Origin of the sequence: Enterococcus canintestini, assembly GCF_001885735.1 — a bacterium.
GTDB lineage: Bacteria > Bacillota > Bacilli > Lactobacillales > Enterococcaceae > Enterococcus_C > Enterococcus_C canintestini.
Map to the genome: position 1 here is coordinate 230,686 of NZ_JXKG01000002.1, position 57,671 is coordinate 288,356.

At 36.8% G+C, this 57,671-nt stretch carries 55 protein-coding genes and 1 other RNA gene (1 of these 56 running past the window's edge); 49 read left to right on the forward strand and 7 right to left on the reverse strand.

The features are described 5' to 3' along the window. Positions 1-67: 67 nt before the first annotated feature. Together RU96_RS02515 and nth are read left to right on the forward strand one after the other, a co-directional pair. Entirely contained in the window at positions 68-754 is a 687-nt protein-coding gene (locus RU96_RS02515) for a DnaD domain-containing protein (protein WP_071863975.1), read from the forward strand. Positions 755-756: 2 nt separating this feature from the next. Then, on the forward strand, positions 757-1,407 hold the full coding sequence (gene nth / locus RU96_RS02520) for an endonuclease III (RefSeq protein WP_071863976.1): 651 nt from the start codon (positions 757-759) through the stop codon (positions 1,405-1,407). 43 nt (positions 1,408-1,450) lie between these two features. On the opposite strand, the gene RU96_RS02525 is transcribed toward nth, so the two are convergent. Next, complete coding sequence (locus RU96_RS02525; RefSeq protein WP_071863977.1) at positions 1,451-3,754, reverse strand: PBP1A family penicillin-binding protein; 2,304 nt, start codon at positions 3,752-3,754, stop codon at positions 1,451-1,453. Continuing rightward, positions 3,744-4,379, reverse strand: a complete 636-nt coding sequence (recU, locus tag RU96_RS02530; RefSeq protein WP_071863978.1) for a Holliday junction resolvase RecU — start codon at positions 4,377-4,379, stop codon at positions 3,744-3,746. Before recU ends, RU96_RS02525 begins: the two co-directional genes overlap by 11 nt. 62 nt (positions 4,380-4,441) lie before the next feature. On the opposite strand from recU, the gene RU96_RS02535 reads away from it, so the two are divergent. The 8 genes from RU96_RS02535 (at position 4,442) to RU96_RS02570 (ending at position 10,409) form a co-directional block, all read left to right on the forward strand. After that, on the forward strand, positions 4,442-4,984 hold the full coding sequence (locus RU96_RS02535) for an SLOG family protein (protein WP_071863979.1): 543 nt from the start codon (positions 4,442-4,444) through the stop codon (positions 4,982-4,984). 76 nt (positions 4,985-5,060) lie between these two features. Further along, positions 5,061-5,492, forward strand: coding sequence for a cell division regulator GpsB (gpsB, locus tag RU96_RS02540; RefSeq protein ID WP_071863980.1), 432 nt, complete (start codon positions 5,061-5,063; stop codon positions 5,490-5,492). 19 nt (positions 5,493-5,511) lie between these two features. Next, positions 5,512-5,875: RNase P RNA component class B (rnpB, locus tag RU96_RS02545), an RNA gene on the forward strand. A 149-nt stretch (positions 5,876-6,024) separates the two neighbouring features. Further along, complete coding sequence (locus tag RU96_RS02550; protein ID WP_071863981.1) at positions 6,025-7,185, forward strand: THUMP domain-containing class I SAM-dependent RNA methyltransferase; 1,161 nt, start codon at positions 6,025-6,027, stop codon at positions 7,183-7,185. Beyond that, a complete protein-coding gene (locus RU96_RS02555; RefSeq protein ID WP_071863982.1) occupies positions 7,185-8,684 on the forward strand; it encodes a carboxypeptidase M32 in 1,500 nt (499 codons plus the stop codon). Before RU96_RS02550 ends, RU96_RS02555 begins: the two co-directional genes overlap by 1 nt. Before the next feature lie 316 nt (positions 8,685-9,000). Next, complete coding sequence (locus RU96_RS02560; RefSeq protein ID WP_071863983.1) at positions 9,001-9,666, forward strand: HD domain-containing protein; 666 nt, start codon at positions 9,001-9,003, stop codon at positions 9,664-9,666. 152 nt (positions 9,667-9,818) lie between these two features. Beyond that, the gene (locus RU96_RS02565) at positions 9,819-10,172 is read left to right on the forward strand and encodes a hypothetical protein (RefSeq protein WP_071863984.1); all 354 of its coding nucleotides are present in this window, start codon (positions 9,819-9,821) and stop codon (positions 10,170-10,172) included. A gap of 12 nt (positions 10,173-10,184) precedes the next feature. Then, the gene (locus RU96_RS02570) at positions 10,185-10,409 is read left to right on the forward strand and encodes a hypothetical protein (protein ID WP_071863985.1); all 225 of its coding nucleotides are present in this window, start codon (positions 10,185-10,187) and stop codon (positions 10,407-10,409) included. A gap of 104 nt (positions 10,410-10,513) precedes the next feature. On the opposite strand, the gene RU96_RS02575 is transcribed toward RU96_RS02570, so the two are convergent. Continuing rightward, positions 10,514-10,834 carry a hypothetical protein gene (locus RU96_RS02575; protein WP_071863986.1) on the reverse strand — a complete coding sequence of 107 codons (321 nt, stop codon included), beginning with the start codon at positions 10,832-10,834 and terminating at the stop codon, positions 10,514-10,516. A 94-nt stretch (positions 10,835-10,928) separates the two neighbouring features. Here RU96_RS02575 and RU96_RS02580 point away from each other — a divergent pair, with 94 nt between their 5' ends. Together RU96_RS02580 and RU96_RS02585 are read left to right on the forward strand one after the other, a co-directional pair. Further along, the gene (locus tag RU96_RS02580) at positions 10,929-12,080 is read left to right on the forward strand and encodes a VanZ family protein (RefSeq protein ID WP_071863987.1); all 1,152 of its coding nucleotides are present in this window, start codon (positions 10,929-10,931) and stop codon (positions 12,078-12,080) included. A gap of 57 nt (positions 12,081-12,137) precedes the next feature. Next, positions 12,138-13,487 carry a DEAD/DEAH box helicase gene (locus RU96_RS02585; protein WP_071863988.1) on the forward strand — a complete coding sequence of 450 codons (1,350 nt, stop codon included), beginning with the start codon at positions 12,138-12,140 and terminating at the stop codon, positions 13,485-13,487. A 238-nt stretch (positions 13,488-13,725) separates the two neighbouring features. On the opposite strand, the gene RU96_RS02590 is transcribed toward RU96_RS02585, so the two are convergent. After that, positions 13,726-14,178 (reverse strand): GNAT family N-acetyltransferase, encoded by a 453-nt coding sequence (locus RU96_RS02590; protein ID WP_071863989.1) that lies wholly within the window; start codon positions 14,176-14,178, stop codon positions 13,726-13,728. Between the two features lie 83 nt (positions 14,179-14,261). On the opposite strand from RU96_RS02590, the gene RU96_RS02595 reads away from it, so the two are divergent. The 4 genes from RU96_RS02595 (at position 14,262) to cls (ending at position 21,123) form a co-directional block, all read left to right on the forward strand. After that, positions 14,262-15,317, forward strand: a complete 1,056-nt coding sequence (locus tag RU96_RS02595; protein WP_071863990.1) for a DUF7278 family profilin-like fold-containing protein — start codon at positions 14,262-14,264, stop codon at positions 15,315-15,317. Positions 15,318-15,590: 273 nt separating this feature from the next. Then, positions 15,591-18,233, forward strand: coding sequence for an alanine--tRNA ligase (gene alaS / locus RU96_RS02600; protein WP_071864042.1), 2,643 nt, complete (start codon positions 15,591-15,593; stop codon positions 18,231-18,233). Positions 18,234-18,478: 245 nt separating this feature from the next. Next, entirely contained in the window at positions 18,479-19,624 is a 1,146-nt protein-coding gene (locus tag RU96_RS02605) for a cation diffusion facilitator family transporter (protein WP_071863991.1), read from the forward strand. Positions 19,625-19,656: 32 nt separating this feature from the next. Continuing rightward, on the forward strand, positions 19,657-21,123 hold the full coding sequence (cls, locus tag RU96_RS02610) for a cardiolipin synthase (RefSeq protein WP_071863992.1): 1,467 nt from the start codon (positions 19,657-19,659) through the stop codon (positions 21,121-21,123). 14 nt (positions 21,124-21,137) lie between these two features. On the opposite strand, the gene RU96_RS02615 is transcribed toward cls, so the two are convergent. After that, a complete protein-coding gene (locus RU96_RS02615; protein WP_071863993.1) occupies positions 21,138-21,554 on the reverse strand; it encodes a ribonuclease HI family protein in 417 nt (138 codons plus the stop codon). Between the two features lie 66 nt (positions 21,555-21,620). Between RU96_RS02615 and RU96_RS02620 the strand changes: the two genes are divergently transcribed. The 16 genes from RU96_RS02620 (at position 21,621) to RU96_RS02695 (ending at position 36,849) form a co-directional block, all read left to right on the forward strand. Then, on the forward strand, positions 21,621-22,043 hold the full coding sequence (locus RU96_RS02620) for an EbsA family protein (protein WP_071863994.1): 423 nt from the start codon (positions 21,621-21,623) through the stop codon (positions 22,041-22,043). Positions 22,044-22,055: 12 nt separating this feature from the next. After that, entirely contained in the window at positions 22,056-22,745 is a 690-nt protein-coding gene (locus RU96_RS02625; RefSeq protein WP_071863995.1) for a CBS domain-containing protein, read from the forward strand. Positions 22,746-22,761: 16 nt separating this feature from the next. Continuing rightward, positions 22,762-23,223 carry a signal peptidase II gene (lspA, locus tag RU96_RS02630; RefSeq protein ID WP_071863996.1) on the forward strand — a complete coding sequence of 154 codons (462 nt, stop codon included), beginning with the start codon at positions 22,762-22,764 and terminating at the stop codon, positions 23,221-23,223. Next, positions 23,220-24,125 (forward strand): RluA family pseudouridine synthase, encoded by a 906-nt coding sequence (locus RU96_RS02635; RefSeq protein ID WP_071863997.1) that lies wholly within the window; start codon positions 23,220-23,222, stop codon positions 24,123-24,125. Before lspA ends, RU96_RS02635 begins: the two co-directional genes overlap by 4 nt. Positions 24,126-24,364: 239 nt before the next feature. Beyond that, positions 24,365-24,901: a bifunctional pyr operon transcriptional regulator/uracil phosphoribosyltransferase PyrR gene (pyrR, locus tag RU96_RS02640; RefSeq protein WP_071863998.1), complete on the forward strand. Its 537-nt coding sequence runs from the start codon at positions 24,365-24,367 to the stop codon at positions 24,899-24,901. A 34-nt stretch (positions 24,902-24,935) separates the two neighbouring features. Then, a complete protein-coding gene (locus RU96_RS02645; protein WP_071863999.1) occupies positions 24,936-25,862 on the forward strand; it encodes an aspartate carbamoyltransferase catalytic subunit in 927 nt (308 codons plus the stop codon). A gap of 84 nt (positions 25,863-25,946) precedes the next feature. Further along, positions 25,947-27,227 carry a dihydroorotase gene (locus tag RU96_RS02650; RefSeq protein WP_071864000.1) on the forward strand — a complete coding sequence of 427 codons (1,281 nt, stop codon included), beginning with the start codon at positions 25,947-25,949 and terminating at the stop codon, positions 27,225-27,227. 2 nt (positions 27,228-27,229) lie between these two features. After that, positions 27,230-28,327 (forward strand): carbamoyl phosphate synthase small subunit, encoded by a 1,098-nt coding sequence (locus RU96_RS02655; RefSeq protein ID WP_071864001.1) that lies wholly within the window; start codon positions 27,230-27,232, stop codon positions 28,325-28,327. Next, a complete protein-coding gene (gene carB, locus RU96_RS02660; RefSeq protein WP_071864002.1) occupies positions 28,305-31,487 on the forward strand; it encodes a carbamoyl-phosphate synthase large subunit in 3,183 nt (1,060 codons plus the stop codon). Before RU96_RS02655 ends, carB begins: the two co-directional genes overlap by 23 nt. Before the next feature lie 71 nt (positions 31,488-31,558). Then, positions 31,559-32,329, forward strand: coding sequence for a dihydroorotate dehydrogenase electron transfer subunit (locus RU96_RS02665; RefSeq protein ID WP_071864003.1), 771 nt, complete (start codon positions 31,559-31,561; stop codon positions 32,327-32,329). Beyond that, positions 32,323-33,252, forward strand: coding sequence for a dihydroorotate dehydrogenase (locus tag RU96_RS02670; RefSeq protein ID WP_282956592.1), 930 nt, complete (start codon positions 32,323-32,325; stop codon positions 33,250-33,252). Before RU96_RS02665 ends, RU96_RS02670 begins: the two co-directional genes overlap by 7 nt. A gap of 2 nt (positions 33,253-33,254) precedes the next feature. Next, the gene (gene pyrF / locus RU96_RS02675) at positions 33,255-33,977 is read left to right on the forward strand and encodes an orotidine-5'-phosphate decarboxylase (RefSeq protein WP_071864005.1); all 723 of its coding nucleotides are present in this window, start codon (positions 33,255-33,257) and stop codon (positions 33,975-33,977) included. Further along, entirely contained in the window at positions 33,970-34,605 is a 636-nt protein-coding gene (gene pyrE, locus RU96_RS02680; RefSeq protein WP_071864043.1) for an orotate phosphoribosyltransferase, read from the forward strand. The genes pyrF and pyrE overlap by 8 nt, the downstream gene beginning before the upstream one ends. Positions 34,606-34,769: 164 nt before the next feature. Beyond that, positions 34,770-35,312: a sigma-70 family RNA polymerase sigma factor gene (locus tag RU96_RS02685; RefSeq protein WP_071864006.1), complete on the forward strand. Its 543-nt coding sequence runs from the start codon at positions 34,770-34,772 to the stop codon at positions 35,310-35,312. Continuing rightward, on the forward strand, positions 35,309-36,124 hold the full coding sequence (locus RU96_RS02690) for a PH domain-containing protein (RefSeq protein ID WP_071864007.1): 816 nt from the start codon (positions 35,309-35,311) through the stop codon (positions 36,122-36,124). The genes RU96_RS02685 and RU96_RS02690 overlap by 4 nt, the downstream gene beginning before the upstream one ends. A gap of 29 nt (positions 36,125-36,153) precedes the next feature. Next, positions 36,154-36,849: a carbonic anhydrase family protein gene (locus RU96_RS02695; RefSeq protein ID WP_071864008.1), complete on the forward strand. Its 696-nt coding sequence runs from the start codon at positions 36,154-36,156 to the stop codon at positions 36,847-36,849. A 113-nt stretch (positions 36,850-36,962) separates the two neighbouring features. Here the strand turns inward: RU96_RS02695 and efbA are convergent, their stop codons facing one another. Both efbA and RU96_RS02705 read right to left on the reverse strand, forming a co-directional pair. Beyond that, the gene (efbA, locus tag RU96_RS02700) at positions 36,963-38,663 is read right to left on the reverse strand and encodes a fibronectin-binding protein EfbA (RefSeq protein ID WP_071864009.1); all 1,701 of its coding nucleotides are present in this window, start codon (positions 38,661-38,663) and stop codon (positions 36,963-36,965) included. 102 nt (positions 38,664-38,765) lie between these two features. Further along, positions 38,766-39,167, reverse strand: coding sequence for a DUF1622 domain-containing protein (locus tag RU96_RS02705; protein ID WP_071864010.1), 402 nt, complete (start codon positions 39,165-39,167; stop codon positions 38,766-38,768). A 183-nt stretch (positions 39,168-39,350) separates the two neighbouring features. Here RU96_RS02705 and RU96_RS02710 point away from each other — a divergent pair, with 183 nt between their 5' ends. From RU96_RS02710 to RU96_RS02790, 17 genes are all read left to right on the forward strand, one after another. Beyond that, positions 39,351-39,926 (forward strand): hypothetical protein, encoded by a 576-nt coding sequence (locus tag RU96_RS02710; RefSeq protein ID WP_071864011.1) that lies wholly within the window; start codon positions 39,351-39,353, stop codon positions 39,924-39,926. Between the two features lie 352 nt (positions 39,927-40,278). Then, positions 40,279-41,319 carry a tryptophan ABC transporter substrate-binding protein gene (gene trpX / locus RU96_RS02715; protein WP_071864012.1) on the forward strand — a complete coding sequence of 347 codons (1,041 nt, stop codon included), beginning with the start codon at positions 40,279-40,281 and terminating at the stop codon, positions 41,317-41,319. Position 41,320: 1 nt separating this feature from the next. Continuing rightward, entirely contained in the window at positions 41,321-42,202 is an 882-nt protein-coding gene (locus RU96_RS02720) for an ABC transporter permease (RefSeq protein WP_071864013.1), read from the forward strand. Between the two features lie 3 nt (positions 42,203-42,205). Beyond that, on the forward strand, positions 42,206-42,970 hold the full coding sequence (locus tag RU96_RS02725) for an ABC transporter ATP-binding protein (RefSeq protein WP_071864014.1): 765 nt from the start codon (positions 42,206-42,208) through the stop codon (positions 42,968-42,970). Between the two features lie 383 nt (positions 42,971-43,353). Next, complete coding sequence (locus RU96_RS02730; protein WP_071864015.1) at positions 43,354-44,220, forward strand: shikimate dehydrogenase; 867 nt, start codon at positions 43,354-43,356, stop codon at positions 44,218-44,220. 16 nt (positions 44,221-44,236) lie between these two features. Beyond that, on the forward strand, positions 44,237-45,262 hold the full coding sequence (gene aroF, locus RU96_RS02735; RefSeq protein WP_071864016.1) for a 3-deoxy-7-phosphoheptulonate synthase: 1,026 nt from the start codon (positions 44,237-44,239) through the stop codon (positions 45,260-45,262). 3 nt (positions 45,263-45,265) lie between these two features. After that, the gene (aroB, locus tag RU96_RS02740) at positions 45,266-46,330 is read left to right on the forward strand and encodes a 3-dehydroquinate synthase (RefSeq protein WP_071864017.1); all 1,065 of its coding nucleotides are present in this window, start codon (positions 45,266-45,268) and stop codon (positions 46,328-46,330) included. After that, entirely contained in the window at positions 46,330-47,496 is a 1,167-nt protein-coding gene (aroC, locus tag RU96_RS02745) for a chorismate synthase (RefSeq protein ID WP_071864018.1), read from the forward strand. Before aroB ends, aroC begins: the two co-directional genes overlap by 1 nt. 10 nt (positions 47,497-47,506) lie before the next feature. Continuing rightward, on the forward strand, positions 47,507-48,598 hold the full coding sequence (locus tag RU96_RS02750; RefSeq protein ID WP_071864019.1) for a prephenate dehydrogenase: 1,092 nt from the start codon (positions 47,507-47,509) through the stop codon (positions 48,596-48,598). Positions 48,599-48,610: 12 nt separating this feature from the next. After that, positions 48,611-49,903 (forward strand): 3-phosphoshikimate 1-carboxyvinyltransferase, encoded by a 1,293-nt coding sequence (aroA, locus tag RU96_RS02755; protein WP_071864020.1) that lies wholly within the window; start codon positions 48,611-48,613, stop codon positions 49,901-49,903. Continuing rightward, positions 49,896-50,405: a shikimate kinase gene (locus RU96_RS02760; RefSeq protein WP_071864021.1), complete on the forward strand. Its 510-nt coding sequence runs from the start codon at positions 49,896-49,898 to the stop codon at positions 50,403-50,405. The genes aroA and RU96_RS02760 overlap by 8 nt, the downstream gene beginning before the upstream one ends. After that, on the forward strand, positions 50,402-51,223 hold the full coding sequence (pheA, locus tag RU96_RS02765; protein WP_071864022.1) for a prephenate dehydratase: 822 nt from the start codon (positions 50,402-50,404) through the stop codon (positions 51,221-51,223). Before RU96_RS02760 ends, pheA begins: the two co-directional genes overlap by 4 nt. A 110-nt stretch (positions 51,224-51,333) precedes the next feature. Next, positions 51,334-52,554: an LCP family protein gene (locus RU96_RS02770; RefSeq protein ID WP_071864023.1), complete on the forward strand. Its 1,221-nt coding sequence runs from the start codon at positions 51,334-51,336 to the stop codon at positions 52,552-52,554. A gap of 161 nt (positions 52,555-52,715) precedes the next feature. Beyond that, on the forward strand, positions 52,716-53,564 hold the full coding sequence (locus RU96_RS02775) for a DegV family protein (protein WP_071864024.1): 849 nt from the start codon (positions 52,716-52,718) through the stop codon (positions 53,562-53,564). Between the two features lie 327 nt (positions 53,565-53,891). Then, a complete protein-coding gene (locus RU96_RS02780; RefSeq protein ID WP_071864025.1) occupies positions 53,892-54,371 on the forward strand; it encodes a DUF6530 family protein in 480 nt (159 codons plus the stop codon). An 18-nt stretch (positions 54,372-54,389) separates the two neighbouring features. Further along, a complete protein-coding gene (locus RU96_RS02785; protein ID WP_071864026.1) occupies positions 54,390-56,648 on the forward strand; it encodes an AAA family ATPase in 2,259 nt (752 codons plus the stop codon). 175 nt (positions 56,649-56,823) lie between these two features. Further along, on the forward strand, positions 56,824-57,671 hold the 5' end (the start) of the coding sequence (locus RU96_RS02790) for an ABC transporter ATP-binding protein (protein ID WP_071864027.1). Its footprint extends 895 nt past the window's final position; only the first 848 of its 1,743 coding nucleotides appear in the window; its start codon is at positions 56,824-56,826; the stop codon falls past the right edge of the window.

Consider the following 57,671-nt stretch of genomic DNA (forward strand, 5'->3'; position numbering starts at 1 on the left):
TGGATTGGCTTTTTTACGTGTTTCGTTTAAAAATACGTTATACTAGTTAATAGAAATGAGGGATAACATGTTAGCGTTAGAAGATTATTTGGCAGCTGGTCAGACGGTTGTTTCCAATCTTATTTTAGATCATTATCATGAATTGGGACTAAATAGTGATGAGCTAGTATTTTGGCTGCAATTGTATCGCCATCATGAACAAGGTGACTATTTTCCTGACTTGAATCAAATTGCAAAGGAAATGGGTTTAAGACAGCAAAAAGTATTTGAGCTTTTAAATCAGTTAGTTTTAAAGCAAGTGATAAAAATTGAAACTGTAACAGTAGATAACAAACAACAAGATCACTATCTTTTTACTCCTATATTTGAAAAAATTGCACAACTCATTGAACAGTCAAAAAATAAAGATTTTGAAAACAGCCATCAAGAAGCTGTGGCACAATTATTTCAGCATTTTCAACAAGAATTTGGTCGCCCGTTATCATCTTTTGAGTATGAGCGGATCGCCCAGTGGCTAGAAGAAGATAAATATACGCCGGAACTGATTACATTAGCTTTAAAAGAAGCTGTTTTGAATAATGCACGCAGCCTGCAATATATTGAAAGTATCTTATCTAGCTGGCACAATAAAAATATTCGTTCACCACAAGATGTTGAAAATGAGAAAAATCGTTATCAAAAAAACAAACAGAAACCAGCTGAGGCAAAAGAAATACCATCAATTTCTTTGCATAATTGGCTAGAGGGAGATTGAATATGTTAAATGCTGAAAAAACACAGTATGCATTAAAAGTGATGGGGGAGATGTTCCCCAAAGCTCACGGTGAGTTAATTTATCATTCTCCTTTTCAATTACTAATTGCTGTTATCTTAAGCGCACAAGCTACTGATGTTTCGGTCAATAAGGCAACACCCGCACTTTTTGCAGCTTTCCCAACAGCAGAAAAACTAGCAGCTGCACCACTTGATGAAATAATGACAAAAATAAAGACAATTGGTTTATATCGGACAAAATCTAAAAATATTAAAGCTTGTGCCACAATTATTGCAACAGAATATGACGGAATGGTTCCAAATGACCGTAAAATTTTAGAATCTCTACCAGGTGTAGGAAGAAAAACGGCGAACGTGGTTTTAGCAGAAGCTTATGGTGTTCCGGCAATAGCTGTGGATACACACGTTGAGCGGGTATCCAAACGTTTACGTATCTGTAAGTTAGACGCAACGGTTAGTGAAGTCGAAAAAACTCTAATGCGTAAATTACCAAAAGAAGAGTGGATTAAAGATCATCACCGAATGATTTTCTTTGGGCGTTATCATTGTTTGGCCCGTAATCCTAAATGTGATATTTGTCCTTTATTAGACATTTGCCAAGATGGAAAATTGAGAATGAAAAAAAGAACATAAAATAATCCACCCGTTAAAAGACGGGTGGATTATTTTATTAAATTTAATTATTAGTACCATTATTGCCACCGCCAGCAGAACCGCTAGTAGCCGGTGGAGTAGCTGTAGACGCCGTGGTGGAATTTTCGGTTGGTGTTGAAGGCTCTGGTGTTGGTGTTGGTGTTGGCGCTATACTACTACTTTCTTGGGTAGCAGAAGAGGCATTTGATTCTTCAACACTACTAGAGCTACTTGTTTCAGGTTGTTTTTCTGAGCTGGTACTTGGAACAGTTGGTGCTTGATAAGAAGAGCTTGGTGTTGTTAAAGATTGCTCATATTTATCGCGCCAATACAATTCATTCCCCACACGAATCAAATCATCTGGAATTTCCCAATCATTATTATCACCGTTTTGTGCGACGTATTGCATCAATTCGCGGTAGACGTCAGAAGCAATCATGTTTGATTCTGAGGTGATTGGCGTTAAATGTTTTTCATAACCTGTCCAAACAGAAATGGCATACTGGCGATTATAGCCAACAAAAGTGACATCAGGGGAGATTCCATCTGAAATGCCGATTTTTTCTAGATCTTCATCTGAGTAATTAGAAGTTCCCGTTTTACCGGCTTGAATCAAGCCATCAATCATCGCGTTAGTACCAGTACCTTGTGTGATTACATCTTTTAAAATATCAGTAATCATATAAGCAGTTCCTTTAGACATTGCTTTTTTGCCTTCTGGTTTAAATTCGTCAGAAGAGCCATCTTGATAGACGATTTTGTTGACATATTGGGGCTTATAGTACGTTCCGCCATTGGCAAAAGCGGCATAGGCAGCAGCCATTTTCAAGGAAGAGACCCCGTATTTATCGCCATCTTGAGTAGTGTTACTAGAAATTGCGTTTGATTGAACCAAGTCTTTATACTGAATGCCAAGACCGTTTAAGAATTTTGAGACATCTTCTTTGCCAACATCATTAAATAATTTTACGGCTGGAACATTCCGCGATTCATAAAGAGCTGTTCGCAGTGAGATGTTTCCCATATATTGTTTATCCCAGTTATTGACGCTAATATCTGTTCCATCATATTTATAAGGGGCATCATCAATTCGTTTTGCTGTCGAGTAGTTTAAATCTTCAAAAGCAGGCCCGTAATCGGTAATCGGCTTAACGGTGGAACCGAAATCTCGGGCAGTGCTAACAGCTTGATTGTTCCCAAAGACTACATTATCTGGAACATTACGCGCACCAATTTGAGCCAGAACTTTACCGGTATTAACATCTACCATAGTTGAGGCAACTTGTAGCTTTTCATCAGGATAGTTGACATATTTATCGGTATTAACGATTTCATACAAACGTTTTTGAGCGTTTAAATCAAGATTAGTATGAATCTCAAGTCCGTCAGTATAGACATCTTTACCGGTTGTATTTTTTACTTCAGCAATCACTTCTTTGACATAGTTATCAACTAATTGCAGATTTTCACTGGATTTTTCTAAATCTTTCAAGCCATCTTTAATTGGCTTTTTGATCGCTGTTTGATATTCGTTTTCGGTAATTTTATTATTCTCTTTCATTGTGTAAAGAACCGTATCCCGGCGTTCTTTTGCTGCTTCAGGATGTTGGTATGGATCATAAGCATTCGGCGCTTGTGGCATCCCGGCAATCAGTGCCGTTTGGGCTAAATCTAAATCTTTTAAATTTTTGCCATAATAAGTCTCCGCTGCAGTTTCCATGCCGTAAAGACCATTTGCCATATAAACTTTATTGATGTAATAAGTCAAAATTTCTTGCTTGGATTTTTCTTGTTCTAATTGTAATGCTAACCAAGCTTCTTGGGCTTTACGTTTTAAAGTTTGATCAGATTTTTTTGTCGAAAAATACGACAACTTGATTAACTGTTGTGTCAATGTACTTCCGCCTTGCAAGCCACCTTTTGTAACGTTCGATAAAGCAGAACCGATAATTCGAATCGGATCAACACCGATATGTTTATAAAAGCGACGATCTTCTACTGAAACAACGGCATCTTCTAGTAACTGCGGTACATCTTGAGCAGAAATCTTTTTCCTGTTTTCAGAGCCCAAGTCTGCAACGATATCATTATTACTTGCGTATATTACTGAAGAGACAGATGCATCTAATTTACTATCTTCAATTTTTGGTGCATCTTTAGCATAAAACCAAAAAAGTCCCATCCCAGAAAGTAGAGCGATACAACCGAGGATAAAAAAACCAATCAAACCTTTTAAAACGATTGATCCAACAGAATTTTTGGTTTTCTTTTTTAACTTTTTAGGCTTCTTATTTGGCGCATTATTCCCATTGTGACGGGATGCTCTTGAAGAGGTATCATTTCCCATTTTTAGTTGACTCCTTTAAAACGTATTTTTTAACTGCTTCCAGATAAGGAATGCGGGGGGCAATCTTTGGTATAATCTCAATTCCAACTTCTTCAATTAAGGATAGAGGAATCGATTTTTTTCCATCTTTTTGTTGTTTCCATAACGAAACTAAGATTTTGCTATCTAAAAAAAAGCAACGATGTAAGCTAGAAAACCATAATAAAACAAAACAAATCCCTCCTTGGGTTAAGCAGGCTTCCATATGCCGAATTTGATGGTCATGGAAGTTTTTAAAAGGAAAGGATGTCTTATTTTTAGTTTCTTTGGCCTCAAAGTCAAGGTAAAGGCCCTGATAGACGCCATTATAATCTGTCGTAGAAGCTTCTTTAAAATAGGCTTCTTTGATAACAGCTGCGCTGCGTTTAGGATAATCTACGTTGACGATTTGAATGGGAGTTGGCTTTTTATGAACAACTGCCTGATTGTGGGTTAAATAATAAAGGTTGCTTTCATTAATGGCTTCTTCAAACCGCATACCACGGTTACTGAAGCTTACACTCCCTTGAGTTTTCGTCTTTGTTTGTTTATGCTTAGCAGGTAGCGCAGCTTGATAAATTTGACCGTTGGGATATTTTAAAACCATATGTGTCACACTCCTACCGGTGTATTATACCAAAAAGCTAAAAAGAAAGAAAATGTATCGTTATGGAATCTATAAAAACATTATTATTAACTGGTTATCGCAGTTACGAACTTGGCATATTTCAGGAAAAAGACGCAAAAATTGCAATTATTAAGAAAGCGATAAAAAATAATTTAATCCAATATGTTGACTCAGGGTTGGAGTGGGTTTTAATTGGTGGCAATCTCGGAGTTGAAATGTGGGGAGCAGAAGTTATTAGTGAGTTGAAAATAGACTATCCTCAGTTGCACCTAGGCGTTATCTTTCCATTTGCTGAATTTGGCGAACAGTGGAATGAAGCTAACCAGGAAAAATTAGTTCATCTAAAACAAGAAGCAGATTATGTTGAAGCGGTTAGTCATAAACCTTATCAAAATCCACAACAGCTACAAAATCATACGAATTTTTTATTGCAACATTCAGATGGAATTTTAGCAGTATTCGATCCGGAATTTCCGGGAAAACCGAAATATTTACTGGATGCAGCGGAGAAAATGACAGAAAATAACGAATATCTTATTCATCTCATTACAATGGATGATTTACAAAATACCTTCTACGAATGATTTTTGTTGCTTTCTAGCTTATTTTTGATAGAATGTTTTAAGAGAGTTTCTAAAAATAAATGAGGTGTATGAATTAATGGCGAATTTAAATTATAGTCCTAAAGACATTTTGCAACAAGAATTCAAAACAAAAATGCGTGGTTATGATCCAGTTGAAGTAGATGAGTTTTTAGATAATGTAATTAAAGACTATGAAGCTTATAACAAAGAAATTTTAGCATTACAAGAAGAGAATGATCGCTTACAGGCAAAATTAAGCCAACAAGCTGCAAATCCAACTCCAGCTACAAGTCGTGTACAAACAGAAGCACCAAAAAGTCAAACAGTGACAAATTTTGATATTTTAAAACGTCTTTCCAACTTAGAAAAAGAAGTATTTGGTAAAAAATTAGATCAAGATACTGTTACAGACCATAGTGAAGTAACTACACGTGTTTCTCAGGCGTTAAATGGGAATTACACAAATGACGAAAATAGTGATGATAATGAACGGACACGTCGTTTCTAATTTTTAATGAAGCTCTGTGATTTTCGGGTAATCGCGGTCTAGTAATAGGCTGAGGAAAGTCCATGCTCGCACAAGCTGCGATGCTTGTAGTGTTCGTGCCTGGCGAAACCATAAGCCAGGGTACTATTTAGTAACGGCAGGAAAATTTCCTAAGGCGTAAGCTATGGATTAGTATCCTTGAAAGTGCCACAGTGACGAAGCGCCCATGGAAACATTGGCGGTGGAACGCGGTAAACCCCTCGAGCGAGCAACCCAAACAATGGTAGGGGCACTTCTTTGACGGAATCAAACGAATACAAGAAGGTATCTTTATGATGCAGATAGATGATTACCCCGTAATTTTTGACCCTGAAAAAATTACGGACAGAACATGGCTTATAGAAAATCACAGGATTCAGGGCTTATTTTAGAAGTAAACTAAAAGCTGAACAAGTGGGTTCAGCTTTTTTTCTTTGCAATCATTTGCATTCAAGTGGTTGTCGTGTTTCAATACATTTAAGAACATTTTAAACCTGCGGGTAAAGGAGCATATATGAAAGAACAAACATTTAATTTAGTGGCCACATGCGCCAGTGGACTAGAAGCTTTAGTTGGAAAAGAATTACGCGATTTAGGAATTGAATGCCAAGTAGAAAATGGTCGGGCTCGTTTTAAAGGTGATTTGCAGACAATTGCTACTGCCAATTTATGGCTTAGAACAGCGGATAGAATTAAAATTGTCGTCGGCGAATTTGATGCTTATACTTTTGATGAATTATTTGAAAAAGTAAAAGCACTGCCATGGGAAGATTTATTGCCTCTTGATGCAGAATTTCCGGTTAGCGGTAAATCTATCAAGTCAAAACTTTACAGTGTACCAGACTGTCAAGCCATTACTAAAAAGGCGATTGTCGACCGTTTGCGTTCTTATTATCACCGGCCTAGTCATGTACCTTTAGCAGAAACAGGGGCACTTTTCCCAGTGGAAGTAGCGTTGTTAAAAGATCATGTCATGCTTACACTTGATACAACAGGGCCAAGCCTATTCAAACGTGGGTATCGCTTGGAAAAAGGGGGCGCACCTTTAAAAGAAAATTTAGCAGCGGCTTTAGTGTTGTTGACCAATTGGCGTAAGGATCGTCCTTTTGTTGATCCAGTCTGTGGTTCAGGAACAATTTGTATTGAAGCAGCTTTAATTGGCCATAATATTGCCCCGGGATTTAATCGTGAATTTTTGTGCGAAGCATGGGATTGGGCAGATGAAGAAATATTTGAAAAGGTAAGAGCAGAGGCAGATCTTGCAGCAGACTATGATATTGAGCTAGATATTAGTGGCTATGATATTAATGGTAAAATGATTGAAATTGCAAAAGCAAACGCAGCAGAAATCGGCTTAGGTGACTCCATTACTTTTAAACAACAGGCTGTCAAAGATTTTACTACGACAAAAGATTACGGTGTGATTGTAGCTAACCCTCCTTATGGTGAGCGTTTAGGGGAAACAGAAACAGTGCAGAAACTGTATCAAGAAATGGGCGCTGTATTACGTCCTTTAAAAACTTGGAGTAAATATATTTTAACTAGTGATTTACAATTTGAATCATTCTACGGTGCAAAAGCTACTAAAAAACGCAAATTATATAACGGTGCATTACGGACGGATTTATTCCAATATTGGGGAATGCGACCACCCCGTCAAAAGGAGGAAGCTTAATGAAAGAAAAAGAATTTTTAGCTGAATTAGAAGAATTAGCCTTATTAAATCAAACACTAGCCTTACTAGATTGGGATAGTCAAACGGGGATGCCAGAAACTGCGGCTACAGAAAGGGGTGCTGCTAGTGGCTACTTGAGTGGTTTGGCTTTTGAAAAACAAACGGGACCAAAAATTAAAGCCGCCTTGGATTACTTTAGTGCGCATAATGATGAGCTTTCTGAAATTGGTAAGACAGTGTACCAAGTGACAAAAAAAGATTACGAAGAATTACATGCGATTCCTAAAGAATTGATGGTTGAGCGGAGTCGGTTATATAGTCAAGCCCATACTGCTTGGTTAAAAGCTAGACAAACGCAGAGTTTTTCAGATTTTCAAGCAGCTTTAGCAGAAAATATTCGCATTACAAAAGAGCTAATTCCTTATTATAAAAAGGACGAAGCTACAGATTACGATGTCTTATTAAATATGTTTGAACCCGGCATGACAACAGAAGTCTTAGACCAGGTTTTCGGCGAGCTTAAAGCAGGACTAGTAAAAATTCGACAAACTATTAATGAAAAAGGGCAAAAACCAGATACTAGTTTTAAAAATCGGACGATGACAAAAGAGCAACAGCAGTTTTTTGTCAAAAATTTAGTCGCTAAACTGGGATTTGATTTTAAGCGGGGGCGTTTAGACGATACTGTTCATCCTTTTGCCACGAGGATTACGCGGGATGATGTTCGGATTACAACGCGTTGGAATGAAGAAGATTTTACTATGGGGATTTTTGGTGTAATTCATGAAGCAGGTCATGGTATCTATGAGCAAAGTATTGACGCAAAATATAATATGACCCCCGTTTATGATGCACCTTCAATGGGAATTCATGAATCGCAATCTTTATTTTATGAAATTATTTTAGGAAGTAAACGCAGTTTTTGGGAAAAACAATATCCGCATTTTCAAAAGGCTGCTGCTGGTACTTTTGATGATATTGACTTTGAACGATTTTATCGTTCTTTAAAGGCAACTGCTGCCAGTTTAATTCGGATTGAAGCGGATAGTTTGACGTATCCATTACACATTATTATTCGCTATGAATTGGAAAAAGCGCTCTTTAATGAAGATTTAGCCGTAGAAGACCTGCCGCAAGCGTGGAATGATAAATATGAAGAGTACCTAGGAATTCGTCCTGAAAATGATTTAGTCGGTGTTTTACAAGATGTGCATTGGTCTGGGGGTATGTTTGGTTATTTCCCATCTTACGCATTAGGCTATATGTATGCTGCTCAATTATTAGCTGCCATGGAAAGAAAATTAGATGTGGATAATTTATTAGCAACAGAAGATTATGCTCCAATAAAAGCGTGGTTGACTGAACACATTCATAAATTTGGCAGAAGTAAAACGCCAAGTGAATTAATTACAGCAGCAACCGGCGAAGCTTTAAATCCGCAATACTTACTTCAGTATTTAACTGATCTTTATTATGATGTTTATCAAATTGATAAATAGAAGAGAAGTTAATTTTGTTTTTATTCTGGAGGTTAGCTAGTTATCTATTCAAATGAGTAAAGCTAAATAGTTAGTTGCCTGCAATTTTTAGGACTGAATTAAAGTAGAAGGAAACGAAATTTATTATCTACAAAAATTAGTGCCAGGCGATTTCGCCTGGCACCTTTTGGGGAAGTGGCTAGAATTTGTCTTTAGTATTTACTAGTCAGACCAGCGGAAGTGTCCAACTATCAAGCAACAAGAAACCACTCTGTTAATAGTGTAACCGCTTTTTAAAAATTGCGGAAATTCGAATTTGCATAATAAAGGGGATAAAATGGAAAAGTTAGCCAAAATAATCGCATATACTAAACAACAATTACAAACTGATCTGACGGGGCATGGTTTTGACCACGCACAACGAGTAGCGACTTTGTCCCATAAAATTGCCAAAGCAGAAAAAGCGCCAGTCGATGAAATCGTACTGCTCGCTTCAGCTTATTTACATGATACGATTGATGACAAAGTAGTAGCAGATGTAGACACCGCTTGTCGTGAGCTACAGCAGTTTTTGCTAGAAATCGGCTTAAGTGCGCAACAGCAAGAAGAAATTCTTTTTATTATTAACAATATGTCATTTTCTAAAGAATTAACAGGAAAGGTTTCTTTACCTCTAGCGGGAAAAATTGTTCAAGATGCCGATCGCCTAGAAGCACTAGGAGCTATGGGGATACTGCGGACTGCTTATTTTGGTGGCGGTCACCAACATCCACTTCATGATCCTGCGATAAAACCAATTACTTTTACTGACAAAACACAATATCGCAAAGGGAGTACAGTGATTAATCATTTTTATGAAAAATTATTTTTGTTACCAGAAAAAATGAACACACAAACGGCTTACCGAGAAGCTTTACGGCGCCAGAAATTTATGGAGTCTTTTTTGGCTGAATTTTATCAAGAATGGCAGCCTGAAAACATTGATTTGACAGAACTGGAATAATTTATAAATTTTCTTTGGTAACGTAGATCAAAGCAAAGCATAAAAAGTCTAAGATTTTTATGCAATGTGTTAATTTTAGGTATATTCATACAACACTTATTATTTTATTTTACTATCAATATCTCCTATAATTAACTTAAGGGGGGATAGAGATGTTTTATCAACAAGCTATGGAGCCAATTGAGCTTTTAGATACCTTAGCTTTAAGTAGTGAGTGCTTTTTTGTCATTACAGCGCAATTACCTAAAAGACAATATCGCGTAGCAATTTATAAATACGATAAAGAGTATTTCCTACTTTTAGACCCTCGCTTATTTCAACAAATTACTAAGACAAAAACGGAGTCTCACGGGGATGAAGACGAGGTTTTGCCGTATATTGAAGAAGCATTAGAAAAAAATCTTTATGAATTAGTAGCAGAAGATTATGTAAAACTAGATCTTTTGACATTGTCTCATTTAGCTACAAATAGCACTGTCAGTATTCGTTTTTATGAATTTTATTAGGAGAGGTTAAAAATGAAAAAAACAGAGTATTTAACTTTTAAAGATGAAAACTTTATCAAGTTACTCCAAGATTTAGGTGATGATTATTCTGCTGTTGAATTAATTGATGAACAAAATGACGTTGATGCTATCGTTTTATCACAAGCTGATTTTAATTATTTAGTCAGTCAGCTGGATGAAGAAGAACGAGGGCAATATCTGGAGGATAACGACGAATCGGAGTTTTTAGAAGACTAAGCGTCTAAATGGATTAAAAAGTAAAAACCCCAAGCTATCTCAGCTTTTGAAAGCACAGTAGAAGATAGTTTGGGCATTTTTATTTCAACTTAAGAAAAATTCAATTATGATTTACTTTGAGGCTTAATTCGTTTATAGGCACGAAAAATATTGATGATAACTAAAACGATACCAATAATTAGCGGTAAATAAAGTAACCAAATTGGATAATTCAACGCCAATATAGCACCTGTTTTATTTAGCTGGCTTTGCTCTTTTAAGGCATATTGTAGCACCTGGTAACTAAATGCAACCATAAAACCTGCGATAATAAATAAGACGAAGCCAAGATAGTGGATTTTGCTTTTTTTACGTAAGAATAAAATTAATGCATATAAAATAATTAGTGCAATAGGAACACCCAATGCAAAATATTCGTTTAACATAATTGCACCTCCTGTAATTATCATACGCCAAACTATTTTTTTTGGGAAATATTTCAAAATTTTATTTTCTCACCATAAAAGAAAGGATTTTTTTATGTCTGCTTATATTGAACCCCTTAAAACTGCTTTACTTATTTTTCCTTTTTTAGCGTTGTTTATCTCATCTTTTTTCTTTATTTATGAATACCGTAAATTCGGGCGCTTTATTATTAGTCGAGCTATTATTTTGTATTCTTTTGTCTTTTATTTATTGTGTGCGTATTTTTTAGTGATTTTACCGTTACCGCCAATTAGTGAAGTCGCGCATTATGGTGGTCCTCATTATGAATTACATTTAGGCGCGTCGTTACATAACTTTTTAAGCCAAACGGTGTTAAAAATTGACGATCCTAGTACCTATCTACCAGCGATGCGTCAAGGTGTTTTTTTAGAACCGGTCTTTAATGTATTGCTTTTATTGCCATTTGGTGTTTATTTACGCTATTTCTTTGGTTTTTCATTAAAAAAGACTATTTTGGCTAGCTTTTTATTATCATTATTTTTTGAATTAACCCAACTAACTGGCTTGTACTTCATTTATCCACGGAATTATCGTCTAGCAGATGTGAATGATCTTTTTCATAATACGCTCGGGGGAACACTAGGTTATTTAGTGGAACCGTTGTTTGCGCTACTGCTACCAACACGGGAAAAATTGGAAGAAATAGCCTATGAAAAAGGAAAAGATGTAACTTTTTTTCGTCGTTTTGCTGCCTTTTTATTAGATTGGTTCATTATTTATTTCTTTACTTTTGTTTTGACTGTTATTTTACGTCTAGTAACAAATAGTTATTCGGATAAATATTTTGATTCACCACTGTGGTATTTTGTAACCATTCTTATTTATTTTATTTTCTTTAATTATTTGTTAAACGGCCAAACCCTAGGTAAAAAAATTGTGCGGATTCGGGTAGTAGAAAATAATCATCAACATATCACTTTGAAAGCTTTATTTATCCGCTATGGTTTGTTATACCTCATATATGGTGGTATCGGTCAAATTGGTGCACTTTTTGCTCCTTTAATCGGCGATAATAATCACTTCTTAGTGGGGATTGCCTCATTTATTACTATCGGTGCAACCATTATTCAGTTTTTATTTGTGATTAACGTTTTATGGGCAGTTATTCGTAAAAAGAGACAATTATTTTATGAAAAAAGAAGTGGAACTTATGTGATTAGTACGATTTTGAAAAAAGAAATCTGACGGCAGAAACCTTTTGTGCTATAATCCCTAAGAACATTATGAAAAGAAGGTGGAAACATGCAATTTAAGGATTTTCAATTTAAGCCCTTTATATATGAAGCTCTTAAAGAAAAGAATTTTGAACAACCAACTGAAGTTCAGGCGCGGCTTATTCCAGTTATTCAACAAAACAGAAGCGTAGTGGGACAATCTCAAACTGGTACTGGTAAGACCCATACATTTTTACTACCCTTATTGGATAAAGTTGATCCTACTAATGAGAGTGCCCAAGTTGTTATTACTGCACCAAGTCGTGAACTAGCCAATCAAATTTATATTGCAGCAAAACAGATTGCCGCTTTTTCAAACCCTGTGATTCGCGTTAGTAACTTTGTAGGGGGGACAGATAAACAACGACAAATTGATAAATTACAGCACCAACAACCTCATGTCGTAATTGGTACGCCAGGACGTTTATTGGATATGATTAATGAACAAGCTCTGTTTATCCATAAAGCATTTGCTTTTGTAGTTGATGAAGCGGATATGACACTAGACATGGGCTTTTTACAAGAAGTCGATCAAATCGCTAGCCGTTTACCAGAGAAAGTACAAATTTTAGTCTTTTCGGCTACCATCCCAGAAAAGTTACGGCCATTTTTAAAAAAATATTTAGAAAATCCGGTCATTGAAGCCATTCAACCTAAAGCGGTCATCGCCGAATCAATTGACAATTGGTTGATTGCCACAAAAGGCAAAGATAAAAATCGGCTGATTTATCAGTTATTAACTATTGGTCATCCTTATATGGCATTAGTTTTTGCTAACACGAAACAACGGGTGGATGAAATCAGTGACTATTTAAAAGAACAAGGACTAAAAGTTGCGAAGGTGCATGGCGATATTACTCCGCGCGAACGAAAACGGATTATGCGCAGTATTCAAAACATGGATTATCAATATGTTGTTGCCACGGATTTGGCCGCTAGAGGAATTGATATTGAAGGTGTATCTCACGTTATCAATGCCGAAATTCCTAACGATTTGGAATTTTTCATTCATCGTGTTGGTCGGACAGGACGCAGTAATCTTGAAGGAACTGCCATCACATTGTATAGTCCTCAAGATGAAGAAAAAGTCGCTGCTATTGAAAAAATTGGGGTAACTTTCAAACCAAAAGAAATTAAAAATGGCGAAATTGTGGATAGCTATGATCGTAACCGTCGTAAAAAGCGGGAGCAAACTAAAAAAGAGGAACTTGATCCTACGTTAATTGGTTTGGTGAAAAAGAAAAAGAAAAAAATCAAACCAGGCTATAAGAAAAAAATTCAATGGGCTGTAGATAAAGATAAAAAGCAAAAACGCAAAATTGAAAAACGCCAACAGTTACGGACAGCTCGTAAACACAAGAAAAAATCAAGTCAGTAACAGAAATTGATGTAAGAGAAGTAGTCAAATTAAGAAGTACGTAAAAATTGTACGAAAACTACTGCTTAAATTTTTGCGAAATTTCGGGTTGTTATAAGCTGAAGTTATTACTTTAACACCGCTTATTTGTAAAAGATGAGGGATGACATGATTTTGTCATCCCTCGTTTTTGTTGTACAAAAAATTGTCTGAGGCTCACACTAAAGAGCTATCTACTATTTTAGCATTTCTTATCTTCTTAGTATCCGTTTGTAACCTCGGTTAAAATTTTTTCCATTTTTTGGCACCAAATACCGTCTTCTAAATAAGGGGCACTCACGATTTGATAGCCGCTGTTGAGATAAAAGGGGATTGCGGTGAGTTCTGCTGATAGTATCGTCCGCTGGTAGCCATCTTTAATCGCCTGCTTTTCGTAAAATGCAAGTAATTTTTTACCAAAGCCTTTTTTTCGCCACTTTTTTGTGACACAAAAACGATCTGGTTGAATTGTATTTTCATTAAGAGCTTGATAACGAATTGTAGCGATTGCTTCTTTGTTGTGAAAGTAAACAAAATAACGTGCAAGCTCATCGTCGTGTTGATCAAATTCTAATTCTGGTGGAATTTTTTGTTCCAAGACAAAAACGCGGTATCGAATTGAAAAAGCTGCAGCTTGCAAATAACTCGCTGATCCAAAAGAAATTTTATCCATAATGTACTCCAATCATGCTATACTTAATTTTAGCAAGTTTTCTTAAGGGTAACATGAAAAGAAACTGGTGAAGGAGAATTTCGATGAATTTATTTGAAATGCTACATTGGAATAACTGGAAAAATTTAACCGACGAGACAAAAATTCAGGCTTTTCAACAAGTCTTAATGTATTTTGTCAGTCCCTTAAAAGAAATAACGAATCTTGAACTTTTAACTTACCAATTAGACGGCGTAAAATGTCGGACATTTGAGCTGGAAATTGATGGAGAAGCTTTTGTTTTTGTGCCTGGACAAAACGAAGCAATTTTAGGCTGGGATCTAGGTGTACAAGGTTTAGCGAGTAGTGCGTGGGCGACTACTGAAAAGACTGTTTTGACAGAAGACGACAAACGGATTGTCGCTGAATATCAGTTGAAAAATATCGATGACTGGGATTTATTTGTAGATATACATACTTCGCCATTACGAAAGAAAAACATCCCTCCTATGTTGGTTCAAAAACACGCTTTGCCCGCTGGGACGCGGTATTTAGGCATGTTAGATACTATTACAGGTGAATTCACTGGAAACATGGAAAAATTTAGTATGCTTGAAAGAAAAATTAAAGCACAATTTACAGCTCCGAAAACTTTTCAAGAAAGCTTAAATTATTCATTGCCGTATCATATCTTAGTGCCAAATGAATTTTATTTAGAAATTGCCGATGGAACAGATAGCTATTATGTATTTGAACATTTTGATTGTACCCAACAAACTTTAATCAAAACGATTCAAAAAGACGGTTTTGATTTACTGAGTGAAGACCAGTGGGAATTTATGGTAGGTGGGGCTACCCGTAAGTTATTCCGTTGGGGGAATGCAGCTGATGTGGATCAAAGCTATTGGGGCAAACAGGTGAAAATGCTAAAAGAAGGTCCCAATATGTTTGGGGTAGTCATTAACGGTGGGGCAAATCGTTACGAGTTAACGACTGAGCCTATCTTAAAAATGGATCATAACCAAAAAAGTGCCATTGCTTTGTTGACATTACTACCAGAAGCAACGTATTATCGCGCTAATCGTCGCTTAAAAGCCGATGAAAATTTAACACCACAAGATTTTTTATATCGTAAAGCAATTTTAATAGAATTAGATTAAATCGTTGACAAGTATGGGTTTGTCACCTATACTTTGTAGGGAAAAAGGATATGACCAGACAGTTACTTTGTTACAGAAAGCTTTTATTTGCTGAGAAAAAGCACAAATCTGTTTGTAGTTGCTCCCTTTTTTATTTCAGTAGCAATACTGACGCAACTCTGCGTTATGGAGCTTAAGAGGTAATGAATGACATCATTGCAAACAAGGTGGTACCGCGGTTTTCGTCCTTGTCTTGCAGTGGTGTCTTATTTTTTTTGGAAAGTAGGAGAAATGATGAAAGAATTATCTAGCGGCCAAGTCCGCCAAATGTTTTTAGACTTCTTTAAGTCAAAAGGACATAGTGTTGAACCTAGCGCATCTTTAGTTCCAGTTAATGATCCCACTCTTTTGTGGATTAACTCTGGGGTAGCTACGCTAAAAAAATATTTTGATGGATCTGTCGTGCCGGAAAATCCCCGCATCACTAACGCGCAAAAATCGATTCGGACAAATGATATTGAAAACGTTGGGAAAACTGCTCGTCATCATACTATGTTTGAAATGTTAGGTAATTTCTCAATTGGTGATTATTTCAAAAAAGAAGCGATTCATTGGGCTTGGGAATTTTTAACCGATGAAAAGTGGATGGCTTTTGATCCGGAAAAATTATATGTTACTGTTTATCCAAAAGATATAGAAGCAAAACGAATTTGGCATGAAGAAGTTGGTCTTCCTTTAGATCATATTGTTGAAATTGAGGATAATTTCTGGGATATTGGCGCAGGTCCTAGTGGTCCAGACACTGAAATTTTTTATGATCGTGGTGAAGAATTTAACGATTTGGCTGCTGACGATCCAGAAAATTATCCTGGTGGAGAAAACGAACGCTATTTAGAAATTTGGAACTTAGTCTTTTCTGAATTTAATCACAAGCCAGATGATACGTATGAACCACTACCACATAAAAATATTGATACGGGCATGGGGTTAGAACGGATGGTTTCCATCGTTCAAAATGCACCAACAAACTTTGAAACTGATTTATTTATGCCAATAATTAAAGAAGTTGAAACTTTAAGTGGTAAATTCCAATACGGAGACGCACCACAAACAGATATTTCTTTTAAAGTTATCGCCGACCATATTCGTGCATTAGCCTTTGCTATTGGAGATGGTGCACTACCTTCAAATGAAGGACGGGGCTATGTTTTACGTCGTTTGTTACGTCGAGCTGTTATGCATGGTAAAAAATTAGGTATTGATCAAGCTTTCTTGTATAAATTAGTTCCAGTTGTAGGCAAAATCATGGACAGCTATTACCCTGAAATATTGGAACAACAAGAGTTTATTGAAAAAGTAATTCGGACAGAAGAAGAACGTTTCCACGAAACAATCAATGAAGGGTTGGAAATTTTAACGCAAGTCATTGAAAAAGTGAAGGCTGAGAAAAAAGATACATTAAGTGGCGAAGATATTTTCAAATTATATGACACTTATGGTTTCCCAGTAGAATTAACTGAAGAAGTTGCCGAAGATGAAGGCTTAAAAGTAGACCATGCTGGTTTTGAAGCCCAAATGCAAGCACAAAGAGAACGGGCTCGTGCTGCTCGCAGTACGGATGCGTCAATGGGAGTACAATCTGCTTTATTGACCGAAATTAAAGTCGATAGTAAATTTGTGGGTTATGCTAACTATGAAACTGAAAGTGAATTACTGGTTGTCATTCAAGATGAAGCTGTTGTTAGTGAAGTGAAGACTGGCGAGGCCCAATTAATTTTTGCCCAAACACCATTTTATGCTGAAATGGGTGGACAAGTTGCGGATACTGGTATGATTTGTGATTTAGAAGGTAATATTGTGGCAGAAGTGCATGATGTGAAAAAAGCACCAAACGGTCAATTTTTACACACTGTGACAGTCAAAGCACCGGTGACTGAAGGAACGACTTACTTCTTACAAATTAATGTGGGGCGCCGTAATCGAATCATCAAAAACCATACTGCAACCCATTTATTGCACAAAGCATTAAAAGAAGTCTTAGGAAATCACGCTAACCAAGCTGGTTCATTAGTAGCACCAGGTCATTTACGTTTTGATTTTACTCATTTTGGTCAAGTAACTACAGAAGAGTTGCGTCAAATGGAAGCAATTGTTAACCAAAAAATTTGGGAAGCTCTTCCAGTTGTAACGATTGAAACAGACATCGATACTGCAAAAGGAATGGGGGCGATGGCTCTCTTTGGCGAAAAATATGGTCATGACGTGCGGGTAGTAAATATTGCGGATTGGTCTATTGAACTTTGTGGGGGGACTCATGTTGCCAATACAGAAGATATCGGTATTTTTAAAATCGTTGCAGAATCTGGTATCGGAGCAGGTGTACGCCGGATTGAAGCAGTAACAAGTAAAGAAGCTTATGAATTACTTTATAGCGAAGAAACACAACTAAAAGAAATTGCGACAATTGTGAAGTCACCGCAATTAAAAGAAGTCGTTACAAAAACAGAACAATTACAACAACAGTTAAAAGATTTACAAAAAGAAAATGAACAGCTTGCAAGTAAGTTGGCAAATCAACAAGCAGGGGACGTTTTCAAAAATGTTGAAACTGTAAATGGCATCTCATTTATCGCAGCGGAAGTAAAAGTTAAAGATATGAACCAATTACGTCAATTAGCAGACCAATGGAAACAAAAAGCTGCTTCTGATGTTTTAGTATTAGCAAATGCGAGTGATCAAAAAGTTAATTTATTGGCAGCAATGTCGCCAGAGGCTGTAGCCCGTGGCTTAAAAGCAGGGGATTTAATTAAGACGATTGCTCCGCTTGTCGGTGGCGGCGGCGGTGGCCGACCAGATATGGCACAAGCCGGTGGCAAAAAACCAGCAGGAATTAAAGACGCTTTGGCAAAAGTAGCTGAGTTTTTACAACAAGCGTAACAAACTACTAAATTAGAATAATAGCTCGTTTTATAACCCGAAATATGGCTGAATTTACTGTTTTGTCTCTTTGAGGCAAAACAAGAAATTAGCTTATATTCGGGTTATTATTGTGGAGATGACTTAACTTACCACAAGAGCACATGATAATCTAACAATCATTTGTCAAATATTGCCTTTAGTTTGTTTGAAAGTGATAAAAAGGGTAAAATGAAGAGAAGTTTTGGTTAAGGAGTTTTAAAGAAATGCTGAATTATTTTATGAAAAAAATCACAAAAAATAATCCGAATAAAAATCGAACTTCTTTTGGTTTTTTAGCCGGAAGTTTAGGGCTAGTTTCAAATGGTCTTTTATTTATTATGAAATTTTTGATTGGTCTTTTTGCCCAAAGTGTTTCCATTATGGCCGATGCCATTAATAGTTTAAGTGATACGGCGTCTTCTGTTTTAACTTTAGTTGGTTTTCGGATTGCAGCTAAGCCCGCAGATAAAGAACACCCCTATGGGCATGAGCGTTTTGAATATATTAGTGGTTTTATGATCTCAATTATTATTACTTTTGTCGGTTTTCAATTTCTCATTTCTTCGGTTGAAAAAATTCTTGATCCAAGTAAGATCAAACTTTCGCCTTTAGTTTTTATTATTTTAGTGTTGTCAATTGTAATTAAAATTTGGCAAAGTTTAATGTATAAAAAAATAGCGGGTGAAATTAATTCAGAGACCCTTAAAGCCACGGCACAAGATAGTTTAAATGATGTAATTACGACTGCAGCTGTTTTAATTTCAGCCTTTATCGAGTTATTTACCGGACTACATGTCGATGGTTGGATGGGGCTTTTCATTGCATTATATATTTTATACAGTGGCTTAAAAATGGTAAAAGAATTCATCGATGAATTACTAGGAAGTCGCCCCAGTGCAGAAGAAATTTTAGTAATGGAACAACACTTAAATGATGTTCCTGAAATTTTAGGATATCACGATTTATTAGTCCACAGTTATGGACCTAAAAGCCAGTTCGCTACTGTTCATATTGAAGTAGACGATACGTGGAGTCTAAATTATGCTCATGACCTTATTAATAAAATTGAAAAAGACTTTCGCGAAAATTTGAAAGTTGAATTGGTGTGTCACTTAGATCCCGTGGCTGTTAAAAGTCCAGAGTATCAACAAAAATGGGAAATTGTGAAGGCAGCAATCACAGCGCTGAATCTGAACTTACGGGTACATGATTTTCGGATTGAAAAAAATCAACTGTCTTTTGATGTTGTGGTGCCACCTAATTGTCCCCAATCTGACTTAGCAATTCGGCAACAACTAACAGAATATTTGACTGCGCAATTAGGTGAAGTCACACTTGAAATTACTTTTGATCACAATTACTTATTATAAAAGCAAGCTTTTATTTGAAAGGAGCCTACTTTATGACCATTCAACAGGATTTGAGTATCTTACAATCGGTTTTTTTGTTAGTTATTTTTATTAATACTATTGGTGCTTTAATCACGGTGTTTCGAAAACCCCGTTCAATTACTAGTATTTTAGCGTGGTCTTTAACATTAGTTTTTATTCCTGTAATCGGATTTGTTGTCTATTTGTTTTGTGGTCGGGGCATCGATGGCGAGACGGTTTATAAATTCGATGTTGAAACTAACCGCAAAATAAAAGAAATTAATGCCTTAATTCATCAAAATAATAAGCGTTACGATAAAGAAGAAGTTGAAATAGAGCTAAAACTATTAGAGCGCTATTTAAAATCGGTGGATGAATCTCCTTTAACAAGAGGCAATAGTGTGGAGTTATATACAGATGGCAATGAAAAATTTGCAGCATTATTTGCAGATATCAAAGCAGCCAAAGATAATGTTCATGTTGAGTATTACGCTTTTTTCCCTGACAGAATTGGCCATCAATTTCTGCATTTATTAGTTGAAAAAGCCAAAGAAGGTGTAGAAGTTCGTCTTATTTACGATCCATGGGGAGCAAAAGGATCAAATGAGAAGTTTTTCCAACCTCTTGTTGCTGCTGGTGGAAAAGTGGCTGCTTTTATTACTTCCCGTGACTTAATTCGTAAAACGCGCTTAAATTACCATTTACATCGTAAAATAGTGGTGATTGATGGTCAAATTGCTTGGACCGGTGGCTTTAATGTTGGGGATCAATATCTTGGCCGTAGTGAAAAATTTGGTTATTGGCGGGATACGCACGGGCGAATAGTTGGAACTGCAAGTTTTAGTTTGCAAGAGATTTTTATTAGGGATTGGAATGCATCAGTTAGAAAAAAAGAAGATCTACTCGATTATGAAAGTCGCTATTTTGTTATTGGTGAAGATACAAAAGGCGAAGCTGAAATTCAAGTTGTCGCAGATGGTCCTGAAAATCAAATTGATATCTTAAAGAGCGCTTTTGTTAAAATGATTTTATCAGCAAATGAAAAAATTTGGTTACAGACACCGTATTTAATTCCTGATGATGTGATGTTTAATGCACTAGTCACAGCTGCTCGCTCGGGGGTAGACGTGCGCATTATGATACCAAATATGCCTGATCATCCCTTTATCTATCGCGCTACCCAATACTATGCTAATTTACTTCATAAACGTGGTGTCAAGATTTATCAATATCAAGAAGGCTTTTTACATGCTAAGACAATTGTCATGGACGATAATCTTTGCTCTTTTGGTTCTACTAACCAAGATATTCGTAGTTATGAATTAAATTTTGAAGTTACAGCTTTTGTGTATGATGAAGCATTGACTAAACAAATGCAACAAATCTTTTTAGCTGATCAAGAAAAGTGCTACTTATTGACAGATGATATGATTGAACAGCAATCTTATTGGTTACGCTTTAAGCAAAACTTCTCCCGTCTTTTATCGCCAATTTTATAAGGAGCTGTTATTGCTTACTTTGAATTATTTTTTTGACGAAGTGCTTTTTGTAATCCTTGACGTGCTAGCTTATCAGCCCCTTTATTTTTATTTTCGGGAATCCACTGTAAGATAAGTAATGGAAATTTAGGTAGTAAGGTTTGAATTTTTTGGAATATTTCTTGGAAATTTTTGTTATTTGTGTAGTTTTTATCGACAGTTTGGACTAAAATTTTACTATCCGAGTAAACGAATATCGTTTCGTGAAAATAATTATGTTCTAATAAGTAATTCAGCAATTCATAAAAAGCATAAAATTCTGCTTGGTGATTATTTAAGACAGGGAGTGCTTGATGAATTTGTTTATGAAGATTTTGGCCAACTAAAAGTATACCGGCCCCACTCGGACCCGGATCGCCTTTAGTCGCGGCATCGATATAGGCTTTAATCATTCGTATCATCCTTTTATTCATTTTGTTTACGAATTAACTTTAGCAGAAAAGAGGCTCCTTGTAAGCATGAAAAATAGAAAATATCGTTGGCAGCCAGAACTTGCTGTCAGTATCATTTATTGGTCATTAACAATGATTGTTCTCTTTTATAGTTTGACATTGTCTTTAGAAAATACCCGGCCGTACTGGAAAAGCAATTTAGTCATGGTCTTCTTTTTTGTCTGTGTTATAATTGGCTGTCTGCGGCGTTTTGTTTTATTTAAAGATTACCTACTTATTTTTTATGCGCGCTTTTGGAAGAAACAAAAATTATATTATGCTAATATAACCCGTATTGCCATTTTACCAAATGGAATTGAATTTTTGTATTTAGGTGAAGAATATAGCTTTTTAATGCGAAAAAAAACCAAAAAGGCATTTTTAAATGAATTAAAAACGTATCTTCCTGCTGAAAAATTTGTGACAAAAGATACGAATTTATTTGAATAAAGGAGTTAGCAGATGGCTAGTAATGCAGATATATTCTTAGCGAGTTTCAATCGAATTAATAAATGGCTTAAAGAAAAATTGAACCATCCCCAAAATATGGGCTTTAGCGAAATGGTTCGGCGACTAAGTAGGCAACCAGAATTTTTAGCAAATGATTATGTTGATGATTTATTACAAATGGCGCAGTTGCGAAATGCCATTGTTCACGATCAAATTAGTACTGATTTTGTGATTGCTGAGCCAAATGACTGGGTAGTCAAACGAATTACAACGATTGAACAGGCTCTTTTAAAGCCAGAATTGGTCTTGCCACGTTTTGGTAAAAATGTTACTGGTTTTGAAATTACATTACCAATTAAAGAAATACTAAAAACGATTGCTCATAAACGTTATTCTCAGTTTCCGCTTTATGAAAAAGGGGTTTTTAAGGGGTTAATTACGTTACGTGCTTTAGGTTATTGGTTTGCAAAAGAAAGCCTAAAAGGTGAGATTGTTTTAGAAAACCGTCTAGCTGAAGAACTGTTAATCGAAGATGGAAAAGTTACCAATTATCAATTTGTTACAGGAAAAACCACTGTAGCAGAAGTTGAAAATATGTTTCATCAAAATACTTTATTAGAAGCAATTTTAATCACACGAGATGGTGATCCAAATGGCAATTTATTGGGGATTATCCGCCCGCGCGATTTATTTACTGTTTAAGAAATGAGTGGAGTTTATGATAGTTTATTTAGTTATTACTGTTTTATTAATAGTGCTTGATCAATTGGTAAAAGCGTGGATTGTGGCAAATCTTTCTTTAGGCGAGTCATTGCCGCTAATTAAAAACGTTTTTTCTTTGACTTATTATCAAAATACCGGGGCTGCTTGGAGTATGTTAGAAGGGCAAATGGGCTTTTTTACTATTGTCACACTGATTGCAGTAGCCGTATGTAGTTATTTATTATATAAAAATCGCCGGGGCGCTAAAATATATTCTTTTGGTTTAAGTCTTGTACTGGCAGGAGCTTTAGGAAATTTTATCGACCGCTTGCGTCTAGGTTATGTGGTAGATATGTTTCAAACAGATTTTATCTCATTTCCCATTTTTAACGTAGCCGACTCTTGTCTTGTGGTTGGTGTGATTTTGATTTTCATCTATATTTTATTTGAAGATCATTTTAAAGGAGCAAAAGTATGAAAGAACTGCTAATCGTTATCAAAGAAAAAGGCCCACGAATTGACAAAGCCTTAACCCAATATCTACCAGACTATACACGTTCTCAAATTCAGCAATGGTTAAAAGAAGGGGTAGTTTTTTTAAATGGCCAAACTGTAAAAGCAAACTATAAAGTAAAAACAGGAGATGAAATCGTAATTCAAATTCCAGCCCCCGCAACACTCGAGCTTATCCCAGAAGATCTTGATTTAGATATTGTTTATGAAGATGAGGATGTAGCTGTAGTAAATAAACCACAGGGAATGGTTGTTCATCCTTCTGCAGGTCACAGGAAAGGAACACTTGTTAACGGCTTATTATATCAATTAAATAATTTGTCCACGATTAATGATGTTGTTCGCCCAGGGATTGTACATCGGATTGACAAAGACACTTCGGGTTTATTAATGATTGCCAAAAACGATGCTGCCCATGAATCCTTAGCAGCTCAATTGAAAGATAAAACGAGTTTACGGAAATATATTGCTTTAGTTCATGGAAACATCCCCCATGAAAAAGGGACAATTGAAGCGCCCATTGGACGTTCTAAGGTTAACCGTAAAATGCAAGCGATTCGTGAAGATGGTAAGCCGGCAATCACGCATTTTACTGTCCTAGAACGGTTTGGTGATTTTACGTTAGTCGAGTTACAATTAGAAACTGGTCGCACACATCAAATTCGGGTGCATATGCAATACATTGGCTTTCCTTTAGCCGGTGATCCAACTTATGGCCCTAAAAAAACACTAAAGGGAAACGGGCAATTTTTACATGCAAAACTATTGGGCTTTACTCATCCTAGAACACAAGCCAAAATGGTTTTTGAGGCACCACTACCGCCAGTTTTTGAAAAAACATTAACAAACTTACGAAAAAAAGATTGATTTTTGGTTTAAAGAAGTGTAATCTATGTCTAAGAAAAGTAAATAGTAATCCTTTAAGAGTAGTCCCGTGAGGCTAAGAAGGAGTTGAGCAAGAATTTTAGTAAGGTGCGCCTTAGTAAAACTTGCCTTGTGAATTGAAGTAAAAAGGGTAGTTATACCCAAATACTAAATCAATTATCACTCCTGCCTAATTTCGGGCAGGAGTTTTTTTGTCTTTTAAATGGACGAGGAGGAAGAAAATGGCAGTAAAAGAAGTAGTAGATGCAGTAACAATGAAGCGAGCTTTGACTCGGATTACTTATGAAATCATCGAGCGTAACCACGGTATTGAGGATTTGGTTTTAGTCGGTATTAAAACAAGAGGAATTTATATTGCAAAGCGAATTGCAGAACGTTTGCAACAACTTGAAGGCATAGCAGTTCCGGTGGGCGAATTAGATATTACTTTGTACCGAGATGATGCTAAAAAAGAAGACGATCCGACGGTACACGCTTCTGATATTCCAGTCAATTTGGAAGGAAAAGAAGTTATTGTAGTCGACGATGTCTTGTTTACTGGCCGGACTATCCGTGCGGCGTTAGATGCGATCATGGATTTTGGTCGTCCTAGAAAAATTTCATTAGCAGTCCTAGTCGATCGCGGGCATCGGGAACTGCCGATTCGTGCCGATTACGTGGGAAAAAACATTCCTACATCTTTAGCCGAAGAAATTATTGTTGAAATGGAAGAAGTTGACGGTAAAGACCGTATTGTTATTAATAAAGAAGCAGAATAAAAACTTTTAAGCCAAACACGCAGGAGGAAAAAAGATGATCATCCAACAAGAAAGAATTAGTTTAAAACACTTATTAACAGTCGAAGCTTTAACTGACCAAGAAGTGATGGGATTAATCCGCCGAGGACAAGAATTCAAAAACGGGGCAAAATGGACGCCAGAAAAAGAACAATATTTTGCTACAAATTTATTTTTTGAAAACAGCACCCGGACACATAAAAGTTTCGATGTAGCGGAGAAAAAATTAGGTATTGAAGTAATCGAATTTGATGCTTCGACTAGTTCTGTTCAAAAAGGCGAAACATTATACGATACTGTTTTAACCATGTCAGCTTTAGGAGTTGATGTAGCTGTCATTCGCCATGGTGATGAAAATTATTACGATGATTTGATTCAAAGTAAAACAATCCAATGCGGTATTATTAACGGTGGTGATGGTAGTGGCCAACACCCAACGCAATGTTTATTAGACCTTATGACGATTTATGAAGAGTTCGGCCGCTTTGAAGGATTAAAAGTTGCGATTGTCGGTGATATCACTCATTCCCGCGTAGCAAAATCAAACATGCAAATGTTAAAACGTCTAGGTGCAGAAGTCTTCTTCTCTGGTCCTGCTCAGTGGTATGATGAAGAATTTGAAGTATATGGACACTACTTACCATTAGATGAACTTGTTGGTGAAGTAGATGTCATGATGATGTTACGGGTGCAACACGAACGTCATGACGGTAACGAAAGTTTTTCAAAAGAAGAGTATCATCAACAATACGGTTTAACAGTTGGTCGCGCGAAAAAGATGAAAGAAGGTGCAATTATTATGCACCCAGCACCAGTTAATCGCGACGTTGAATTAGCAGATTCATTAGTAGAAGGTTATCAAGCCCGGATTATTCAACAAATGACAAATGGTGTTTTTGTCCGGATGGCAATTTTAGAAGCTGTTTTAGCTGGCAGAGCATAAAGATAAACTAGGAGTGGGCTCAATTTTGGTCTTCTCCTTTATCATAATAAAGTAGTACCCTTAACGAAATTTAGGAGGATGATTATGAAAACACTCATTAAAAACGGTAAAATAAATACTTACGAAAATCACTTAACAGCAGCAGAAATTTGGATTGAAGATGGAATAGTGAAGGCGATTGGAACCGACTTTGATCCCAACCTTTTTGATGAAGTGTTCGATGCCAAGGGGCAATTAATCACTCCCGGTTTAGTAGATGTTCATGTGCATTTAAGAGAACCAGGATTTGAATACAAAGAAACCATTAAAACTGGTAGTCAAGCGGCAGCTAGAGGGGGCTTTACGACTGTCTGTGCGATGCCAAATTTGAATCCTGTTCCCGATACGGTTGAAAAATTTGAAAAAATCCAAGCGCTTATTAAATCTGACGCTGTAGTAAAAGTTTTACAATACGCTCCTATCACAGAAGAATTACGCAGTGATGTTTTAACCGATCAAAAGGCTCTAAAAGCAGCTGGTGCGTTTGCTTTTACAAATGACGGCGTTGGTGTTCAAACAGCGGGCACCATGTATTTGGCAATGAAAGAAGCAGCAGCCAATAATATGGCACTTGTAGCCCACACAGAAGATGAATCCTTACTTTTTGGCGGTGTAATGCACGCTGGGAAAAAAGCAGAAGAACTTGGTTTACCTGGGATCTTAAGTGCAACGGAAAGTTCTCAAATTGCCAGAGATCTAATTTTGGCTGAAGAAACAGGCTGTCATTATCATGTATGTCATGTTTCCACTAAAGAAAGTGTACGGATTATTCGTGAAGCTAAAAAAGCAGGAGTTCATGTCACTGCTGAAGTTTCTCCCCACCACTTAATTTTATCAGAAGAAGAAATTCCCAATGATTTTGGCTACTGGAAAATGAATCCACCATTAAGAGGGACTACAGATCGCGATGCTTTAATTGAGGGCTTATTAGATGGCACAATTGACTGTATTGCGACGGATCATGCTCCCCATGGTTTTGAAGAAAAAAATCAAAGCTTCTTAAAAGCACCGTTTGGAATTGTCGGCTCAGAATATGCGTTTCAATTGATTTATACTCATTTTGTTAAAACCGGCATTTTCACTTTGGAACAAGTTATTAATTGGATGGCAACAAATCCGGCTGCAATTTTTGGCTTACAAGCAGGACGTTTACAAATTGGTCAACCAGCTGATTTAGCTGTCTTTGCAATTCAAGAGGAATCTGAAATTGACGCGCAAAATTTCTTATCAAAAGCAGTCAATACACCATTTAATCACGAAAAAGTTTATGGTGAGACTTTATTAACATTCGTTGATGGTCAAATAGCTTGGCAAAAAGGGGAATAATTATGAAACGATGGTTAATCTTAGAAGATGGAACTTACTTTGAAGGAGAAGGTTTTGGTGCTAGTAACAATGTAGTCGGCGAAATTGTTTTTACAACTAGCATGACTGGTTACCAAGAAACCATTACCGATCAAAGTTTTAATGGGCAAATTATTACATTCACTTATCCCATGGTGGGAAATTACGGGATTAACCGCGATGATTATGAGTCAATTGCACCAACATGTAAAGCAGTTGTCGTAAAAGAACACGCTCGCGTTGCTAGTAATTGGCGCAATCAAATGACACTAGATGAGTTTTTAAAGCGCAAAGAAATTCCTGGAATTGCAGGGATTGATACCCGTGCTTTAACACGGAAAATTAGAAAATACGGTACGATGAAAGCCAGTATTGTGGCAGAAGAAGATTTTACCCATGCTTATGACCAGTTAAAAGCCGCGGTTTTACCAACCAATCAAGTAGCGCAAGTTTCAACAGCAAAACCTTATCCTAGTCCTGGTGTGGGCCATAATGTTGTAGTGATTGACTTTGGTTTAAAACACAGCATTTTACGGGAATTATCAAAACGAAATTGTAATTTAACTGTCTTACCTTATAACACTAAAGCTGCTACAATTTTAGAATTGTGTCCTGATGGTGTCATGTTAACCAACGGACCAGGAGATCCTAAAGATGTGCCTGAAGCTATTGAAATGATTCGAGAAATTCAAGGTCAAGTTCCAATTTTTGGTATCTGTTTAGGTCATCAACTATTTTCACTAGCAAATGGTGCAGACACATTTAAAATGAAGTTTGGTCATCGAGGGTTAAATCATCCGGTGCGCGAAATCGCAACAGGACGGATTGATTTTACTTCTCAAAATCACGGCTATGCAGTAGATGCAGAGTCCATTGATAATGAGCGCTTAATGATAACTCACGTAGAAGTTAATGATGGCACCATCGAAGGCGTACGCCATAAAAACTATCCGGCTTTTACGGTTCAATTTCATCCTGATGCAGCACCAGGTCCTCATGATGCGTTGCACTTATTTGATGAATTTATTGAAATGATGGATGCATGGAAGGAGCAAAAAGATGCCAAAGCGTACGGATATTAAAAAAATTATGGTGATTGGTTCTGGTCCAATCATTATTGGCCAAGCGGCTGAATTTGATTATGCCGGCACCCAAGCGTGTTTGGCGTTAAAAGAAGAAGGCTATGAAGTAGTTTTAGTCAATTCTAATCCCGCCACCATTATGACGGACAAAGAAATTGCCGATAAAGTCTATATTGAACCCATTACGTTTGAATTTGTTTCTCGTATTTTACGTAAAGAAAATCCTGATGCACTCTTACCAACACTAGGTGGACAAACAGGTTTGAATATGGCAATTGAGCTAGCCGCTTCTGGTATTTTAGCAGAATTAGAAATTGAACTATTGGGGACTAAACTTTCTGCAATTGATCAAGCTGAAGATCGTGATTTATTTAAACAGCTGATGGAAGAACTTGGCCAACCGATTCCTGAATCTGCTATTATCAATACAGTAGCTGAAGCAGTCGCTTTTGCAGATGAAATCGGTTATCCTGTGATTGTTCGTCCCGCCTTTACATTAGGTGGTACTGGTGGCGGGATGTGTGATAACGAAGAAGAATTACGTCTGATTGCAGAAAATGGTTTGAAGTTATCACCGGCTACTCAATGTTTAATTGAAAAAAGTATTGCAGGTTTTAAAGAAATTGAATACGAAGTGATGCGAGATTCAGCCGATAATGCTATTGTTGTATGTAATATGGAAAATTTTGATCCAGTGGGTATTCATACAGGAGATTCGATTGTCTTTGCCCCTAGTCAAACATTATCTGATATTGAATATCAACTCTTACGGGATGCTTCTTTATCTATTATTCGCGCTTTAAAAATTGAAGGTGGTTGTAACGTACAATTAGCACTAGACCCCCATAGTTTTAATTATTATGTCATAGAAGTAAATCCACGTGTTTCCCGCTCTTCTGCGCTAGCTAGTAAAGCGACGGGCTATCCAATTGCTAAGTTAGCTGCGAAAATTGCGGTGGGGTTGACCTTAGATGAAATGAAAAATCCAGTTACTGAAACGACGTATGCTGAATTTGAGCCAGCGTTAGATTACGTTGTAGCAAAAATTCCACGTTGGCCCTTTGATAAATTTGAACAAGGAGAACGTGTGTTAGGAACTCAAATGAAAGCGACCGGTGAAGTAATGGCAATTGGTCGCAACATTGAAGAATCACTTTTAAAAGCAGTGCGTTCACTTGAAATTGGAGTATGTCACGTAGAATTAAATGAATTAGCAGAACTTAGTGATAATCAATTGACAGAAAAAATGATTAAAGCACAAGATGATCGTCTATTTTATGTGACAGAGGCGATTCGACGTAACTATCCAATTAAAGAAATTGCAGAAATGACTAAAATTGATCTGTTCTTCTTAGATAAGTTGTTACATATCGTCGAATTAGAAAAAGCTTTGGAACAGGCGCCAAATGATCTTACCGTTTTGAAAAAAGCCAAGCAAAATGGCTTTACAGATAAAAAGATTGCCGATCTTTGGCAAACAACAGCAGCTAAAGTACGTCATTTTCGTAAAGAACAAAATTTAAAACCGGTTTATAAAATGGTAGATACATGTGCTGCTGAATTTGAATCAGAGACACCTTATTTTTACAGCAGTTATGAATTTGAAAATGAAAGTAAAGTGACTGAAAAACCTTCTGTTTTAGTCTTAGGTTCAGGACCGATTCGAATTGGCCAAGGCGTAGAATTTGATTATGCAACTGTCCATTCGGTTAAAGCAATTCAAGCAGCAGGGTACGAAGCAATTATTATGAATAGTAACCCTGAAACAGTTTCGACTGACTTTTCAATTTCTGATAAGCTATATTTTGAACCTTTAACTCTAGAAGATGTTTTAAATGTGATTGAATTAGAACAGCCTACTGGTGTTATTGTGCAGTTTGGCGGACAAACTGCAATTAATCTGGCAGAACCGCTTCAAAAAGCTGGTGTCAAAATTTTAGGAACGCGAATTGAAGATTTAGATCGCGCAGAAAATCGCGATTTATTTGAACAAGCATTAAAAGAGCTTAATATCCCGCAACCGCCAGGTGAAACTGCGACCAATCAACAAGAAGCAGTTGCGATAGCAGAAAAAATTGGTTATCCTGTCTTAGTTAGACCAAGTTATGTTTTAGGTGGTCGGGCAATGGAGATTGTGGAAAATAAAGCCGATCTTTTAGATTATATGAAAAACGCTGTGAAAGCTTCACCAGAACATCCGGTTTTAGTCGATCGCTATTTAACTGGTAGTGAATGCGAAGTAGACGCCATCTGTGACGGACAAACCGTTTTAATTCCGGGTATTATGGAACATATTGAAAGAGCAGGGGTCCATTCGGGAGACTCTATGGCAGTTTATCCGCCGCAATTTTTAAGTCAGGAAATTCAAGCAACTATTGCTGAATATACTGAAAAGTTAGCTTTAGGTTTAAATTGTATTGGCATGATGAATATTCAGTTTGTCATTAGCGACAATAAAGTTTATGTCATTGAAGTTAACCCAAGAGCAAGTCGTACAGTTCCGTTTTTAAGTAAAGTTACAGGAATTCCGATGGCCCAAATTGCCACCAAAGCTATCTTAGGAGAAAAAATTATTGACCAGGGCTATGAAAACGGCCTGTATCCAGCAGATAGTGGTGTTCATGTTAAAGCGCCAGTCTTTTCTTTTACTAAATTACAAAAAGTCGATACTTATTTAGGACCGGAAATGAAATCTACCGGCGAGGTTATGGGGAGCGATCGTAATTTAGAAAAAGCATTATACAAAGCTTTTGAAGCCGCAGGATTAAAGGTGCCCGAATTTGGTTCAGTATTATTTACTATTGCAGACGAAACCAAAGAAGAAGCTTTAGCTTTGGCTAAACGTTTTGCTGAAATTGGCTTTAGTTTAATTGCTACTAAAGGAACTGCCAATTATTTAACATCTGCTGGTTTACGGGTTAAAGAAATTGCAAAAATCTCTGAAAATAAAGAGCATAATGTGGTGGAATTAATTCGCAATAATCAAGCACAATTAGTGATTAACACGATGGATAAAGATCGCCAAAGCGCTTCAGTTGATGGTTTTATAATTCGGCGAGAAGCTGTGGAACATGGTGTTCCTCTTTTAACATCGTTAGATACAGCCGATGCTATTTTGAAAGTTATGGAAGATAGAGCCTTTTCAACAAAAGCTCTATAAAATAAGCGGAGTGTGCGGTTTTCGCACACTCCATTTGTGAGAAAATGTAAATGAATACCAGGGGGAGCAGTATGGAACAAGGAATGTTGACAGTCATCACACAACAAGAAATTGCACCTAATATTTTTGAATTGGTTTTACAAGGAGAACTAGTAAGAGCAATGGAAAAACCAGGGCAATTTTTACATCTTTTGGTACCACAAAAAGATTTATTACTGCGCCGGCCGATTAGTATTAATCAGTTTGATCGTCAAAATTTGACTTGCCATTTAATTTATCGCGTTGAAGGTCAAGGAACTAAAGCTTTCACTCAGTTATCAGTAGGAGATAAAGTAGATTGTCTTGGGCCCTTAGGGAATGGTTTTGACCTTAGTGGGTTAAAGGCAGGCGATATTGCTTACATTATCGGTGGCGGTATCGGTGTGCCACCACTATATGAACTATCACGACAACTGGTAGCAAAAGGCGTAAAACCAATTCATTTTTTAGGCTTTGCTAAAAAAGAAGTTGTTTATTATGCCGAGAAATTTCAAGCACTAGGTGAAACTTTTTTTGCCACTGATGATGGTAGCTTTGGGGTGCGAGGAAATGTATCACATCTTTTAGAAGGGCGCACAGAAGAACCGGCAGCTGTTTTTGCCTGCGGAAATAATGGCATGTTAAAAATGGTAGATGCAAAATATCAAAATCATCCCAATGCGCAAATTTCGATGGAAGCCCGGATGGCCTGTGGCGTGGGTGCTTGTTATGGCTGCGTTTGCCATGTCAAAAATGAACCGACAAAAAGTCTAAAAGTTTGTGATGAAGGACCAATTTTTAAAACGGGGGTAATCGTATTATGAGTAATCCACTACACATTCAATTACCAGGACTCGATTTACCTAATCCGATTATGCCGGCAAGTGGTTGCTTTGGTTTTGGAAATGAGTATGGCAAATTTTATGATTTAAATAAGCTCGGTGCGATTATGATTAAAGCTACAACACCAGAAGCACGCTTTGGCAATGAAACACCACGAATTGCTGAAACACCAAGTGGGATGTTAAATGCTATTGGACTACAAAATCCAGGATTAAAGGTAGTACAAACAGAAATATTACCGGACTTAAATACACGTTATCCCAATTTGAACATTATTGCCAATGTTGCAGGTTCTTGTGAAGAAGATTATGTGGCAGTTTGCAAACAAATTGGCGATGCGCCGAATGTTAAAGCGATTGAACTGAATATTTCTTGTCCTAATGTAAAGCATGGTGGGATTGCTTTTGGAACTGATCCCAAAGTGGCAGCGAGCTTAACTGAAGCTGTTAAAAAAGTAGCTAAAGTCCCTGTTTATGTTAAACTGTCCCCTAATGTAACCGACATTGTACCAATTGCTAAAGCGATTGAAGACGCTGGTGCAGATGGTTTTACAATGATTAACACTTTATTAGGCATGCGCATTGATTTAAAAACTAGAAAACCACTTTTAGCCAATCAAACAGGGGGATTATCAGGAGCTGCAATCAAACCGGTCGCTATTCGTTTAATTCATCAAGTTTTTCACGCGACAAATATTCCAATCATTGGAATGGGGGGCGTTCAAACGGTTGATGATGTATTGGAAATGATGATGGCAGGTGCGTCTGCTGTGGCAATCGGAACAGCGAATTTTACCGATCCTTTGGTCTGTCCTAAAATAATCGATGCTCTACCAGCACGAATGGCAGAACTAGGGATTAATAGTTTGAGTGAATTAATTCAACAAGTCAGAGAGGAAAAATAAAAATGAATGAACGTCCAATTATTGCACTAGATTTTTCAAGTCGTGGAGAAGTTGAATTGTTTTTTAAAAAATTCCCAAAAAAAGAATCTTTATTTGTTAAAATTGGGATGGAACTTTTTTATCAAGAAGGGCCAGAAACAGTCCGTTGGTTAAAACGAAACGGTCATGACGTGTTCTTAGATTTAAAACTACATGATATTCCTAATACAGTCGAAAAAGCAATGCGGGGCTTAGCAGGACTTGGCGTAGACATTACTTGTGTTCATGCAGCTGGCGGTGTCAAAATGATGGCAGCGGCAATGCGCGGTTTAGAAGAAGGTACACCAATGGGCAAAGAGCGGCCTAAGCTTTTAGCCATTACCCAACTGACTTCAACGACTGAACAAGAAATGCATGATGATCAATTAATTGAAGTACCTTTAGCAAAAAGTGTAATTCACTATGCCAAATGCGCAAAAAAAGCGGGATTAGATGGTGTTGTCTCTTCTGCGTTAGAAGTTGCAGATATTAAAGGGGCGACAAGTGAAGAGTTTATCTGTTTAACCCCAGGAATTCGGCCGACAGGTAGTGAAGTAGGCGACCAAAAACGCGTAGTGACCCCAGGAAATGCTCGTAAAATTGGCTCTAATTTTATCGTGGTGGGGCGTCCAATTACCTTAGCAGAAGATCCATACAAAGCATATACTCAAATAAAAAATGAATGGAATGGTATTGAAAATGACTAGTTTAGAAACGACAATTGCCAAAGACTTGTTAGCAGTAGAAGCAGTATTTTTGAGCCCAAATGATCCTTTTACGTGGGCTAGTGGCATTAAAAGCCCAATTTATTGTGATAATCGGATTACCATTAGTTACCCTAAAGTGCGAAAACAAATCGCTCAAGGCTTAGCAGATAAAATCAAGGCTCAATTTCCTGATGTCGAAGTAATTGCTGGCGCTGCTACTGGCGGTGTACCTCATGCTGCATGGGTAGCGGATATTTTAGACTTACCAATGGTCTATATTCGCGCCAAAGCCAAAGATCACGGCAAAGGTAAACAAATTGAAGGTCGGATAAAAAAAGGCCAAAAGATGGTTATTATTGAAGATTTAATTTCAACTGGCGGCAGTGTATTAGGTACTTGTGAAGCAGCTAAAAAAGAAGGCGCAGATGTGTTGGGTGTCGCTGCTATTTTCACTTATGAGTTGCCAAAAGGCTTAGCTAACTTTGAAGCAGCAGGAATTCCGTTAGTGACATTAACCAACTATTCAACCTTAATTGAAGTTGCATTAGAAAGTGATTATATTAACAACGATGAGCTGGCGTTGTTAAAAGCATGGAAAGAAGATCCTGAAAACTGGTTAAAAAAATAATCTTAAAAAGTTGTGAAGTTTGCATGATGTAAGCTTCACATTTTTTTTAGTAATATTTACTAGAAACGCTTCTTACTGCGTGCATTTTTTACATAAATTTGATTTTAACGATAGAATGATGCTATCTGATACGTATATTAAGTGAACAAAGAGGAGGAGGCTAGATGACAGACGAAGAAATTGTAAGATTAATTACAGCTCAAGATTTTGTTGGGTTAGAAAAAATGATTGCTGTGTATGGTCAAACGATTATTAAAACTATTCGTGGTGTGTTATCAAAAAGCGATGAACGTACCTCGTGGGGAGACTGTGAAAATGAAGTGTTTTATACTTTATGGCAAAAGATTCCCACTTATGACAAACAAAAAAGCAGTTTGGCTACATTTATTATGGTGATTACCCGTAATAAAGCAATCGATTTTAAGCGCAAACAGCAAAAGCAAAGTAGCCGTCAAACAGAATTTCAGGAAGAAAGAATTGATCAAAACTATCGGCAAGAAGAAAATCCCTTAGCAAAAGAAAAATTTTTGGAACTGCTAGATACATTGTCCAAGCAAGATCAATTAATTTTTTTGCACTACTATTTTTATCAAACACCGCCGCATGAAATTGCCCAATTATTAGCTATTAACGTAAGCGCTGTTTATAATCACTTATCACGGGGAAAAGTAAGATTGCAAAGTGCGTTAAAGGAGGAGTTGTCATGAGCTTTAAAGACGTTATTTATGCTGAAAATGCCAAGTTACAGCCTGACTATTTAAGTAACACGGATAAAAAAGCGCTTTTTGAGCGAAGCAAGTACTACATTTTGTTTCAAGAAATTAAAACGAAGCTACAGCCACAATTAGAACAATCAGAAGAAATTATGGGCTATTTGCCGATGACAAACGAGGGAAATTCAGGGATGATGACTTCTGGTCTAATGGGGATGGGGTACGCAAGAAATAAGCAAGCACGAAATTATGTCACCACATTTCATGATACACGGGGCAATCGCTTATTAATTTTTACCTCTACTCGCCTGATTTTTTTAACTGTTTTGGACTTTTTTGAAATGGATCATTTCTCTAGTTTTGCCTATGATAAAATTAAAGGGATTACGACCAAAAAATGGAGCATTCGTTATCGGGATGAAAAACAGCAACGCCAGACAGTTAATTGGTATTTCCTAGATTTTGCAGCAGGCACTAAAATTTTCAGTGAAGTCTTGACGGAAAAGGAAATGATGTTATTTAAAAACAACTGGCAAAACATTGAAAAAATGAAGTCAATTCCTGAAACAAGAAATGTTTTGCGTAATCAAAAGATGGATATGGTATTTAGCAATGTCAAAATCTGGTTTAGTTTACTGCAAGGGGTTAATGTCTTATTCATTATACTTGCGATTTTGCTTATTTTAGCTGTTTTATTTATGTTAGGGCCAGGAAAAACGTTATTTGATGCTATTGGGTTCCCAACTTATCAGTTTTTTTATTTGCCACTTGCTAGTGTATTTGATATGCTATTAAAAATATTTTGACAAATTTAGCAATTTAGCGAGGTCAGCAGATGAAACGAAACTTAGATGTTCCCTGGAGTTATAGCGGCACTAACGGACCAGAGTATTGGCACACACTTTGTGACTGGTATGCTGAAGGGGCACAATTTGCCTATCAATCACCAATTGCCATCACTAGTGGAGAAACATTAGCGGGCACAAAAAAACACCGTCTCACTTTTTCTTATCAGGTAGAAAAATTTACCGAAAAAGAATTTAAAAATACAATTCATTTTGTTCCGTTTGATTGTCAGAGTTATGTCTTATTTGAAGGAGAAAAATACGGTTTAACCGATATTCACTATCATCTACCTAGTGAGCATATTTTAGACAACCAGCAAGCTCCTTTAGAAATTCATTTGGTCCATATGAAAAAAGATGGCACCAATTTAGTAGTGGGGGTTTTGTGTGATATTCTACCAGGTGTTTTACCCGATGGTCCTTTAAAACAAGCACAACGTTGGGATTTAAAAGAGCATATTGAAGTTTTTAATCCTAATTTATTTTTACCTACAGAAAAAAGTTATTTTCATTACGTGGGTTCTCTCACAACACCGCCTACAAAAGGACCGATTAACTGGTTTGTTTTTAAAGCACGCCATCAAATTTCTCGCGCATTTTTATCGCAGTTTCAAGAGGAAATTTTAAAGGGAAATAATCGACCGTTACAGGAAAAAAAGGGCAGACCCATCTATTTTTGTGAATAAACTTTTTAAAGTTTAAGGAACAATATTATGCTCACTGAATAATACAATCCTATGACACCTAAAAGAAAATAAAAGACCATAATCAGCGATTTAAAACTGATTATGGTCTTTTATTATTGTTTTTGTAAACGGGTGACAATGTCTTCTTCTGGGGTAACATAATACGTTTTTTGATTTTCGTAAATAACATAGCCCGGCTTAGCACCATTTGGTTTTTTTATATATTTTACTTGAACCAAATCTACCGGTACTTGAGCGGAATGGCGATATTTCGAAAAATAAGCTGCAAGTTCAGCTGCTGCTAGAATAGTTTCTTCACTAGGATCGCTACTTTTAATAATAACGTGAGACCCGGGAATATTTTTGGTGTGTAACCAATAGTCAGTTTTACGAGCTGTTTTTAAAGTCAATTGATCATTTTGTAGGTTGTTTTTACCAACTAAAATAATCGTTCCATCGTCGGTAAGATACTGATCGGGTTGTGATTTTGACTGAGCTTTCTTACGTTTCGTCGTTTTTTTCAAATAGCCTTGTGCTACCAATTCTTCTTTGATTAAATCCAAATCCATTGGTCCGGCAATCTCAATTTGAGCCAAGACAGATTCCAAGTAAGCAATTTCTGCTTTGGCTTCATCAATTTGTTGATAAATTAACTTAACGGCATTTTTTAATTTTTGATAACGATGAAAGTATTTTTGCGCGTTTTGATTAGGCGAAAGAGCAGGATTTAGTTTAATTTCAAGGGGGCGATCTTCCTCGTAGTAATTAGGTAAAACAACTTGATTAGCCCCTTTTGGTACTTCGTGTAAGAAGGTGGTTAAAAGTTCCCCTTTTTGGCGATACTCTTCTGCGTTTTCAGAGTCTTTAAGTGTTTTCAACCGCTTTTTTAACTTCGTTTGGTTACGGGTGAGTTCGTTTTCTACTTTTTTTAATAATTGGCCACCTTGTTGTTTGACGCGATCACGTTCAGCTTTATCTCCGTAAAAAGCATCTAATAGTTCATTTAAATTGGGATAATTAGTCTGGCTGATGGCATCTTTTATTAAATAGTTAAAAACAATTGGAGTAAAAAATTCTTTTGTTTCTGTAACCGTTAAAGTAGGTTTTATACGCTCTAACTCTTTAAAAAAATTACGCCAAGTCGCAACTTTTTCATTTGGATTTTTCTTTAAGCGAAAAGCGAGCTCTTGGGCAGTATCAGCACCTAATCCTTGAAATTTTTGTTGCAATGCTTTGCCATTTAGCTGTGGTAGTTGGGATAGGGCATCAAAAAGAGCCACATCGTTTACGCTAAAAGGATTTAATAAATCTTGTTTAGGCGGGGCGATGTAAATGGCACCTGGTAAAATGGAACGATACGTATTTTGACTACTGCCAATATGTTTAATGGCATCTAAAATTTTTCCGTTGGCTTCATTTAATAATAAAATTGTACTGTGACGGCCCATTAACTCAACGACTAAAACAATGTTTTGCAAATCACCCAATTCGTCTCGTTTATTAAACGTAAAATGGACAACCCGATCGTTTTCTAATTGTTTTATTCCCGTTAAAATCGCACCATCCAAATACTTGCGTAACATCATCACAAAATTTGGTGGGGTTTCAGGATTTTGATATGCAATTTCAGTTAATTGAATTCTTGCATAACTGGGGTGAGCAGAAAGTAATAATTTATGATTGGTTCCTTTTGAACGAATTACTAAAATAATTTCGTTTTGATAAGGTTGGTGGATTTTTGAAATACGACCACCTATCAATGTTTCGGATAATTCCTTTGTAACTAAATGGGTAAAAACACCATCAAAAGACATGATGTAACCTTCTTTCTTGCAAGAGTAATATTATTATAGCAGATAAAAGCCAGATTCTTACTTAACAGAATCTGGCTAAGTTGGTAAATGTACTAACAAAAATTATTTGTTTTTAGCATTTATTTTTTCCATCGTTTCCTCGTTATCTAATGCGTCTTGAATTTCACGATGTAAGAAATAAGAAATAACTGTGCGAATGATAACAACTGCTGCTAAACGCAAAATATCAGCGGGAGTCGGATTAACAATAGATTCAATAATGTCAGCAGCAATTAAAATTTCTAGACTGAGTAAAACATAACTACCTAAAAAATTACGAATAAAGTTATTATGACGGGCAGCTTCGACGTGATTGGCATGTGAACATTCAGCGCGGATAAAGTCATAACCGGCAATGGCAACACCCCAAACCAAGACGATAATTGACAAGAAGTTAAGAAAAACAATAATAACATCAAAAAAAGGCGTGGCGATATTCATAATCATATGTCCCAAGTTCTCCATTTGACGCCTCCTTATATTCATTAAAGTACTATCACTATTATGATAGCGAATATTTAAAGAATTGCCAACTATCTTGACGATAATAAACAATGATTGCTACTATAAAGACAGCAAGAAAAAATTAGTATCACTATTTTACAGCGGCAGTGTTATTTTTATTATTAATTTTTTAGGAGCAAACCAATGAAGATAATTCAATCCTTTTTTGCCAGTGTAAAGGCTGGTTTTTTACAAATATGGCACGATTTTGCCAATTGGGCAGAGGCAAATAAGCGCAAAGCACTTTTGACTGTTTTAGGACTCTTATTAGGGGTCACTCTTTTTTCGGCTTCGATGATAGTGGCAGTGGCCCATATTCGTCAAGCTGAGTATACGGAACTTTTACTTCCTACGATTCAAAGTAAAAAAATTGAAATGTTGGATTATGGCAATGAAGAACAAGAAATCAAAGATTCAAAAGCGATTTCAGTTATGTTTTCTCCGCCTTATGGAGCAGAATACGAAAAGATAATGCGTACATTTTCCGGTAAAGAAGCACAAGAGATAAATCGTCAGTTTTATTATTACCCTTTAGTCTATAATACAGAGAATGTAGCGCAAAAATACCAAATTGATCCTAGTAAAGTGACCTTCATTTTTTTTGAAAAAGGGATAGAAAAAAATCGTTTTGAAGTGGAAGAATTATCAAATTACACTGAAGAATTCATTCCAGAATTGAACCGCTTGCCAATGTGGAACATTAAAGATTTGGACGAGTGAGTTGAACGAATTTTCTGAAATATTTAAATGTTGCTTGACGCTTTAAATTTTCTACGGTATGCTTAATTACGACAAAAACAAAACGAGGTGAGCCATCATGAAACTATTTACTACACAAAGAGAAACTGCATTTGCATGGCAATTTTGGCGTAGATAGTTGTATTGATGGATTTTTCCATAGATACAACTTTTTAGTGAACTCTAAAACTTGTATCTATGCTGGTAATAGTGAGATGATTCCGCATAGAGACAACCTCTATGCGGATTTTGTTTAAAAGCAATTTCCTTAAGGTAGAGGAAATTGCTTTTTTTCATCTCAAAAAACATTAAATATATTTAGGAGGAAATAATAATGAAAAATAAAGGGTTAGTATACACAGTTATCGCATTAGCAGTAGTTTTAGTAGGGTTTTTAGGCTTTCAACTTTTAACAGGGGCAAAAGATGATGCTAATAACGATATCCCGGCTGTAAAAGAGAAGATCCATACTGTTGGTGTTTTGCAATTTGTTAGTCATCCTGCTTTAGATCAAATCTATGCCGGTGTCAAAGAAGGGCTAAAAGAGGCGGGCTATGAAGAAGGAAAAAATTTGAAAATTAATTTTCAAAATGGTCAAGCTGATCAAAGTAAACTAGATACAATGAGCAAACAATTAATTAATGACAATGCAGATGTTTTAGTTGGGATTGCTACACCTGCCGCCCAAGCATTAGCAAATGCTACGACTAGTATTCCAATTGTATTAGGTGCAGTCACTGATCCAGAAGGGGCGGGACTTGTGGCCAGTAATGAACAACCTGGAGGTAATATTACTGGTGTTTCAGATCAACCACCTGTTGCTTCGATTATTGAATTAGCGCATAAATTATTACCTGAAGCTAAAAAAGTGGGTCTTTTATATTCTTCATCTGAAATGAATTCTAAATTTCAAACAAATCAAGCAGAAGCGGCTGCAAAAAAACTTGGTTTAGCTGTAGAAAGAAAAGCAGTTTCTTCAACCAACGAAGTAGCACAAGCGGTACAAGTTTTATCACAATCAGTTGATTTTATCTTTATTCCAAATGACAATACCGTCGCTAACGCAATGGAAACAGTCAGTCAAGAAGCAGACAAAAACAATGTACCAGTTTTTCCTTCTGTTGATACTATGGTGGAACAAGGTGGTTTAGCAACTATTGGTATTAACCAAAAAGAGTTAGGGGTTAAAACTGGTGAGATGGTCGCTGCGATTTTAGCTGGCAAATCAAAACCCGCTGATACACCGGTTTATACATTTACTAATGGCGATACGATTGTAAATGAAGAACAGCTAGCGAGATTTGGCCTAACTTTACCAGCTGATTTAAAAGATAGTGCCAAATTAGTCAAGACAGTTAAAGGAGATACGGAATAAAATGGTCATTTCAACTATCGGACAGGGGTTACTATGGTCTTTATTGGGAATTGGTATTTATTTAACTTATCGCATTTTAAATTTTCCTGATATGACTACAGAAGGAACTTTTCCTTTAGGCGGAGCTGTTTGTGTAACAGCAATCACCAGTGGTGTTTCGCCCTTGTTGGCGACATTATTAGGAATTTTAGCCGGAATGGCGGCTGGTTTTGTAACGGGGATTTTATTTACAAAAGGCAAAATTCCCGTGATTTTAGCCGGTATCTTGGTGATGTCAGGTCTTAACTCTGTGATTTTATTTGTTATGAAAAGCCCCAATAAAGGCTTGCGTAATTTTCCGCGCATTCAGACTGTTTTCACCAATTTAAACTTACCAAATTATTTTGATATCGTTATTCTCGGCTTAATCGCTGTAATTCTTACAATACTTTTCGTGCTCTTTTTCATCAATACAGACTTAGGACAGGCTTATATTGCAACTGGTGATAACGAAGTGATGGCCCGCTCTTTAGGAATTAAAACCGACCGCATGAAAATCTTAGGCTTAACTGTTTCAAATGGTGTGATCGCACTTTCTGGTGCCTTAATTTCTCAAAATGACGGCTACGCTGATGTTTCAAAGGGAACTGGTGTAATTGTTATTGGACTGGCATCCATTATTATTGGTGAAGTTTTATTTGGCGAGTTAGCCTTTTTAGAACGTTTGGTGGCTGTTGTTGTAGGTAGTATTCTTTACCAAGCTATTATTACATTAATTATTTACTTGGGCTTTGATACTACTTACCTGAAAATTTTCTCCTCTGCCATTTTAGCCATTTGTTTAATGATTCCAACGTTAAAAGAAAAACTAAATTTAAAAACAGGGTTGGAAAAGGAGGCCTAGCCGGTGAGTGTCTTAACAATAAAAAAAGCAGTAAAAAAAATTAAAAATGGCGTAAATGATGAACGCGTAATCCTAAATAATGTCAATTTGACTTTGAATCCTGGCGATTTTGTTACAATTGTAGGCGGCAATGGTGCGGGGAAAAGTACACTGTTTAACACCGTAACTGGCACTCTCTCACTTAGTAGCGGCCAAGTTTTTTTAGACGACGAAAATGTTACCAACTTTGGTGAAGAAAAAAGAGCAAAATACTTAGGACGAGTCTTTCAAGATCCCAAAATGGGGACTGCTCCGCGAATGACAGTAGCTGAAAATTTGCTTTTAGCTGAAAGAAGAGGACAAAAGAGAAAATTACGTCCCCGGAAATTAAATGAACGAAAAGAAGCTTTTAAAATTTTGTGTGCAAAAGTTGGTAACGGCCTAGAAGAGCATTTAGATACCCCTACAGGACACTTATCTGGCGGACAAAGACAAGCACTAAGTCTTTTAATGGCTACGATTGAAAGACCGGAACTTTTATTATTAGATGAACACACAGCTGCTTTAGATCCTAAGACTTCTAAAAATATCATGGCGTTAACAAATGATTTAGTAAAAGAAAATAATTTGACTTGTATGATGATCACCCATCAAATGGAAGATGCCTTAAAATACGGTAATCGGTTGTTACTTTTGAAAAAAGGTGAGATTGTTAAAGATTTAAATCAGCAGCAAAAAGCTAAACTTACTTTAGCTGAATTATTGCTCTTCTTTGAAGAAGAATTGTGAAAACAAATGAAATAATTTGCAGCTTTTACAAAAACTTATTGACAGTCTGATCAATACAATCTATACTTAACACCATCTTACTCAGTTCGGAGGACTTTTTTATGTTAGAAAAAAGCAGACCACAACTGAATAATTATTACTTTAGCTATTTTAGATAGTTTGTATTCATGAAAACATGGATACAAACCAACTCGTTTGTATCTATGATGGCTAAGGGATTTTGTAATGACTTTACAGCCACGTAGATCAAGAATCTATAGTGGCTCTTTTTATTCCCAGCGGAAAAAATATTTTTCCTATTAGGTGTTCACTGTAGATTGTTGTATCTTAGGTGAACACTTTTTTTGTACCCATAGGCTGCTAATATTTGAGGGGTGAGTAAAATGGAAGTTACAGGTTATACCCGTCTAGCAGGTTTAATTGCCAAGCCTGCTAAACATAGTATTTCACCGTTAATGCATAACGCTGCTTTTAAAGCAAATAACATTGATGCGGTCTATTTAGCTTTTGAGATAGAAAAAGAGCAATTAGCGGCGATGATGAAAAGTATTACCGCACTTAACATGATCGGGGTAAATGTTTCAATGCCTTATAAAAGAGCGGTGCTACCTTATCTAGATGAATTAAGTGAAGCTGCAACATTAACTGGTGCAGTCAATACTGTTCTACCGCAAAAAGATGGTCGCTTAGTTGGACACAATACAGACGGTAGTGGATTTATGCGAAGTTTAGTTGATAGTAAGATAGCTATTATTGGTGAAGAAATAACTGTCATTGGTACTGGTGGTGCGGCTACTGCAATTTGTGTTCAAGCTGCTTTAGACGGAGTAAAAAAAATAAACGTCTTTAATCGGCAAGGTAAATTTTTTTATCAGAAACAGCAAAAAATTAATGAGATTGAAAAAAAGACACAGTGTAAATTATCTTTAACAGATTTAGCGGATGTTAAAGCTGTCAATAAAGCGCTCAGAAATAGCAAATTATTAGTAAATGCAACAGATGTCGGAATGAAACCTAATGAAGCTCAAACACCAATTCAAGATTTCAGTGCATTGCATAATGATTTAGCTGTATATGATGTAATTTATAATCCACGAAAAACGAAATTAATCCAAATTGCTAATGAAAAAGGATTAAAAACTGTCAATGGTTTAGGTATGTTGCTCTATCAAGGTGCTTATGCTTTTGAATTATGGACAGGTAAAAAAATGCCATTAGAAATCGTTAAGCCACTTGTGGCTAACAGTTAAAAAGGAGAATATGAAAATGATTGTAATTATGAAACCAGGTGCGACTAAAGAGCAAGTTGAATTAGTCGTTAAACGCATTCAAAAAGAAGGATTAGATGTCAATATTGATCAAGGTACAGAACATATTGTCATCGGCTTAAAAGGTGATGTTAGGGGCGTCCAAGATGTGCCTTTTAACACATACGATGGCGTAGAGAAGACATTAAAAATTTCGAATACTTACAAGTTGACATCACGAGAATTTCATCCTGGTAACACTGTTGTGGATGTAGACGGGGTTAAAATTGGTGACGGCAGTTTTGTGACAATGGCAGGACCGTGTTCTATTGAAGGCTTAGAACAAATTTTAGAGTGTGCCAAAATTGCTAAAGCGGGTGGTGCTAAAATCTTGCGCGGAGGCGCATTTAAACCACGTACTTCCCCTTACGCTTTCCAAGGATTAGAAGAAGAAGGATTAAAATACATTCGGCAAGCAGCAGATGAATTTGATTTGAAAGTGATCACAGAAGTAATGGATGAAGGTCATATTGAAATGGTGGCAGAATACAGTGATATTTTACAAATTGGAGCCCGCAATATGCAAAATTACAAATTACTTCAATCAGTTGGTAAAACAGGTAAACCAATTGGCTTAAAACGAGGAATTGCCGGGACTATTGATGAGTGGTTAAATGCAGCGGAATACATTGCTGTTCAGGATAAATCACCTGTTATTTTCATTGAGCGGGGAATCAGAACTTATGAAACAGCAACGCGAAACACATTTGATTTATCAGCGGTACCTTTAATTAAAAAATTAAGTCATTTTCCTATTATTGTGGACCCGAGTCATGGAACTGGTGTTTGGGATTTGGTTACTCCAATGGCGCGGGCAGGTGTTGCTGCTGGTGCTGATGGAATGATTGTCGAAATTCATCCAGATCCTAAAAATGCCTGGTCTGACGGACAACAATCGTTAAATGAAGAAAATTACTTAAAGATGATGCAAGAAGTAGATATTTTAACGGCTGCAATGAAACAAATTAAAGAAATCGAGGGCTAACTTATGCGAGTTAACTTAAAAGAAGATTCCTACGAAATTTTAATTGAACGTGGCGCCTTAACCAAATTGGGAAGCTGGCTCAATTTATTATGGAAGCCTCAAAAAGTTGCGGTTATTACAGATACAAATGTAGCACCACTTTATAGTCAAACTGTAATGAATCAACTGAGCGCAGCTGGATACACGCCGCATTTAGCAGTCGTGCCAGCAGGCGAAAGGAGTAAATCATTACAAACTGCCGCAGAATTATACGATTTTCTAGCTGAAGCAGAGTTTACGCGCAGTGATGGTATTCTAGCATTAGGTGGAGGCGTAATTGGCGATTTAGCCGGTTTTGTGGCTTCAACATATATGCGGGGAATTCATTTTGTCCAAATTCCGACAACATTACTTGCGCAAGTAGATTCTAGTATTGGTGGCAAAACAGGTGTTAATACTGATAAAGCTAAGAACTTAGTCGGTACTTTCTGTCAACCAGCAGGTGTTTTGATTGATCCCAATGTATTAAAAACATTAGCAATGCGGCGGGTGCGAGAAGGAATTGCCGAAATTATCAAATCAGCAGCGATTGCAGATTTGAATTTATGGCAGACGTTATCGCATTTAAAAGATGAAGCTGACTTATTAGATCACGCTGAAGCAATAATTACCTCAGCCTTAGAAGTAAAGCGCCAAGTAGTAGAAGAAGATGAATTTGATAATGGGATGCGTTTAATTTTGAACTTTGGCCATACTATCGGGCATGCGATTGAAAAAACAGCTGGGTATGGTGTGATTAGCCATGGTGAGGGTGTAGCTTTGGGAATGATAAAAATTAACAGTGTCTCAGAAGCAAAAGGATTGTCCCCGGTTGGTAGTACTGCGCAATTAAAAGAGATGATTATGAAATTTCATTTGCCAACGGAATTACCTGATTGGGATGAAAAAGCACTCTATCAAGCGATTACTCACGATAAAAAAGCTCGAGGTAACAATTTAAAACTAATTTTATTAGCTGAGATTGGTCAAGCCAAAATTGTAGAAGTTCCTTTAGTTGAAATGAAAGATTATTTGAAGGAGGCGTTATAATGCGTTATTTAACAGCAGGAGAATCCCATGGGCCAGAACTTACAGCTATTATTGAAGGCTTGCCAGCGGGGATGCCGCTTTTAGCCGAAGACATTAACTTAGAATTAGCAAGACGACAAGCCGGTTATGGTCGCGGTGGTCGGATGAAAATTGAAAAAGATCAAGTCCGTATTACCTCGGGTGTGCGGCATGGAAAAACATTGGGGTCACCCATAACATTGATTGTCGAAAATCGCGACTGGAAAAACTGGCAAACTGTTATGGCTAGTGAAGAGGTTCCAAAAAAAGAACAAACAATGCGACAAGTAACACACCCCAGACCAGGACACGCTGATTTAGTCGGTGGAATGAAATACCATCATGCGGATTTACGCAATGTCTTAGAGCGCTCCTCTGCCAGAGAAACTACTATGCGGGTTGCAGTTGGTGCAATCGCTAAAAAACTATTAAAAGAACTTGAAATAGAGGTTGCGGGTCATGTTACTGTTTTAGGTGGAATAAAAGCAGAAATTCCGGCTGAAATTAGCCTAACAGAAATAAAAGAGCGCTCAGAAAAATCTGAAGTTCGTGTTGTTGATCAAAATGTTGAAGAGCAAATGAAACAACTAATTGATCAGACGAAAAAAAATGGCGATACTATCGGGGGCGTTGTAGAGGTTTTAGTGGGAAATGTTCCAGCAGGACTTGGTAGTTATGTTCAATGGGATACAAAGCTAGATGCAAAATTAGCCCAAGCAATCGTTGGCATTAATGCTTTTAAAGGGGTAGAGTTTGGCGTTGGTTTTGAAGCTGCTAATTTACCTGGCTCAAAAGTAATGGATGAAATTATTTGGTCAAAAGCTACTGGCTACCGCCGTAAAACCAATCACTTGGGTGGCTTTGAAGGTGGCATGACAAATGGCGAAACAATCATCGTAAAAGGTGTTATGAAACCAATTCCGACTTTATATAAACCATTAATGAGTGTAGACATAAAGACCAAAGAACCGTATAAAGCTAGTGTAGAGCGCTCAGATAGCACCGCTGTTCCTGCGGCCAGTGTGGTAGCAGAAAATGTAGTCGCAACGGTCTTAGCAACAGAAATTTTAGCTAAATTTTCTAGTGATTCTTTTGCAGAATTAAAAGAAGCAGTGGCAAATTATCGCCAATATATTAAAAACTTTTAGGAGGTCTGTGATGGAGCAAAAAGTTTTTATTGTCGGCTTAGGATTAATTGGCTCATCTTTAGCATTAGCAATCAAAAGTAAACATCCTAAAGTTGAGCTTAGCGGTTTTGATTTACATGAAACAACCGGGGAAATTGCAGTAAAAAAAGGCATTGTTACCAAAATGGCTAATAATTTTGCCCAAGGTGCACTGGATGCAGATATTATCATTTTAGCAGTACCAGTTTTTAAAACAATTAGCTATTTGGAAGAACTTGCCAAGCTTCCCTTAAAAGAAGATGTTCTTGTCACAGATGTTGCAAGTACCAAAGAACAAATTATGGCTACTGCTAAAACACTGCCTTTTTCATTTATTGGTGGGCACCCGATGGCCGGATCGCATAAATCAGGGATAAAAGCAGCAGATGCCCATCTATTTGAAAATGCCTATTATATTATGACTAATCAAAAGGAATCTCAAAATAAAGTTGTACTTTTACAAGAATTATTGTCAGGAACTAAAGCAAAGTTTGTCGAATTAACAGCCAGTGAACATGATCAAATCACAGCAATGCTTAGCCACCTGCCGCATATAATTGCAGCCGCCCTTGTAACTCAAGGGGATTGTTTTAATCAAGAGCATCCTCGTGCCAAACAATTAGCAGCCGGTGGATTCCGGGATATTACACGCATTGCTTCTTCTGATCCGAAGATGTGGACTGAAATTTTATTAAGTAACCAAGCGGCTATTTTACAGCAGTTGGACAATTGGCAAAAAGAAATTATGAAAGTAAAAAAGTGGGTCACAAAAAGTGATCAAAAGGAAATTTTTCATTTTTTTGATCAAGCTAAAGATAATCGCGACCGCCTACCTGTTCACAAAAATGGCGCGATTCCAGCCTTTTATGATCTTTATGTTGATGTTCCAGATGAACCCGGGGTAATAGCAGAAGTGACAGGACTTCTAGGGCACCATCAGATCAATCTGATTAATCTGAAAATTCAGGAAACAAGAGAAGATGTTAATGGGATTTTGCAAATTAGTTTTCGTAACGAAAATGACTTAATGCGGGCCAAAGCCTGCCTTTTAAGACATACGAATTATCCTACGCGCTTAAAATAAAAGGAGGCAACTATGGAATTATTACAAGCACAAAACGGATTAGCCGGCAGTATCACTGTCCCGGCAGATAAATCAATTTCCCACCGCAGCATAATGTTTGGTGCTCTAGCAACGGGACAAACAACCATCAAGAATTTCTTGCGCGCCCAAGATTGTTTAAGTACCTTAAATGCATTTAAAAAACTAGGTGTCCCAATTTCAGATGATGGTACGACGATTACAGTAACTGGTGTTGGGTTTTCAGGTTTAAAGAAAAGTCAATCAGACATTGATGTTGGTAATTCTGGGACAACGATTCGTTTGATGATGGGAATTTTAGCCGGCCAAAACTTTACCACAACACTATTTGGAGATGATTCCCTAAATAAGCGACCAATGCAACGGGTAATGACGCCTTTGCAGCAAATGGGTGCGACTCTTACCGGTAAAGCAAGTAGTGAATTTCCTCCCATCACAATTCAAGGTACAAAAGAATTATTAGCCATTGATTATCAAATGCCTGTAGCCAGTGCTCAAGTAAAATCGGCAATTATCTTTGCAGCTTTACAAGCAAAAGGTACATCAACGATTATCGAAAAAGAAATTTCTCGTAACCATACTGAAGAAATGATTCGCCAATTTGGCGGTGAAATTACCACAAATGGTCGCAAGATTACACTCACCGGTCCACAAACCTTAGTCGGTCAAAACGTTGTGGTTCCAGGAGATATTTCTTCGGCGGCATTCTTTTTAGTGGCTGCTGCCATTACCCCGAATAGTCAACTACACCTTAAAAATGTAGGGATGAATCCAACGCGAACAGGTATCATTGATGTTTTAAAACAAATGGGGGCTAATTTAACGATTGAAAACCTTGATACAAACAATCAAGCAGCAGATTTAAAAATTGAAACGTCTGCACTTCATAGTACTATCATAAAAGGTGAGATTATTCCCCGCCTAATTGATGAGTTGCCCATTATTGCGTTATTAGCTACGCAAGCTAGTGGTCAAACAATTATTAAAGACGCAGAAGAATTAAAAGTAAAAGAAACAAATCGCATTGATGCAACCGCAGCAGAATTAAAGAAAATGGGGGCTGATATTACGCCAACAGAAGATGGTCTCATCATTAATGGACCAACGCCACTAAAAGGGGCTGAAGTCTCAAGTCGAGGCGATCATCGCATCGGGATGATGCTACAAATCGCTGCTTTAATTGCCACTGGTACCACTATGTTACAACAGCCAGAAGCCATTAACATTTCTTACCCAGATTTTTTCCAAGATATCAAAAAAATCCTAGTAGGTGAGCACCATGAGTAGTATTTTACTAATTGGTTTTATGGGTGCAGGAAAATCAACAATTGGTAGCCTACTGGCGGAGAAAATGAAGCGACCATTAATTGATTTAGATGATTTAATCACAAAAGAAATTGGCATGCCGATACCTGATTTTTTTGCTTCTAAAGGAGAAGCAGCTTTTCGTCATGTCGAAACAACTGTTTTAAAAGATCACTTTACTGCTAATGCCATCATTGCAACTGGCGGTGGGATTGTAGTCAATGAATTAAACCGTAACCTTTTAAAAGATCATCCTCATGTCATCTATTTAAAGGCTGACTCCAAAACATTAATTGCCCGTATCAAAAACGATGCAAAAAATATTCGTCCACTGGCAAGTCAAAAAAGCGCAGCAGAAATTACCGCGCTCTTGAATTCGCGTCTGCCACATTATGAAGAGAGTGCGGCAATAATTATTGAAACAACGCAACGCGATCCTGAAGAAATTGCTACAGAAATCATAGAAAGGTTGGGAAAAGCATGAAAATTGGTTATTTGGGACCTAAGAGTTCATTTTCTCACCAAGCCGCCAAAAAACAATTTGATGCAGTCGATTTGGTGGCGTATGCCTCTATTCCAGCCTGTCTAAATGCCGTGTTAACAAGAGAAGTTGCATATTCCATTGTGCCAATTGAAAACTCGCTAGAAGGATCGGTTCACGCAACAATTGATACATTGTCGCAAAATCATCAACTACAGGTTTTAGCCGAGGTTATTTTACCAATTAAACAACAACTACTAGCAACTAGTGAAGGGCCGTTTAAAAAAATCTATTCTCATCCGCAAGCGCTAGCTCAGTCGCAAAAGTTTTTGGCAACACATTATCCCACTGCTGAATTAGTACCTACCACTTCTACTACTGCAGCGTGTGAATATGTCGCAACGCAACAGACACAAGAAATTGCGGCCATCGCCGCGGCTGAGGCTGCTGTATCTTATGGTTTAAAAATTATCAGCTCTAATATTCAAGACAATGATTTTAACCAAACACGCTTTTGGATTGTAGGGCTAAAACCGACAACTACATTTGGTAAGGCAGAAAAAATGTCTTTAATTTTGACACTACCTTCAAATAAAGCAGGGGCACTTCACCAAATGTTGGCCGCTTTTGGTTGGCGTCAAATTAATTTAAGCAAAATTGAATCGCGGCCTTTAAAAACTAGTCTTGGTGAATATTTCTTTGTAATTGATCTCCTATTAGATCAACCACAACAATTAATTGACAATGCTATCGAAGAAATTAAATTACTTGGTGGGACTGTTATTCACTTAGGGACATATCCTGTCACTTTATCGAGCTAACAAAATTGAAAGAAATGCTATGAAATGCTTAAATTTTTTCATAGCATCTTTTTTTGCACTCAAGTTAGGGTAAACTTGTAGAGAAATGATTTACTTTTGGAGGTAGCCACATGAGTCGCATGGATCGCTATAAAAAAATACATGAAGAAACAAATAAAAAAGAAAGTGTATTTGCTCGTAAGCAATTAACTGATAAAGAGTTAGAAAAAGCAGCATACGAAGAAGAAAAACGCAATCAAGAAGATTTTTCTACTACTAATGAAGAGTACAATGCGCGTAGTAAAAAAGCGCAAGGCAATTTTGAGATAAAAACAAAAGGTTTTAAAGCCCGAAATAGTCATCCTCGTAATTTAAGGAATAAAAACAAGCCAAAAAGTGTTCAAAAAGATGAAGAACAGCCGCGCCAAGTAAAAAAAGAAAAGAAAATTAAGCCTAAGAAAAAACACCCTATTTTTCGCTTTATCATTGGCTTACTCCTGTTATTACTCGTTTATAGCGGCGTTGCCTTTGCACTAGGAAAAATGTCCGCTGCTTCTGATAGTGAGATTCCTAAACAAGAAGTAGAGAACTTCAACGGTTTTACTTCAGCAGATGGTGCAAATAATATCTTGTTACTGGGAAGTGATAGTAGAAAAGGTGAAACCGCACGCGCAGATACCATTATGGTTTTACAATTAGACGGACCAAGTAAAAAACCAAAACTAATTTCTTTTATGCGGGATACATTGGTTGATATTCCAGGGGTTGGGCAAAATAAAATTAACGCAGCTTACGCTTATGGTGGGGCAGATTTAGTTCGTCAAACCATCTCACAAAACTTTGGTTTAGAATGTAAGTATTATGCTGTTGTTGATTTTAAATCTTTTGAAAAAGTAATTGATACGTTGTTTCCTGGCGGAGTTGCTATTAACGCCGAAAAAGACATGAGTACTAACTTAGAAGTACCAATCAAAAAAGGCCAACAAAATATGGATGGCTTACACTTATTACAATATGCCCGTTTTCGGATGGATGAAGAAGGCGATTTTGGTCGCGTAAGAAGACAACAACAAGTTATGGATGCCATTTTTAGTCAAATGAAAAATCCACTTGCAATTGCGAAATTACCTTATGCTGCCGGAAAAGTTTTAGGGTACACTGGCACAAACCTTAAAACGAGTTTCTTAGTCAAAAATAGCTTGCACATCTTAAAAGGAGCAAGTGGGATTGACCGACTGACGGTTCCAGCTAAAGATACTTGGGAATATGGGAATACAGCGGAAGCTGGAAGTGTGTTAGTCGTAGATAAAGAAGCCAATCAAAAAGCAATCAATAATTTTTTAGCAAAATAATTATAAAAGGGTAGGGATAGATGAAAAACTATCCTTTCCCCTTTTCTATTTTAGTAATAGTAGTTTCTTTTAAGGTGAATCTAGTATAAACTATTTTCCTGAATCTTAGTTTATGCTATATTTGTAGAAGTAGTGAAATTTTCTTGAAACGAGGATTATAAATGAAATTAGCAGTTGTAACAGATAGTTCTGCATTTCTACCTGAAACCATCAAAAATCATTCGGACTTATATATTATTCCTGTACCAGTCATCATTGATGGCAAAATCTATAATGAAGGCGTCGATATTGAAGCCGATGAATATTATGAAATGCTAAATGGTAGTAAAGAATTTCCCACAACCTCTCAACCGGCTTTGGGTGAAGTAATTGAACTTTATGAAAATCTAGCCGCTAAAGGCTATGATACAATTTTAAGTATCCATTTATCTGGCGGAATCTCAGGATTTGTAGCAACGCTCAATACGATTAAAGATGAAATAAAAGGTGCAACCGTCATTCCGTATGATTCTAAGATTACGAGTATGCCAATGGGTCACATGGTAGAAAGTGCGATTCAAATGAACGATGCAGGCAAAACATTAGCAGAAATCATCCAGCATTTAGATATTATTCGTGACAATACGTATGCGTATTTAATTGTCGATGACTTAAACAACCTCGTTCGTGGCGGGCGCTTAACTAATGGTGCCGCATTAATTGGCGGTTTGTTAAAAATTAAACCGATTTTGACCTTTAATAATGGGAAAATCGAGTTATTTGAAAAAATTCGTTCTAGCAAAAAGGCTTTTAATCGCGCTGAAGAAGTTATCGGGCAACGGGCTTCTGAAATTAATCGTCCTGTTAAATTGTATGTCATCCATGCGAATAATTTGACAGTAGCGCAAGAGGAGAAAGAAAAATTAGCAGCTAAATATCCTGATGCAGACATTGAAATTGGTTATTTTGGACCAGTTATTGGAACTCACTTGGGAGAAAAAGCAATTGGAATTGCAATTGCTGCTATCTAAACTTAATTTTTAATAGATAAACAGGCTGTAACTGAAGTAGTCAGCTTCAAGAACAGGCAGAGATTTTAACAGAATTGCTACTCAATTTTTGCGAAACTTTGGCTTATCTTAAAAGAAGTTACTTTTTGAAACTGCTTAGTTAAAAACAAAAGGTATGACAAAAATTTTGTCATGCCTTTTTTGCTTTTCTTTGTGAGCACATACTAGCGCAATAAGTCAAAATGATTGGCAATTTATCCATCCTTTTTTATACTTTAGTAAAGTAGTATATTACTAAAGTACTATCTAATAAATTAATTATTCAAAATGATAAGAGGAGTGAGTACGGTGGAAATTCCAACAAATTTGAAACACAAACCCGTTCTAGTAGTAGAAAACTATGATAATGCAGATGGCAAACAAGCTTTTGAATCAGATGCAAAAGGACTTTCTTTGGGGCTCGCGCAATGGAATGATCGCGGTAAAGTCGATATTTCAGGCAAGGTTTGGCGCCATACAGGCGAAAAATGGTCTCGTCAATCAGAAGAACTACCGATTAACCGTATTTTAGATTTAGCTATTTTAGTGGCGCAAGCGAGTATTTATTTTCAAGATGCGTATCGGTATCCTAAATTTTACGACCCTGAAAATCCTGTTGTCGATATTGTTGGCGTACAAGGAAATCGCATGACCGTCGAAGTGGATACAAATAATCCGATGATTGATGAAGATATTAAACTTTTCCATGATATTTGGCAAAAAGATGGTGAAATTTTAGGCGAGCGTTTTCGTATTTTAAAACGTTTATTAGAAGAAGCCGGTTATTAAAATAAAGTAGGTGAGATTATGCTAACGCCATTTGAAATCACAAACACACGCGTCTTTAGCCGTCTAGAAAAACAAATGATTTGGCAAAAGCCACAAAGTCACCAAACAAGTGAAGTCGAAATACGCGTCGCTTCTGAAATTAAAAATAATTGGGATGATTCTGAAATGAAAATCATGAATGTCCTATTGGAAGGAGACGCCGGCTCAGGGAAAACACAGCTAGCAAAAGCTTTATCTTATGACTTACAACTGCCCTATACTAAAGTAACTTGTTTTGCCGATATGGATAAATCAGATGTTTTTGGTGCATTACTGCCGGTAGTAACAACAGATGATGAAAGTGATGGCGAATTATTAGAAGCAATTTATCAAACAGACAGTCTGGATGCTGTCTTAAAATTAATTGCCCAACATTATAGTATTACAATTGAGCAAGCAAAAACTCGGTTAAAAGAGCTAATTGAACGCATTGATCGTAACGAACAAGAAGTGGTGCATTATAAATTTTATCCTTCTGAAATTGTGCGGGCAATCGAAAAAGGCTATTTATTAGAGATTCAAGAACCCACAGTAATTCGCGATGCATCTGTTTTGGTCGCTTTAAATTCAGCTTTAGAACCAAACGGGATGTTAAATTTACCAACAGGAGTTATAAAAAGACACCCTGATTGTGTTATTGTCATTACTACCAATCGCAACTATCAAGGAAACCGTCCCTTAAATGAATCCTTAAGAGACCGGATGCAACACGCAGAACGGATGGACTTACCTGCTCTTGAAGTAATGGTAGAACGAGCAGTAGCTAAAACTGGCGTGACTAATTTAGCCGTCGCTACCAAAATGGCTGAAGTGATTCGCTTATTAGATGAAACAGCAAAAGCTAATGCCATTAAAGGTGTGGCAGGTATGCGATCTTATTTTTACTGGGTCAATACCTTTAAGCAAGGGCAAGATATTTTTGAAAGTCTTTATCCTAAAGTCATTTATAAATTAACCACTGAACCAAGTGAAATAACCTTATTAAAAGAGGCTCTGGATGATAGTAAATTGCTAATTTTGTTACGTGAAGCGCTTAATCCTAATCCTACAGAAGCATTAAAAGATATTAAAGGACGCAAAATTTCTGCTGCTGAGGCTGATTTGCGTAATATAACTGAAGAAGCTGAAAGTGAAGCTGTTTTAGCTAGTCTTGCTACTGAAGATAAAGACGGTTCTTTAGATACTAGCGATTCTACCAGTGACAGACAATCTCCCAAAGAGCAATCAATAAATTCTAGCAATGAAAAACAAGCGGAAATGGCAGGAGAAAAAGCTGCTCATGATGGTGCAAGCCACGTAGGAAAAGAAAGTGATGAAGGGATTTCAAGCGAGCAAAATGTTGACATTAAAGCTTATGAAAAAAAAGAAAAAGAGTTGCGGAAAGAATTAAATAAAACTGCTCGCGCGACAATGAAAGGAACAATTCATGAAAAAGAAGGCTTAATTTTACAACGGCCAACTTTTACCAAACAAGATATGAAAGAAGCTGCTGTTTTAAATCAGAGCATCACGCCTGTAGTCGATCGTTTAGTCAAAAAGATTGCTGATATTTTAGAAAATGAACAAAGTGAGATTTATGGAAAAGGAAAGTATAGTGGCACTCGTTTTGATGCCAGTCGCGTTGCATATGGCGATTATCGGACATTTGATAAAAAGACACCTCCTCATGAAAAGCCTTCTCTGGCTTTAGCAGTACGCATTGACGAATCTGGCTCCATGTTAAAAGATAACCGGATTGACAGTGCCCGCCTAGCAGCGTTAGCAGTCGCAAGTTTTGCCAAGAAAATGTCAATTCCTTTAATGATTTACGGCGATACAGCCGATTTGTCTTCTCGTGAAAAGACGTCCATTTATTCATATAAAGAATTTGAAGATGATTTTCGTTACTTAGAGGCAAAACTGGTGACCATGAAACCACGTCAAAATAACCGTGATGGCGTGCCGTTACGTCTTTTAAGCCAAAAATTAGCTGCAGAAAATGCTACGACTAAATTATTAATCAATATCTCTGATGGTCAGCCCAAGGCACTACCAGACTATACAGGAGATAAAGCTAAAAACGATATTCAAACTGTCATGAACGAATTTGAACGCCAAGGCGTTATTTATCTAGCAGCTGCTATCGGAGACGATAAAGAAGCGATTAAAAATATTTTTGGTAGCCAACGTTTCATAGATATTGGTGATCTTACAACATTTCCAGAAGATTTAATTCAATTGATTTCCCGTTACTTATAATTCTTATAAAATTTCTTTTTTGTAATTTATAGGCGAAAAGTATTTTGTTTAATGAGAAAAATGAGAAACTTATTGTTTGAAGGACGGATTTATATCCGTTAAAGTAAAGAAAGACGCACTGACCGCTGCTTGCGGTTGGTGTCTATTTTTAAGAATAAAAGAAAGGACGGAGGATATGATCAAAAAACTATTGGCTAATGTAGGTCAGTACAAAAAAGACAGTTTACTCACACCAGTTTTTGTCGCCGGTGAAGTTGCCCTTGACGTTATTATGCCGCTGATTATGGCGATGATGATTGACCAAGGTGTTGAAAAAAGTAATACGAGTGTCATTTTGAAATTAGGAGCGCTCCTTTTTTTGTGCGCGCTAATTGCTTTAATTTTTGGTGCATTAGGAGGGAGGACTGCGGCAATTGCATCGGCTGGTTTTGCTCGTAATTTACGCCATAATTTATTTAGCCGAATTCAAGATTTTTCATTTTCAAATATTGACCGCTTTTCTACTTCAAGTTTAATTACCCGTTTGACCACCGACGTAACCAATGTTCAAAATGCGTATCAAATGATTATTCGTATCCTGGTCAGAAGCCCTTTAATTTTAATTTTTTCACTAATCATGGTTAGCCTCATCAATCCACAACTGATGTTAATCTATTTAGTGGTTTTACCCTTTTTAGCAATTGGCTTGGCAATTGTCATTCACTTTGCTCACCCTTTATTTATGAAAGTCTTTCGTATTTATGACAAGCTAAATAACGTGGTACAAGAAAACTTGCAAGGAATTCGTGTTGTTAAATCATATGTGCGGGAAGAACAGCAAGAAAAGGTATTTGATGAAGTATCGACAGATGTTTATAAAAACTTCACGAAAGCACAACGAATCGTCGCTTTTAATAATCCCTTATTACAAATTTCTGTTTATACGTGTATGCTTTTACTTTCATGGTTTGGCGCACAACTAATCGTGGATAAAAGCAGCCTCACAACCGGCGAACTAGTTAGTATGTTCAATTATACGATGCA

Excerpts from the sequence above, each read along its gene's own strand:
- RU96_RS02515 (WP_071863975.1), top strand. The coding sequence starts at position 68 with ATGTTAGCGTTAGAAGATTATTTGGCAGCTGGTCAGACGGTTGTTTCC.
- nth (WP_071863976.1), top strand. The coding sequence starts at position 757 with ATGTTAAATGCTGAAAAAACACAGTATGCATTAAAAGTGATGGGGGAG.
- RU96_RS02525 (WP_071863977.1), bottom strand. The coding sequence starts at position 3,754 with ATGGGAAATGATACCTCTTCAAGAGCATCCCGTCACAATGGGAATAAT.
- recU (WP_071863978.1), bottom strand. The coding sequence starts at position 4,379 with ATGGTTTTAAAATATCCCAACGGTCAAATTTATCAAGCTGCGCTACCT.
- RU96_RS02535 (WP_071863979.1), top strand. The coding sequence starts at position 4,442 with ATGGAATCTATAAAAACATTATTATTAACTGGTTATCGCAGTTACGAA.
- gpsB (WP_071863980.1), top strand. The coding sequence starts at position 5,061 with ATGGCGAATTTAAATTATAGTCCTAAAGACATTTTGCAACAAGAATTC.
- RU96_RS02550 (WP_071863981.1), top strand. The coding sequence starts at position 6,025 with ATGAAAGAACAAACATTTAATTTAGTGGCCACATGCGCCAGTGGACTA.
- RU96_RS02555 (WP_071863982.1), top strand. The coding sequence starts at position 7,185 with ATGAAAGAAAAAGAATTTTTAGCTGAATTAGAAGAATTAGCCTTATTA.
- RU96_RS02560 (WP_071863983.1), top strand. The coding sequence starts at position 9,001 with ATGGAAAAGTTAGCCAAAATAATCGCATATACTAAACAACAATTACAA.
- RU96_RS02565 (WP_071863984.1), top strand. The coding sequence starts at position 9,819 with ATGTTTTATCAACAAGCTATGGAGCCAATTGAGCTTTTAGATACCTTA.
- RU96_RS02570 (WP_071863985.1), top strand. The coding sequence starts at position 10,185 with ATGAAAAAAACAGAGTATTTAACTTTTAAAGATGAAAACTTTATCAAG.
- RU96_RS02575 (WP_071863986.1), bottom strand. The coding sequence starts at position 10,834 with ATGTTAAACGAATATTTTGCATTGGGTGTTCCTATTGCACTAATTATT.
- RU96_RS02580 (WP_071863987.1), top strand. The coding sequence starts at position 10,929 with ATGTCTGCTTATATTGAACCCCTTAAAACTGCTTTACTTATTTTTCCT.
- RU96_RS02585 (WP_071863988.1), top strand. The coding sequence starts at position 12,138 with ATGCAATTTAAGGATTTTCAATTTAAGCCCTTTATATATGAAGCTCTT.
- RU96_RS02590 (WP_071863989.1), bottom strand. The coding sequence starts at position 14,178 with ATGGATAAAATTTCTTTTGGATCAGCGAGTTATTTGCAAGCTGCAGCT.
- RU96_RS02595 (WP_071863990.1), top strand. The coding sequence starts at position 14,262 with ATGAATTTATTTGAAATGCTACATTGGAATAACTGGAAAAATTTAACC.
- alaS (WP_071864042.1), top strand. The coding sequence starts at position 15,591 with ATGAAAGAATTATCTAGCGGCCAAGTCCGCCAAATGTTTTTAGACTTC.
- RU96_RS02605 (WP_071863991.1), top strand. The coding sequence starts at position 18,479 with ATGCTGAATTATTTTATGAAAAAAATCACAAAAAATAATCCGAATAAA.
- cls (WP_071863992.1), top strand. The coding sequence starts at position 19,657 with ATGACCATTCAACAGGATTTGAGTATCTTACAATCGGTTTTTTTGTTA.
- RU96_RS02615 (WP_071863993.1), bottom strand. The coding sequence starts at position 21,554 with ATGATTAAAGCCTATATCGATGCCGCGACTAAAGGCGATCCGGGTCCG.
- RU96_RS02620 (WP_071863994.1), top strand. The coding sequence starts at position 21,621 with ATGAAAAATAGAAAATATCGTTGGCAGCCAGAACTTGCTGTCAGTATC.
- RU96_RS02625 (WP_071863995.1), top strand. The coding sequence starts at position 22,056 with ATGGCTAGTAATGCAGATATATTCTTAGCGAGTTTCAATCGAATTAAT.
- lspA (WP_071863996.1), top strand. The coding sequence starts at position 22,762 with ATGATAGTTTATTTAGTTATTACTGTTTTATTAATAGTGCTTGATCAA.
- RU96_RS02635 (WP_071863997.1), top strand. The coding sequence starts at position 23,220 with ATGAAAGAACTGCTAATCGTTATCAAAGAAAAAGGCCCACGAATTGAC.
- pyrR (WP_071863998.1), top strand. The coding sequence starts at position 24,365 with ATGGCAGTAAAAGAAGTAGTAGATGCAGTAACAATGAAGCGAGCTTTG.
- RU96_RS02645 (WP_071863999.1), top strand. The coding sequence starts at position 24,936 with ATGATCATCCAACAAGAAAGAATTAGTTTAAAACACTTATTAACAGTC.
- RU96_RS02650 (WP_071864000.1), top strand. The coding sequence starts at position 25,947 with ATGAAAACACTCATTAAAAACGGTAAAATAAATACTTACGAAAATCAC.
- RU96_RS02655 (WP_071864001.1), top strand. The coding sequence starts at position 27,230 with ATGAAACGATGGTTAATCTTAGAAGATGGAACTTACTTTGAAGGAGAA.
- carB (WP_071864002.1), top strand. The coding sequence starts at position 28,305 with ATGCCAAAGCGTACGGATATTAAAAAAATTATGGTGATTGGTTCTGGT.
- RU96_RS02665 (WP_071864003.1), top strand. The coding sequence starts at position 31,559 with ATGGAACAAGGAATGTTGACAGTCATCACACAACAAGAAATTGCACCT.
- pyrF (WP_071864005.1), top strand. The coding sequence starts at position 33,255 with ATGAATGAACGTCCAATTATTGCACTAGATTTTTCAAGTCGTGGAGAA.
- pyrE (WP_071864043.1), top strand. The coding sequence starts at position 33,970 with ATGACTAGTTTAGAAACGACAATTGCCAAAGACTTGTTAGCAGTAGAA.
- RU96_RS02685 (WP_071864006.1), top strand. The coding sequence starts at position 34,770 with ATGACAGACGAAGAAATTGTAAGATTAATTACAGCTCAAGATTTTGTT.
- RU96_RS02690 (WP_071864007.1), top strand. The coding sequence starts at position 35,309 with ATGAGCTTTAAAGACGTTATTTATGCTGAAAATGCCAAGTTACAGCCT.
- RU96_RS02695 (WP_071864008.1), top strand. The coding sequence starts at position 36,154 with ATGAAACGAAACTTAGATGTTCCCTGGAGTTATAGCGGCACTAACGGA.
- efbA (WP_071864009.1), bottom strand. The coding sequence starts at position 38,663 with ATGTCTTTTGATGGTGTTTTTACCCATTTAGTTACAAAGGAATTATCC.
- RU96_RS02705 (WP_071864010.1), bottom strand. The coding sequence starts at position 39,167 with ATGGAGAACTTGGGACATATGATTATGAATATCGCCACGCCTTTTTTT.
- RU96_RS02710 (WP_071864011.1), top strand. The coding sequence starts at position 39,351 with ATGAAGATAATTCAATCCTTTTTTGCCAGTGTAAAGGCTGGTTTTTTA.
- trpX (WP_071864012.1), top strand. The coding sequence starts at position 40,279 with ATGAAAAATAAAGGGTTAGTATACACAGTTATCGCATTAGCAGTAGTT.
- RU96_RS02720 (WP_071864013.1), top strand. The coding sequence starts at position 41,321 with ATGGTCATTTCAACTATCGGACAGGGGTTACTATGGTCTTTATTGGGA.
- RU96_RS02730 (WP_071864015.1), top strand. The coding sequence starts at position 43,354 with ATGGAAGTTACAGGTTATACCCGTCTAGCAGGTTTAATTGCCAAGCCT.
- aroF (WP_071864016.1), top strand. The coding sequence starts at position 44,237 with ATGATTGTAATTATGAAACCAGGTGCGACTAAAGAGCAAGTTGAATTA.
- aroB (WP_071864017.1), top strand. The coding sequence starts at position 45,266 with ATGCGAGTTAACTTAAAAGAAGATTCCTACGAAATTTTAATTGAACGT.
- aroC (WP_071864018.1), top strand. The coding sequence starts at position 46,330 with ATGCGTTATTTAACAGCAGGAGAATCCCATGGGCCAGAACTTACAGCT.
- RU96_RS02750 (WP_071864019.1), top strand. The coding sequence starts at position 47,507 with ATGGAGCAAAAAGTTTTTATTGTCGGCTTAGGATTAATTGGCTCATCT.
- aroA (WP_071864020.1), top strand. The coding sequence starts at position 48,611 with ATGGAATTATTACAAGCACAAAACGGATTAGCCGGCAGTATCACTGTC.
- RU96_RS02760 (WP_071864021.1), top strand. The coding sequence starts at position 49,896 with ATGAGTAGTATTTTACTAATTGGTTTTATGGGTGCAGGAAAATCAACA.
- pheA (WP_071864022.1), top strand. The coding sequence starts at position 50,402 with ATGAAAATTGGTTATTTGGGACCTAAGAGTTCATTTTCTCACCAAGCC.
- RU96_RS02770 (WP_071864023.1), top strand. The coding sequence starts at position 51,334 with ATGAGTCGCATGGATCGCTATAAAAAAATACATGAAGAAACAAATAAA.
- RU96_RS02775 (WP_071864024.1), top strand. The coding sequence starts at position 52,716 with ATGAAATTAGCAGTTGTAACAGATAGTTCTGCATTTCTACCTGAAACC.
- RU96_RS02785 (WP_071864026.1), top strand. The coding sequence starts at position 54,390 with ATGCTAACGCCATTTGAAATCACAAACACACGCGTCTTTAGCCGTCTA.